Here is a 41,140-nt window from a genome sequence, read left to right as displayed (position 1 = left end):
CCACCCCCTGCACGGTGCGCGGGGGCTGCGCGGCCCCGTGCCCTGGGCGGCGGTGGCGCGCGGCGCGTTCGGTGTGGGGCCGGTGCTGGCGGCCCTGGTGGCCGCGGGGCAGACCTCCGCCGGGGTGACCGCGGGCCTCGGTGCGATGTTCGCGCACATCAACGACCGGCCCGCCACCCGCGCCACCCGCCTGGTGCGCATCGGCCTCCCCGCCCTGGCCGGGGCCGTGGGCATGGCCACCGGGGCGTGGCTGGGCACCCTCGGACTCGGCGCCTGGCTCGCGCTCGCCCTGGCGGCGGTCGGCCTGGTGTCCGGCGCGATCAGCGCGATCGGGCCGGTCTGCTCCTCGGCCGGGGTCCAGTTGATGGTGGTGTGCGTGGTCGGGGCGGGCATGCCCGCCCCTGAGCCCCCGCCGGTCCGGGCCGGGCTACTGCTTGCCGGCGCCGCGTGGGTGCTGGTCATGTCGTGGCTGCTGCCTATTTTTCATGGCTCGGTTCGCCGCCGGGCAGGGCTGCCCGACGAGCGGCGCGCGGTGGCCGCCGTCTACGACGCGCTCGCCGACCTGATGGCGGCGGTCGGCACCGAGCGAGGCCAGGCGGCCCGGCGCCGGCTGACCGCCGCGTACGACGCCGCCTACGAATCGCTCTACGGACACCGGATCCCGCTCCTCCGCCCCGACGCCGGTCTGCGGCGGCTGCGCGACCTGCTGGCGGTGGCCGGAGCGCTGAGCGAAACGGCGGTGACACTGATGTGGGAGGGCGAGCCACTGCCCGCCCGAGTGGCGCGGACCCCCGCGCTGCTGGCCTGCTCGGTGCGCACCGGCCGCCCGCCCGGCCCGCTCCCCGCGCCTGCGCCGCACACCGCCGGCGGCCTGGCCGCACACCGTGCGGTGCTGCTCGCCGCCCGCGTCTTCGACGGCGAACCCGCCCCGGCGGTCGGCGCGGTCGGGCCCGGCCCCCGGCAACGGCTGCGCCGGGTGCTCGGCCCGGCGGGCCGGGAGTACGCGGCCCGGGTGGCGCTGTGCGTGGGGGCCGCCACCGCGCTGGCCAAGTCGCTGCCTGGCGAGCACTGGTACTGGCTCCCCGCCACCGCCGCCTTCCTGGTCAAGCCCGACATGGGCCCCCTGGTGTCACGGGCCGTCTCCCGGGCGTTCGGCACCGCCGTCGGCGTGGCCGTGTTCGCCGGGCTCGCCGCGCTGCTCGGCCCGCTCGCGGGGGCGGACGACGAGGTGTGGCCGGTGGCCGTCGCCGCGGTGTGCTCGGCGCTGATCCCGGTGTCCGTACGCCACTTCGCGCTGCAGACGGCGGTGCTCACCCCCCTCCTGCTGTCCCTGGTGTACCTCGGCGGCGACCGTGGCGCGGAGTACGCACGGCTCGCGGACACGCTGCTGGCCTGCGCGGTGGTGCTGGCGGCCGGGGTGCTGCCGGGTCTCGGCGGCCCGCGCGCCCAGGTGTCCGTACGGCTCTCGCTCGCGGTCCACGCCACCCGCGACCACTTGGACCGGGTGCTGGCGGCCGACGCGCCCTACGAGGTACGGCTGCGGCTGCGCCGCGAGGCGTACCGCGCCCTGGCCGATGCCCGCCGCGCGGTGGAGGTGGCCGGGGCCGAACATCCGCCGTTCGGGCGCGACCTGGCGGCGTGGGCCCCGGTGGTCGCGGCGCTCGAGGAGATCGTGGACGCGACGACGGCGTGCGGGGTCCGGCTGGACCACGGTGCGCCGCCCCCGGACGCGAACCTGGCGGACCGGCTGCGGGCCGTCCTGTCGGACCTGGCCGACGCGGTCGCCGCCCGCCGCCCGCCCGCCGACCTGCCGCTGCCTGCCGGGGCGTCGCTCACCTTCCCCCGGCCACCGCTGGGCGGTGCCCCCTGCGCCACACTCGCCGACGTCACCGCCGGCCTGCACCGCGCCCGGCACCTCGCCGGGTTCCGGCTGGGCCCCGCCAGGTCCCGCTGGGCCGTGCCGACCTCGCTCCGGCCCCGGCTCACCCGCCGGACCCGGCCGCGTAGCATCTGGCCATGAACCGGACGGCGAACCTCGTACTCATCAGCGGAAGCCTGCGCGAAGGCTCCACCAACACGGCGGTGGTGCGCACCCTGCCCGGGCTTCTCGGCGACCGGGCCCGCCCGCTGGAGTACCGCGGCATGGCGGCGCTGCCGCACTTCAACCCGGACGACGACGTCGAGCCGCTGCCCGCGGAGGTGGCCCGGCTGCGCCAGGTGGTCGCCGAGGCCGACGCGGTGTTGTTCTGCACGCCCGAATACGCGGGGGGTCTGCCGGGCTCGTTCAAGAACCTGCTGGACTGGACGGTCGGCGGGACGGAGATCGTCGACAAGCCGGTGGGCTGGATCAACGCCTCCTCGTCCCCCACCGGGGCCGAGGGCGCCCACCGCGCCCTGCGCGCGGTCCTCGGGTACACGGGAGCGCGCCTGGTCGAGGAGGCGTGTACGCGGGTGCCGGTGCCCCGGACCGCCGTCGACGCCGCGACCGGTACTGTCACGGACCCCGAGGTGCGCGAGGCCATCGCCGAGGTCGCCTATGCGCTCGTCGGCCATGTGGTGGCCGGCTGGGGCGCTTTGACCACGGGGGAGGCTGCGGAGTAAGGGGTGGCGGACCGGGCCACGGCGTCCGCGTAAGGCCCGGGGTCGAGCCTCCGCGCGCGCCCCACAGACCGGTCCCGGCCGCCGGGCCGGCCGGGACGCCGGGCCGGCCGGGACGCCGGCCGTGTCGTGGAGCCACCGCAGGGCCGCGATGGACGCGCCGTCCGGGACCGGGATCACCAGTCGGTGAAGTGGTCCAGGAAGTGGCCGCCCTCCCGCTTGATGCGGACCAGGGTGTCCGCCGGGGTCTTCGCGGGTACGACGGCGCGGAACGAAAGGTCGAGCAGCCGCGCGAAGTGGGCTCCCGCGACGGCGACCGCGCCGCCGGTGGCGGCGACCACCGTGGTGTCCGCCGTGATCCGGCCGCTCGCGATCGCCCGGCAGAACATGGCTTGTACCAGGCGGTGTTTCACGCTGCCGGTGTGGGGTGCGCCGACTCGTCCTTGAGATAGACCTCGATGTCCCGCAGCGCGGGCAGCGGGAGCGGACGGAGGGGCGTCGGGCCGTGGGCGCGGCCTTCCGCGCGGAGGCGTCGGATCGCGTCCGCCGCCCAGGCGTTGGGGTGCTCCGAGGTCATGGGCACCGACCCTGCCCAGGGGCCCGGGTGCGTTGCTGGTGCCGTATGGCATCGTCGAGGGCGTCAAGTGCACTGAGTAACAGGGGGTTCGGACGTGACGGTGACGCTGGAGGGCGAGCGGCTGGCCGAGGTGGCGCGGCGCCTCAGGGACGCCGACACCGGAGGGTGGCGGCAGCCCGCGCTGCGGGCGCTGGTCTCGTCGCTCGGGTGGGAGTGGCGCGAGGCCGCGGGGGACGCGGGCGAGGCGTGGCTGCGGCCGACGGGACGGCACGAGTCGGAGTTCGTGCATGACGGCGAGGAGTTCGTCGGGCTCCATGTGCCGGTAGAGCTGGTGGCGGGCGGGGCCACCGCCAAGGCGGAGAGCTTCCGCAGGGCGGCGGAGACGCTGACGGAGGCGTTCGGGCGCGCGTCCATCATGGGGGCGTACGGGGATCTCGGGCCGTTCTACGAGTCCACGCCGGTGTGGGGGAGCCCCTTTCTGCGGTGGCGCGGAAAGCCGGACACCCTGGAGCTGCGCGCGGGGGAGCGGGGGCCGGAGCTGCTGCTCCAGCCGACCGACCCGGCGGAGAACTGGTTCTGGCGGCAGGGCCACGGCGAGGCTCATGCGATCGGCGGCTTCTTCGGCTCCCGCCGGGTCTCGGCCAACGGGGGCCTGGGTTTCCCCGGTTACTGGCAGACGGACGACTGGGACGTCTACACCTCCGCGCTGAGCGACTTCCTGGGCTCGCTCCCGGCCGAGACCAGCGCCCTGGGCATCGGTCTTGACCTCGGCATCCACGCGCTGGTGCCGGGCACCTACGGGCCGGTCGTCTTCCATATCGTCTGCGGCGACCAGCTGGAGATCGTCTACAGCACGGAGGAGCTGGACGGCGCGGGCTCCGGCACCGACCCGGCCTCTCTCGGCTGGATCCCGGAGGCCACGGCGCCCGCGCGGCTCTCCCACTGGATCGACTGGACGCACCACTCCGGCGTCTTCGGCCCGGACCACACCGACGGCCCGCGGCTGGCCCGGTTGCTCGTCGACACCCTCCGCGGCCTGGGAGTGTCGTCGCCGAAGGACCTGAGCCTTTCGGACCACGCCCAGACCGTGGACGACTACCAGGTGGACTTCTACGGGCTGACGCTGCGCGAGAACCCGTAAGCGGACCCGCCCCGGGGCGGCGGACACGGCCCCGGGGCGCGGTGGTTCAGGACGTGGCGGTTCAGGGCGCGATGGTTCAGGGTGCGGTGGTTCAGGGCGCGGTGGTGAACACGAGCGAGGTGTTGTGGCCGCCGAATCCGAAGGAGTTGGTCAGCGCCGCGGCCGGTGCCGCGCCGCGCCGGGGCTGCCCCGTGACGACGTCAAGCTTGACCTGCGGGTCGAGGGCGTCGACGTTCTGGGTCGCGGGGATCACCCCGTCGCGCACCGCGAGGATCGCGGCGAGCGCGCCGACCGCCCCCGCCGCACCGAAGAGATGGCCGGTCATGGACTTGGTCGCGGTCACGGACGGATGGACGCCGATGGCCTCGGCGATCGACTCGGCCTCGGCGAGATCGCCCATGGGCGTGGAGGTCGCATGGGCGTGGATGTGCTCGATCGCGAGCGGGGTCAGCCCCGCGGCGGCCAAGGCCATACGCATGGCGCGGACTTGACCCTCGGGGTGCGCGGCGGTGATGTGGTGGGCGTCCGAGGTGACCCCGGCCCCGGCGAGCGCCGCATGGGCGCGGGCCGCTCGGGCGGCGGCGAACTCGGCGCGCTCCAGGACGACCACGGCCGCCCCCTCGCCGATGACGAAGCCGTCGCGGTCGACGTCGAACGGCCGGGACGCCTGCTCGGGCTCGTCATTGCGCGTAGAGTGCGCCCTGGCCTGGGCGAATCCGGCCAGCACCAGGGGGTTGACGCAGGCTTCGGTGCCGCCCGCGACGACCACGTCGGCCCGGCCGAGGCGGATCAGGTCCAAGCCCAGCGCGATCGCCTCGGCTCCCGAGGCGCAGGCGCTGACCGGGGCGTGGGCGCCGCCGCGCGCGCCGAGTTCGATGCTGACCAAGGCGGCGGGGCCGTTGGCCATCAGCATGGGGACGGAGTGCGGGGACATCCGCCGCATCCCGGAGGACTCCATGATGTCGTTCTGGCGGAGCATGGTCAGCGTGCCCCCGGTGCCCGTGCCGATGGCCACGGCCAGCCGCTCCGGCTCCACCTCGGGGGCGCCCGCGTCGGCCCATGCCTCGCGGGCGGCGATCAGCGCGATCTGCTGGCAGCGGTCCATCCGCCGGGCCTGCACCCGGTCCAGGACCTCGGACGGGTCGACCGCCAGCCGGCCGGCGATCCGTACGGGCGCATCGAGAGCCCAGTCCTCCTCGATCCTGCTGATCCCGGATTTCCCCGTCAGCATTCCGGACCATGTCGAGGCCACATCCCCGCCGAGCGGTGTGGTGGCCCCGAGACCGGTGACCACCACCTGGTCGGTGTCAGCGCGCATCGAAACTACCCCCGTGTAGTGGACACACAACTCCCGCATAAAGTGCGGGAGGAGATCGACTTGTCGGCCACTCTGTCAGGGTGATTCCGCCCGAACAGATGTTGTGATCCCAGCAGTCCGGCACCGGGATTTTGTAGGGAACGGCTATTGTATGCCGATGCAGTGACCGGGGAACCGCGGAGCGTGAGAAAGGGGCCGCCCCGGTCGGACGGGTGTCCAACCGGGGCGGTAGAGGGGCGGTAGAGGGGCAGCGGCGGCGGGCCGCCGGATCAGCCGAGGGTGGCGAGGGCCTCGTTGAAGGTTGCCGACGGACGCATCACGGCGGCGGCCTTGGCCGGGTCGGGCTGGTAGTAGCCGCCGATGTCGGCCGGCTCGCCCTGGACGGCGATCAGCTCGTCGACGATCGTCTGCTCCTGGGCGGCCAGCGTCTCGGCGAGCGGGGCGAAGGCCTTGGCCAGGTCCGCGTCGTCGGTCTGCTTGGCCAGCTCCTGCGCCCAGTACAGGGCCAGGTAGAAGTGGCTGCCGCGGTTGTCGATGCCACCGACCCGGCGGCTGGGCGACTTGTCCTCGTTGAGGAAGGTGGCGGTGGCCCGGTCGAGGGTGTCGGCGAGCACCGTGGCGCGCGCGTTGCCGGTGGTCTTCGCGTACTGCTCGAGGGACGGCACCAGCGCGAAGAACTCGCCCAGCGAGTCCCAGCGCAGGTAGTTCTCCTTGACCAGCTGCTGGACGTGCTTGGGCGCCGAGCCGCCGGCGCCGGTCTCGAACAGGCCGCCGCCCGCCATCAGCGGGACGACCGACAGCATCTTGGCGCTGGTGCCCAGCTCCAGGATGGGGAACAGGTCGGTCAGGTAGTCGCGCAGCACATTGCCGGTGACCGAGATGGTGTTCTCGCCGCGGCGGATGCGCTCCAGCGAGAACTTGGTCGCCTCGACCGGGGCCATGATCTCGATCCGCAGGCCCTCGGTGTCGTGCTCGGGCAGGTACGCCTTGACCTTCTCGATCAGCTGGGCGTCGTGGGCGCGGTTCTCGTCGAGCCAGAAGACCGCCGGGTCGCCGGTGGCGCGGGCGCGGGTGACGGCGAGCTTGACCCAGTCGCGGATCGGCAGGTCCTTGGTCTGGCACATCCGGAAGATGTCACCGGCGCCGACGACCTGCTCCAGGACCACGTTGCCGGCCTCGTCGAGGACGCGGACGGTGCCCGTCGCGGGGATCTCGAAGGTCTTGTCGTGGCTGCCGTACTCCTCGGCCTTCTGCGCCATCAGACCGACGTTGGGGACCGAGCCGATGGTGGCGGGGTCCAGGGCGCCGTTGGCCCGGCAGTCGTCGAGGACGGCCTGGTAGACACCGGCGTAGCTGCTGTCGGGGAGGACGGCGAGGGTGTCGGCCTCCTGGCCGTCGGGGCCCCACATATGGCCGGAGGTGCGGATCATGGCCGGCATGGAGGCGTCGACGATGACGTCGGAGGGGACGTGCAGATTGGTGATGCCGCGGTCGGAGTCGACCATCGCCAGGCGGGGGCCCTCGGCCAGCTCGGCCTCGAAGGACTCCTTGATCTTGGCGCCCTCGGGCAGCGACTCCACGCCCTTGAGGATGCCGCCGAGCCCGTCGTTGGGGGTCAGCCCGGCCGCGGCGAACACCTCACCGTACGCGGCGAAGGTCTTCGGGAAGAAGGCCCGCACCCCGTGGCCGAAGACGATCGGGTCGGAGACCTTCATCATCGTGGCCTTCAGGTGCAGCGAGAACAGCACGTCCTCGGCCTTGGCGCGGGCCACCTGCGCGGTGAGGAACTCACGCAGCGCCGCCACCCGCATCACGGACGCGTCCACGACCTCGCCCGCCAGCACGGGTACCGACTCGCGCAGCACGGTGGTCGAGCCGTCGTCGCCCGCCAGTTCGATGCGCAGCGAACCGGCCTCGGAGATCACCGCGGACTTCTCGGTGGAGCGGAAGTCGTCGACGCCCATGGTGGCGACGTTGGTCTTCGAGTCGGCGGACCAGGCGCCCATGCGGTGCGGGTGCGTCTTGGCGTAGTTCTTGACCGACGCGGGGGCGCGGCGGTCGGAGTTGCCCTCGCGCAGCACCGGGTTGACGGCGGAGCCCTTGACCTTGTCGTAGCGGGCGCGGATCTCGCGCTCCTCGTCGGTCTTGGGGTCGTCCGGGTAGTCCGGCAGCGCGTACCCCTGCTGCTGGAGCTCGGCGACCGCGGCCTTCAGCTGCGGGATCGAGGCCGAGATGTTCGGCAGCTTGATGATGTTGGCCTCAGGCGTCTTGGCCAGCTCGCCGAGCTCGGCGAGGGCGTCGGGGATCCGCAGGCCCTCCTCCAGGTACTCGGGGAAGACGGCGATGAGGCGCCCGGCCAGCGAGATGTCACGGGTTTCCACAGTGACACCGGCCGTCGACGCGTAGGCCTGGACCACCGGCAGGAACGAATACGTCGCCAGGGCCGGGGCCTCGTCGGTGTGCGTATAGATGATGGTCGAGTCAGTCACCGGGTGCTCCGCTCCACGTCTGCAACATTGCTCGACATCAAGATATCTCGTCATCGGCTCCCTCCACTCGTGGGCCCTTCGAATGGGCCCACGAATGCGTCATTGCATAAAGCTTCGGTCGGCCGTATAGTCATGCCATCAAGAGGGAGGTATCGATGGCGGTACGTGCGGCGGTGGCCGGAGCGAGTGGATACGCGGGCGGCGAGGTGCTGCGCCTGCTGCTCGCCCACCCCCAGGTCGAGATAGGCACCCTGACCGGAAACTCCAACGCCGGCCAGCGCCTCGGAACCCTGCAGCCGCATCTCCTCCCGCTGGCCGACCGGATCCTCGCGCCCACCGAAGCCGACGCACTGACCGGGCACGACGTGGTGTTCCTCGCGCTGCCGCACGGCCAGTCCGCCGCCGTCGCGCAGCAGCTCGGCGACGAGGTCCTGATCATCGACTGCGGAGCCGACTTCCGGCTCGAGGACGCGGGGGACTGGGAGCGGTTCTACGGCTCGCCGCACGCGGGCACCTGGCCCTACGGCCTCCCCGAACTGCCCGGGGCCCGCGACGCGCTGGAGGGGTCCAAGCGCGTCGCGGTCCCAGGCTGCTACCCGACCGCCGTCTCGCTCGCCCTCTTCCCTGCGTACGCGGCGGGGCTGGTCGAGCCCGAAGCCGTGATCGTCGCCGCCTCCGGCACCTCCGGCGCCGGCAAGGCGCCCAAACCGCATCTGCTGGGCAGCGAGGTCATGGGCGCCATGAGCCCGTACGGCGTCGGCGGCGGCCACCGGCACACCCCCGAGATGATCCAGAACCTCTCGGCGGCGGCGGGCGAGCCGGTCTCGGTCTCCTTCACCCCCACCCTCGCCCCCATGTCCCGCGGCATCCTCGCCACCTGCAGCGCCAAGGCCCGGCCCGGGGTGACGGCCGAGTCCGTCCGCGCCGCGTACGAGAAGGCGCTCCAGGACGAGCCGTTCGTCCACCTCCTCCCCGAGGGGCAGTGGCCGTCCACCGCCGCCGTATACGGATCGAACGCCGCGCTGATCCAGGTCGCCCATGACTCGGCGGCCGGCCGGGTCATCGCCATCAGCGCCATCGACAACCTCACCAAGGGCACCGCCGGCGGCGCGGTCCAGAGCATGAACGTCGCGCTCGGCCTGCCGGAGGAGCTGGGGCTCCCCACCACCGGAATCGCGCCATAAGCCCGACCGGAGCGCGTCGGGCGGCCGGCGCCGCACACCATAAAACCGACCCCCAACATGGCGGGGCGAACAAGGAGTCACAGTGAGCGTTACGGCAGCCAAGGGGTTCACCGCCTCCGGCGTCGCGGCGGGCATCAAGGAGAACGGCAACCCCGACCTGGCCCTCGTCGTCAACAACGGGCCGCGGCCGGCCGCCGCCGGTGTCTTCACCTCCAACCGCGTCAAGGCCGCCCCGGTCCTGTGGTCCGAGCAGGTACTCAAGGGCGGCACGGTCAGCGCGGTCGTCCTCAACTCCGGTGGCGCCAACGCCTGCACCGGCCCGCTCGGCTTCCAGGACACCCACGCCACCGCCGAGAAGGTCGCGGAGGTCCTGGGGCACAGCGCCGGCGAGATCGCCGTCGCCTCCACCGGGCTCATCGGCATCCGGCTGCCCATGGACAAGCTGCTCCCCGGTGTGGAGAAGGCGGCGGCCGAGCTGACCGCCCACGGCGGCGACAAGGCCGCCATCGCCATCAAGACCACCGACACCGTGCACAAGACCGCCGTGGCGCAAGGGCCCGGCGGCTGGGTCGTCGGCGGTATGGCCAAGGGCGCGGGCATGCTCGCCCCGGGCCTGGCCACCATTCTCGTCGTGCTCACCACCGACGCCGACGTCGAGGCCCAGGACCTGGACACCGCGCTGCGCGCCGCCACCCGCACCACCTTCGACCGGGTCGACTCCGACGGCTGCATGTCCACCAACGACACCGTGCTGCTGCTGGCCTCCGGCGCCTCCGGCGTCACACCGCCCGCCGAGGAGTTCGCCGAGGCCGTCCGCGAGGTCTGCGCCGATCTGGCGCGGCAGCTGATCGGCGACGCCGAAGGCGCCTCCAAGGACATCCGCATCGAGGTGGTGGGCGCCGCGAGCGAGGACGACGCCGTCGAGGTCGGCCGCTCGATCGCCCGTAACAACCTCCTCAAGTGCGCCATCCACGGCGAGGACCCCAACTGGGGCCGGGTGCTCTCCGCGATCGGCACCACCTCCGCCACCTTCGACCCCGACCAGCTCAACGTCGCCATCAACGACGTCTGGGTGTGCAAGAACGGCTCCGTCGGCGAGGACCGGGAACTGGTCGACATGCGCTACCGCGAGGTGCGGATCACCGCCGACCTGGCCGCGGGCGGCGAATCCGCCGTCATCTGGGCCAACGACCTGACCGCCGACTACGTCCACGAGAACAGCGCCTACTCGTCATGAGCCAGCCGACCGCCCGTAAACACACCGCCCTGCCCAAGGCCCGCATCCTCATCGAGGCGCTGCCCTGGCTGACCCGCCACCACGGCAAGACCGTCGTCATCAAATTCGGCGGCAATGCCATGGTCGACGACGAGCTGAAGGCGGCCTTCGCCCAGGACGTCGTCTTCCTGCGCCACGCGGGGCTGCGCCCCGTCGTGGTGCACGGCGGCGGCCCGCAGATCAGCGCCCAGCTCGACCGGCACGGCCTGGTCAGCGAGTTCAAGGCGGGGCTTCGGGTCACCACCGACGAGGCCATGGACGTCGTACGGATGGTGCTGGCCGGACAGGTCCAGCGCGAGCTGGTCGGGCTGCTCAACCGCCACGGCCCGCTCGCCGTCGGCATGACCGGCGAGGACGCCCATCTGATGTCCGCCACCAAGCACTTCGCCGAGATCGACGGTGAGCAGGTGGACATCGGCCGGGTCGGCCGGATCACCGAGATCGACACCGGCGCGGTCCAGGCCCTGCTGGACGACGGCCGTATCCCGGTCGTCTCCTCCATCGCCCGCAGCGCCGACGACGGCCACGTCTACAACGTCAACGCCGACACGGCGGCGGCAGCGCTCGCCGCCGCGCTCGGCGCCGAGACGCTGATGGTCCTCACCGACGTCGAGGGCCTGTACGCGGACTGGCCCAACAGCGACGAGGTGATCAGCAAGCTCACCGCGAGCGAGCTGGAGAAGCTGCTGCCCGAGCTGGCCAGCGGCATGGTCCCGAAGATGGAGGGCTGTCTGCACGCCGTGCGCAACGGCGTCACCACCGCCCGCGTCATCGACGGGCGGGTGCAGCACTCCATCCTGCTGGAGATCTTCACCGACGAGGGCATCGGCACGATGGTCCTGCCCGACCCGGACAACAAAAACGACAAGGCTGAGGGGGCGGACCGGTGAGCAACGAGCAGCTGACGCAGCGCTGGCAAGGCGCGCTGATGGACAACTACGGCACCCCGCGGGTCCCGCTCACCCACGGCGAGGGCGCCAAGGTCTGGGACGCGGACGGCAAGGAGTACCTGGACTTCGTCGGCGGCATCGCCGTCAACGCCCTCGGCCACGCCCACCCCGCCGTCGTACGGGCCGTGTCCGACCAGATCGCCACCCTCGGCCATGTCTCGAACCTGTTCATCGCCGAGCCCCCGGTGGCCCTGGCCGAGCGGCTGCTGCAGCTCTTCGGCCGGCCCGGGCGGGTCTACTTCTCCAACTCCGGCGCGGAGGCCGTCGAGGCCGCCTTCAAGATCGGGCGGCGCACCGGCCGTACGCATATGGTGGCCACCGCCGGCGGCTTCCACGGCCGCACCATGGGCGCCCTCGCGCTGACCGGCCAGCCCGCCAAGCAGGAGCCGTTCCTGCCGCTGCCCGGCGATGTCACCCATGTCCCGTACGGGGACGTGGACGCGCTGCGCGCCGCCGTCACCACCGACACCGCGCTGTTCATCGTGGAGCCGATGCAGGGCGAGAACGGCGTGGTCGTCCCCCCGGCGGGATATCTGGCCGCGGCCCGCGAGATCACCCGGGCCACCGGCACCCTGCTGGTCCTCGACGAGATCCAGACGGGAATCGGCCGCACCGGCCACTGGCTCGAATGCCAGGCGCAGGGCGTCGAGCCCGATGTGGTGACCCTCGCCAAGGGTCTTGGCGGCGGTCTGCCCATCGGCGCGACCGTGGCCTTCGGGCCCGCCGCCGAGCTGCTGACGCCAGGTCAGCACGGTTCGACCTTCGGCGGCAACCCGGTGGCCTGCGCCGCCGCGCTGGCCGTGCTCGACACCCTCGCGGCCGATGACATCCTCGAGGGGGTCAAGCGGACCGGGGAGCGGCTGCGTGACGGGATCGAGTCGCTGGACCACCCGTTGATCAGCCATGTCCGCGGCTCCGGTCTGCTGCTGGGTATCGTGCTGGCAGAGTCCCTTGCGCCACAGGTGCAGCAGGCGGCTCAGGACGCGGGACTCCTGGTCAACGCGGTCGCGCCGGATGTGGTCCGGCTCGCCCCGCCGCTCGTCGTCGGCGACGAGGAGGTGGATGCGTTCCTCCGGGCCTTCCCCGGCGCCCTGGACGCCGTCCAGGGGAGAAACGGGCACTGACGGATCCGGAGACTGACGAGACGATGACCGAGGCGCAGCACACCGAGGCGCAGGCCAACGGCACTTCCCATGGGAACGGCCCGGCCGTGCCGCAGACCCGCACCGCCCGGCACCGCCGGATCGTGGACATCCTGAACCGGCAGCCGGTCCGCTCCCAGAGCCAGCTGGCGAAGCTCCTCGCCGACGACGGGCTGTCCGTCACCCAGGCGACGCTCTCCCGCGACCTGGACGAGCTGGGCGCGGTGAAGATCCGCAACACCGGAGGCGAGCTGATCTACGCGGTGCCGGCCGAGGGCGGTGACCGTACGCCCCGGGCCCCGCTCGGCGAGTCGGCGAGCGAGGCCCGGATGGCGCGGCTGGCGGGTGAGCTGCTGATCTCGGCGGAGGCATCCGCCAACCTCGTGGTGCTGCGCACCCCGCCCGGCGCCGCCCAGTTCCTGGCCTCGGCCATCGACTCGGCGGAGCTCCACGCGATCCTGGGCACGATCGCGGGCGACGACACGGTGCTGCTGATCAGCCGTGAATCGACGGGCGGCCAGGCGCTCGCCGACCATCTGCTCCGCCTGGCGCAGAAGGAGAGTTAACGCCCTTCCGGCGGCGGGGCCGTGGAGCCGCGGACGACCAGGCGGGTGGGGACGCGGACGCGCGGCGGGCGCTCGCCCGCGTGCGGGGCCTCCCGCACCAGCCGGCACGCCGCGGCGCCCGCCTCTTGGAGCGGGACGTGCAGCGCGGTGCTGCCCGGCTGGGTCATGCCGATGACCGTGAGGTCGTCGGACGCTGCCAGGCTGATGTCCTCGGGCACCCGCAGCCCCGCCCCGCGCAACCCCATGAGCAGGCCGAGCAGCACATAGCTGCTGTACGCCATGACCGCGGTGACCCGCTCCGCCCGCCGCACCAGGTGCTCGGCCGCCGCGAGGCCGGCGTCGACCTGGGGCGGCACGGGGTCCAGCACGGTCAGCTCGCCGCCGCCGTCCTCGACAGCTTTGCGGGCGGCCCTGGTGCGCTGCCGGTCCATCCACGAGCCGGGCGGGCCGCCGAGGTAGGCGATGTGCCGGTGGCCGAGGCCGAGCAGATGCGTCATCAGCTCCCGTACCCCGCCGGGGGTGTCCACCACCACCCCGGGCAGACCAGGGGTGGTGCGGTCGACCGTCACGACCGGCAGCCGCTCGGCGAGTTCGCGCAGTGTCGCGTCGCCGCTGACCGGGGCGACGAGGACGAGCCCGTCGACCCGCGAGCCCAGCTGCGCCGCCAGCTCCCGCTCGCGTTCCTCGGAGCGATCGGACACCCCGAGGAGGACGTTTCCGCCCGTCTCGGTCAGTGACTCCTGGACACCGGTGACGATGGGCGGGAAGAACGGGTTGGCGAGGGTGGGGACGATGACGCCGACCAGCCCGGTGTGGCCGGTGGTCAGGGCCCGCGCGGTGGCGTTGAGGGTGAATCCCATCTCGGCGGCCGCTTTGGCGACCCGCTCCCGGGTCTCCGCCGCCACCATGTCGGGCCTGCTGAGGGCGCGGGACGCGGTGGACGTGGACACCCCCGCGGCGCGTGCGACATCTGCCAGCCGAACCATCCGCCCCTGCCTTCTGTCGATCCGTTGCCCGTTTCCGGCCCGTTGTTGGTTACACGTTCTTTACCGGCAGCCGTTGACGGGCTCGCCGGGTCCAGCGTAGCTTGCCTGCAACCGGTTGCCGCAACCGGTTGCAGACGACGTATCAGTAACATCTAGGAGGGTCCGGCTCGTGTCACGCAGAGCGGCTTCTGGCCTCTTGCTCCTGCCGGGCGTGGCACTTCTCGCCTTCGGCTTCCTCTATCCCTTCGGTGTCACCCTGTTCGCGCCGCCCGCCGCCGAGGACCCCGATGTCCTCGGCAAGCTCGGCGGCATGCTCGGCGACGGATACGTGCTGGAGGTCGCGGCCCGCACCGTCCGGGTCGCCGCCCTGACCACGGCCATCTGTCTGCTGCTCGGCTTCCCGGTGGCGTATCTGATCGCCCGGGCGCCCCGGCGCCGCCAGGGGCTGCTGCTGGCCCTCGCGGTGTTCCCGCTGCTGCTCAGCACCGTCGTACGGACCTTCTCCTGGCTGGTCATCCTGGGGCGCAACGGACTGATCAGCGACCTGCTGACCGCCCTCGGCCTCGCCGACGGCGGCACCCAGCTGCTCTACACCGAGTTCGCCCTGATCGCCGGGCTCACCCAGCTCTTCACCCCGATCATGATCCTGACCTCGTACAGCTCGCTGTCGCATATCGACGTCAAGCTGGAGGAGGCCGCCCGCGGGCTCGGGGCGAGCCCCGGCCGGGCCTTCCGCCGGGTGGTGCTGCCGATCGCGCTGCCCGGTGTGCTGGTCGGCGCGATGCTGGTGTTCGCCGGCGCGGTCACCGCGTTCACCACCCCGCTGCTGCTGGGCGGCACCCGCAACCGCACGCTGGCCACCCTCCTGTACGACTACGCCAATGTGAAGCTCGACTGGGGCGCGGCCAGCGCGGTGGCCCTGATCATGACCGCGCTGGTGGTCGTCGCGGGCCTGATATCCGGCCGGCTGTCGAAGGTGGGTGCCGTCTGATGCGCGGACGTCCGCTGCTGACCGCCGTGGCCGCGCTGGCCCTGGTCTTCCTCCTCGGGCCCATCCTGCTGGTGGTGGCCATCGCCTTCTCCTCCGGCGACACCGTGGAGTTCCCCCCGCCCGGCCTGTCGGGCAAGTGGTTCACCAAGGCGCTGGCGTACCAGCCCTTCCAGGACGCGCTGACCACCAGCGCGCTGGTGGCGGCCGGGGCCACGCTGCTCGCGCTGCTCGTCGGCATCCCCGCCGCGCTGGCGATCCAGCGGCGGCGGTTCCGCGGCCGCAAGGCGGCCGAGGCGCTGTTCCTGTCCCCGGCGATCGTCCCCGAGCTGGTCCTGGGCTTCGCGCTGTTCCAGCAGCTGATGGTCACCCTGCGGATCACCGCCCTCGGGGCGCTGCTGATCGGCCACACCGTGCTGCTGCTGCCGTACGCGGTGCGGGTGACCGGTGCCTCGCTCGCCATGGCCGACCCTGCGCTGGAGGAGGCGGGGCGGGGGCTCGGCGCGGGCCCGCTGCGGACCTTCTTCCACATCACACTGCCGGTGATGACGCCCGGGATCGTCTCCGCGGCCGTGCTGTCCTTCCTCACCTCCTTCAACAATGTGCCGCTGTCGCTGCTGCTCAACGGCCCCGGAGTGACCACCCTCCCGGTCCAGATGCTCAATTACGTCGAGTTCTCCTTCGACCCGGTCGTGGCGGCGGTCTCCACCCTGCTGCTGGCGGCCACGGTGGTCGTCGCCCTGGTGACCGAGCGGCTCGTCGGCTTCAACAAGGTCTTCGGCAAGTAGGGATGCACGCATGACATCGACGATGACGACGACGAAGACGACGACGCCAGTGGTCCAGCTCCAGGCCATCACCCGGGAGTTCGCCGGCTCGGTGGCGGTCGACTCCATCGATCTGACGGTGCGCCGCGGGGAGTTCACCGCGCTGCTCGGCCCCAGCGGCTGCGGCAAGACCACCACCCTGCGGATGATCGCCGGTTTTCTGCCGCCCACCAGTGGCACGATCCTGCTCGACGGCCAGGACGCCACCACCCTGCCGCCCGAGCGCCGCAACATCGGCATGGTGTTCCAGTCGTACGCGCTGTTCCCGCATCTGACCGTGGAGAAGAACGTCGCCTTCGGGCTGCGGATGCGGGGTGTGCCCTCCGCCGAGATCCGCACCCGCGTGGCCGAGGTCCTCGACCTGGTCGGCCTGGCCCACCTGGCCGGGCGCAAGCCCAAGGAGCTGTCCGGCGGCCAGCAGCAGCGGGTCGCGCTGGCCCGCGCGGTGGCCATCCGCCCCTCGGTGCTGCTGCTCGACGAGCCGCTGTCCAACCTGGACGCGCGGCTGCGGGTGCAGATGCGCCAGGAGCTGCTGCGGGTCCAGCGCGAGACCGGACTGACGGCCATCCTGGTCACCCACGACCAGGAAGAAGCGCTCGAACTGGCCGACAACATGGTGATCCTCGACCGCGGGCGGATCGTGCAGCAGGGCCCGCCGCGCGAGGTGTTCCGGGCGCCCGCCACCCGGTTCGTCGCCGAGTTCCTCGGCTACGAGAACTTCCTCGACCTCCCCGGGCGCGGCCCGGTCACCATCCGGCCCGAGCACATCGGCGTCCTCGGCCCGGACGCCGAGCCGCCCGCGGGCGGCGAGGTGGTCGAGGCGACCGTCACCGCGGTCCGCTTCCGCGGCACCGACTTCGCGGTCACCGCCGCCGTCGGCGACCGCACCCTGCACGCCATCACCACCGACGAGACGCTGCGCGCGGGCGCGTCGGTGCGGCTCCATCTGCCCCTGGGGCAGGCCATCCCTCTGCCTGGCGACGACGGCGCCGCTCGGCTCGGCAAAAACCCTCGTCAGGAGTGTCCCGCATGATCCGCACCGCCAGACTCACCACCGGCGCCCTGGCCGCGTCCCTGATCGCCTTCACCCTCTCCGGCTGCGCGGAGAGCGCCAAGGCCGACCCGAAGAAGCTGACGGTGAGCACCTTCGGCTTCGGGGCCGACCGCTTCGAGGAGACGGTGATCAAGCCGTTCGAGAAGAAGACCGGGATCGATGTCACCCTGGAGACCGGGGCCAACGCGGACCGGCTGACCAAGCTGCGGGTGAACAAGAACGACCCCACTGTGGACGTCGTGATGATCTCCGACCTCTTCGCCGCCATGGGCCAGAAGCAGGGCCTCTTCGACAAGGTCGACGCCAAGAAGGTCCCCAACATGGCGAAGATCTACGACTTCGCCAAGAGCCAGGACGGCTACGGCCCGGCGTACACCTACCAGCTGCTCGGCATGCTCTACCGCACCGACAAGGTCAAGCAGCCGCCCACGCTGGAGACCCTGTGGGACGCGAAGTACAAGGGCAAGGTCGCCGTCCCCGACCTGTCCACCAGCGCCGGCGTGCCGTTCCTCCAGGCCGTCTCCGCGACGTACGGCTCGGGCCCCAAGGACACCGACACCGGCTTCAAGAAGCTCTCCGACCTCAAGCCCAATGTGCTGAAGTTCTTCAACCGCTCCACCGAGCTGGTCAGCCTCCTCGACCGCGGCGAGGTCGAGATGGCCCCCGGCCTCGACCTGTTCGCCGTGGACCCGGCCAAGGCCGGCAAGCCCATCGGCTGGGTGCCGTTCGACAAGGGCCGCTACGTCGCCGCCAACACCGCCCAGATCGTCAAGGGCGCCAAGAACAAGGCGGGCGCCGAGAAGTTCCTCGACTACCTGCTGTCCGCCGACGTCCAGGAGAAGGCGGCCGCCTCCTTCAGCGACAAGCCGGTCAACAAGGACGCCAAGGTCCCCGCCGCCATCACCAAGGTGTCCGGCGAGGCCGCGAGCGACCCGGCCGCCGCCGGGTTCACCTCGCCCGACCTGAAGTACTCCGTCGAGCACAACGACGCGTGGGTGGACCGCTTCCAGCGCGAGGTCTCCGGATGAGCCAGGCCCCCAGACGGGTCGTGATCGACTGCGACCCGGGCATCGACGACGCCATCGCCCTCTTCCTGGCGTACGCGTCGCCGGAGCTCGAGGTCGCGGGCGTGACCACGGTCGCGGGCAACGTCGGCCTCGACCAGGTGGTCGACAACGCCCTGCGGCTGTGCGACCTGATCGGCGGACCCGCCGCGGCCACCCCCGTGCTCCGCGGCCACGCCGGGCCGCTGGCCCGGGTGCCGCGCCACCCCGACGAGCCGGTCCACGGCGCGTACGGCCTCGGCGGAGTCGAACTCCCCGCGGCCGCCCGCGCCGCCCACCCCGGCCACGCCGTGGACTGGATTGCCGAGCAGTTGCGCGGCGCGGGCCCCGGGGAGATCACCCTCATCGCCACCGCGCCGCTCACCAACGTCGCCGCGCTGCTGCACACCCACCCCGACACCCGCAGACTGCTGCGGGAGATCGTGGTCATGGGCGGCGCGGCGTTCGCCCCGGGCAACACCACCCCCGCCGCCGAGTTCAACTTCCACGCCGACCCGGAGGCCGCTCGCTACGTCACCGAGTCCGGTGTCCCGCTGCACATCGTCGGCCTCGACGTCACCCGCAAGGCCCTCACCCCGCTCGCCGACGCCGACGCGCTCGTCGCCGACGGCGCGCCCGTCACCACGGCGGCCGGGCAGATGCTGCGCCACCTCATCGACCGCTACGCCCGCCGCCACCAGGTGCGCGCCTGCGCGGTGCACGACGCGCTCGCCGTGGCCGCCGCCGTCCGCCCGGAGCTGCTGGAGTGGACGGAGGCGTGGGTGACCGTCGAGTGTGCGGGCGAGTTCACCCGCGGCGCCCTGGTGGCCGATGTGCACGGGCGCACCGGCCTCGCGCCCAACGCGCGCGTGGCGACCGGCGTGGACGCGGAGGCGTTCCGCGCCTTCCTGATGTCCCGGCTGCGCGGCCACTACGGCGCGGACACCACCCCCGCGCCGTAACGGCCGCACCCCTCACCAACCCCCAGAGCAGGAAGCGAGCAGGAGACCCCATGCCGATGCCAAGCCGCTGCGACCTCCTCATCCGTGGCGCCGGCGTCTTCTCGGTGCACACCGGCGAGATCCTGCCGGCCGACGTGGTGGTGACCGGCGACCTCATCCGCGCCGTCGCCGCCCCGGGTGTACGGATCGAGGCCGAGCGCGTCCTGGACGCCGACGGGCTGATCGTCGCGCCCGGCTACATCGACGCCCATATGCATATCGAGAGCTCGCTGCTCACCCCCGCCGAGTTCGCCCGGATCACCCTGCCCCGGGGCACCACCACGGTCCTCGCCGACCCGCACGAGATCGTCAACGTCGCCGGACGCGATGCCATGGCGTGGATGATCGAGCAGGGCCGCGGGGCCGCCCAGACCATGCTGTGGGCCGTGCCCTCCTGCGTGCCCGCGCTGGAGGGCTTCGAGACCGCGGGCTCCTCGCTGACTGCCGAGGACATCGCCGAGATGCTCGACTGGGACGGGGTGACCACCCTCGGCGAGGTGATGGACTACCGCGCCGTGGTCGCGGGCTCGCCGCGGATGCGCTCGATCGTCGACGCGGCCCGGCGCAAGGGCGTCCGACTGGACGGCCACTGCCCCAATCTGACCGGCGACGACCTCGGCGAGTACCTGTGGGCCGGCATCGACTCCGACCACACCAAGAACACCCCCGAGGTCGCGGTCGAGAAGGCGCGGCTCGGCATGCTGCTGATGCTCCAGGAGAAGTGCCTGAGCGCCGAGCTGGTGCGCCGCCTCCACGAGCTCCCCGTGCTGCCCGACTTCTGCCTGGTCACCGACGACCTGGCGGCCGACGCCATCCTCGACCGCGGACACCTCGACCACATCGCCCGCGTCGCGCTCGACGCCGGCATGAGCCCGGCCACCGTACTGCGCGCCCTGACCCTGCACCCGGCCCGCCGCCTGGGCCTGGACGACCGGGGCGTGGTGGCCCCCGGCAAGCGGGCGGACCTGGTCCTGCTGCGCGCCCTCGACGACCCGACGCCCGTGACAGTGGTCTGCGGGGGCCGCGTCGTGGCCGGGGACGACACCGCCGGGCCGACGCCCGACAACCCCTTCGCCGACTCCGTCCGCCTCGCCCCGCTGGAGGAGGCCGACTGCGTATGGCGCGCCGACCTCCCCGACGGGGAGCACACCTTCCGGGCGCTGCGGGTCAACCCCGTCGACACCTTCACCGAGCCGGCCGAGGTCGTGCTGCCCGTACGGGACGGGGTCGTGCACTGGGAGGGCAGGACGGCCGTGCTCGCGGTGTACGAACGCCACCACGGCACCGGCCGCCGGACGATGGCCCCCGTCGTGGGCTTCGATCTCGCCGAGGGCGCCACCGCCACCACGTACGCGCACGACAGCCACAACCTGACCGTGGTGGCCACCGACGCGGGCGCGCTGCGCCGGGCGGCCAACCGCGTCATCGGCTCGGGCGGCGGGATCTGTGTGGCGGTGACCGGGCGGCCGGACGTCCATCTGCCGCTGCCCGTGGGCGGCGTGATGTCCACCGCGCCCGCACCCGAGGTCGCGGCCGGCGCGGGCGCCGTACGGGAGGCGCTGCACGGGTGGGGCTGGCTCCACCGCAACGCCTTCATGAGCGTGTCCACCATGACCCTCCCGGTGTCGCCCCAGATCAAGCTGACGGACCTGGGTCTGGTGCGGGTGGTCGACCGGGCCTGGGAGGACCCGGTCGTCGCGTGACACCGGCCGTCAGCCCTCCGCGCGGCGCGAGCGGTGGGACATCCAGGCGGCGACCAGCGCGCCCGAGATGTTGTGCCAGACGGAGAAGACGGCGGCCGGGAGCGCGGCCAGCGGGCTGAAGTGCGCGGACGCCAGGGACGCCGCGAGGCCCGAGTTCTGCATGCCGACCTCGAAGGCCATGGCCCGCCCGGCGGGCTCGCCGAGGCGGGCGGCGCGGCCCGCCGCGTAGCCGAGCGCGAGCCCGAGGCCGTTGTGCAGCACGACGGCCAGCAGCACCAGTCCGGCCGCCGACTTGATGGCGTCCGCGCTCGCCGCCACCACGACGGCCACGATCACGGCGATGGTGGCGGCCGACAGCCAGGGGAGCAGGCCCAGCACCCGCGCGAGATAACGCCCCGCCAGCAGCCGTACGACGACACCCCCGACGACCGGCAGCAGCACCGTCTTGAGGATGTCGGTGACCATCGACCCGGCGTCCACCGGCAGATACTCCCCGGCCAGCAGCAGCGTCAGCGGCGGGGTGACCAGCGGGGCGAGCACCGTGGAGACGGTCGCCACCGAGACGGACAGCGCCACGTCGCCGCGCGCCAGGTACGTCACCACATTCGAGGCCGTACCGCTCGGGGCGCAGCCGACGAGGATCACACCGGCCGCCAACTGCGGTGACAGGCCCAGGGCATGGGCGATGAGCCACCCCAGGCCCGGCATGATCACATAGTGCGCCACCAGGCCGAGCGCCACCGCCCACGGACGCTTGACCACGCCGGAGAAGTCCTGCGTGGTCATGGTCAGACCCATGCAGAACATGATCGTGCCCAGCAGGTAGGGCACGTTCGGCGCCCATCCGCTGAAGGTGCCGGGTGTGGCCAGGCCCGCCGCGCCCGCGGCGAGGACCAGGAGGGGGAAGACGGTGACGGCCCGTCTGGCCGCCCGGTCGGCGGTGGCGGGCTGCGGCGGTGTCGGCGGCGCTGTGGCGTCCGCCCTGCGGCTCGTATCTTCGGATCGCACCGCGTGATCGAACGCCCTCGGCGGGGCGCCGCGCAACACCGTCTCGTTATGTGGTCGCTACACGCATTTTGGGCCACCGCGTGCAAATGGTGTCCCAGGCCGTGCTTCAGGCGATGCCGCGGACGGTCCCTCAGGCCGTACGCGGCGGCAGCGGGAGCGGGAGCGGCAGACCGGGCAGCCCGTCGATGCTCGAGGCCACGTGCTCCTTCTTCTCGAAGTACGCGCTCAGCGTGTCATCATTCTCGCGCCGGAAGCGGTCGGCGTGCAGCGTACGGTCCTCCCGGTAGTCCATGAAGGGGACCGCGAACCCGCAAGTGTCCCGGATCAGCTCCGCCGTCACGACGATGATCGCCCGCAGCCCGTGCTCGGCCACATCGATGTCCGGGAAGTGCTCCAGCAGGCCCGGGAAGCGCGGGTCGTCGCGGAAGACGGGCTCGCCGCGGCCGTGCACCCGCACGATGTTCGGCGGGCCGGTGAAGGCGCACCACATCAAGGTGATCCGGCCGTTCTCCCGCAGATGGGCGATGGTCTCCGCGTTGCTCCCGGCGAAGTCCAGATACGCCACCGTCAGCTCGTCGAGGACGGCGAAGGAGCCGGTCAGCCCCTTCGGGGAGAGATTCACCGTGCCGTCCCCGGCGAGCGGGGCGGTGGCGGTGAAGAAGATCTTCTGCTCTTCGATGAAGGTGCGCAGCCTGCCGTCGATGCGTTCATAGACCTTTCCCATGAGGCGCATTATCCGGGCGGCGGGATGGCGCGGCCGATGTTTTCATGGGGACATGCGGGACAGCAGCGGAAACGGGATCCGGATCCGGCGGGTCTACGAGACGCCGGACCCGGACGACGGGACACGCGTCCTGGTCGACCGGATCTGGCCGCGCGGCCTCGCCAAGGACGCGGCGCGGCTGGACGAGTGGCTGAAGGCCGCCGCCCCCTCCACCGAACTGCGCCGCTGGTACGGGCACGCCCCGGAGCGGTCCGCGGAGTTCGGCCGGCGCTACCGCGCCGAGCTGGCCGACCCGGAGCGCCGCGCGGCCGTGGACCATCTGCGCGAGCTGGCGGCCACCGGGCCGCTGACCCTGCTCACCGCGACCAAGGACCCGGCCCAGAGCCACCTGCCCCTGCTGGCCGAGGCGGTCGGCAGCTGAGGTTCTCAAGCCTCAGACGTACATCGCCGCGTCGTACCGGGCGAAACCGCTCGTCTGCCAGGTCGTGCCGTCGGACGTGACGGCGAACGCCGCCGCGCCCGGCAGCCGCTGCAGCCAGGGCCGGGCCCGCTCGGCGCCCATCGCGCACGCCGCGGTGGCCCAGGCGTCCGCGTCCGTGAGGCTCCGGCACACCACGGTGACCGAGGCGAGCGGATCCGCGGGGGGCGCGCCGGTGTACGGGTCGAGGATGTGGCAGCCGCGCTCGGCCGGGCCCGAGGTCGCCACGGCCAGCTCGTCGCGGGTCTCCACCACGGCGGCCAGCTCCCCGGCGCACAGCGGATCGGCGATGCCCACCCGCCACGGCCCGCCGTGCGTCTGGATGTCCCCGCCGCCGTTCACACACACCGACCCGGCCCCCGCCGACGCCAGCATCTGGGCGGCGCGCTCCACCGCCCAGCCCTTGACCAGGCCGGTCGGATCCAGCTGTCCGGCGTAGCGGACGCTGAACCAGCCGTCGCTGAGCCGATCGGCCTCCTCGGCCAGCCGCAGCACATCCCGTACGTCCGCATCGCACTGCGACACATCGAGCTCGCCGCGGTGCAACCGGCTGATCTGGCTGTCCGCCCGCCAGGTGGAGAAGAGCTCGTCGACCCGGTGCAGCCAGGCCGCCGCCCCGTCCAGCGCAGCCCGCACCCGGGGCCGGTCGGCTTCGGGCACCTCACGGACGTCGAGGGAGAAGACCGTGCCCATGGCCTCCTCGACATGCAGCATCCGCCGCGGCTCGCCGTCCATCACAGACCGGCCTTGTCCAGTGCGCTCTGCAGGGACTTGCGGTAGCCCTCGCTGGTGTACGTGGCGCCGGAGACGGTGTCGATCTTCGCGCTCTGGGCGGTCAGCGCGGCCTGGTTCAGCTTGGGCACCGAATCGGCGGCGATCTGCTCGCTCTGCGGGCCGGAATCGGGGGTTTTCACGGCCGTGGCTCCGGTGATCTTGCCGCCGTTGACGGTCACGCTCACCTGGACCGGGCCGTACTGGGTCTGGGCCGCGTCGCCGGTGACCGTACGCGCGCCGCCGCCATTGCCGCCGCCACCACCGCCTCCGCCATTGCCCCCGCCGGGTGCCGCCGGTGCGGTGGCGGGCGCCTGTGGCGCCTGTGCGGGGTTTTGCGGACCGGCCGCGGCGACCGGTTCCGACCCCGGCTGCTTGAGTGCGAGCAGCAACACGACCCCGGAGACGGTGGCCGCGGTGCCCAGCATGATCCGGCGCAGCGGATGTTTCCTCTTCATGACTCCGCCTCCCTTACATTTCGAAGGACTCGTGGTGGATACGGCGGTCGGGCACCCCGGCCTCGCGCAGCGCCGCGTACGCGTGCTCGGTCAGGCCGGGAGGCCCGCACAGAAAGACGTCGTGCCGGTCGATATCGGGCAGCACCGAGCGCAGCCGCTCAGGCGTGATCTCGGGGCGCGCGCCGTCCGGCCCGTTCACGGCGTACAGCAGCCGGGCCCCGCGCTCCTCGGCGATCCGCTGGAGCTCGTCCCACAGCGCCAGGTCCTCCATGCTGCGGGCCCGGTAGAGCAGTGTGATGTCGCTACCGCGGCCGGGCAGCGTCTCGAACAGCGCCCGCAGCGGGGTGATCCCCGCCCCGCCCGCGATCATCAGCACCTTGCTGCGGCTGCGCCGCCCGGTGGTCATCGCCCCGTACGGCCCCTCGGCCCACACCCGCGTGCCCGGCTCCAGCGTGGCGAGCGCCGTACTGTGCCCGCCCACCGCCTTCACCGTGATCCGCAGCCGCTCCTCCTGCGGGGGCGCGGACAGCGAGTAGGGGTGGGAGCCCCAGCGCAGCCCCGGCGCCAGGAACCGCCAGCGGAAGAACTGCCCGGGCTCCGCGCCCAGCCGGTCGAGGTTCCGCCCGCCGATCACCACAGAAACCATGCCGGGCGCCTCGGGGACGACGGCCAGCACCCGCATCCGGTGCCGCAGATTCAGCCCCACCGGCACCAGCACCCGGTACCACACCATGGCGGCGGTGACGCTGCCGTACAGCGCGTACCAGCCGATGCGCGCCATCTCGTCGGCGACGAACTCCGCGCCCGCGGTCAGCTGATGCCAGAAGGCCAGGAACACGCCCGCGTACGTCAGCAGATGCAGGTAGTACCAGGCCTCGTAGGGCATCCGGCGGCGCACCACCCCCGCCGAGATCAGGCCGATCAGCAGCAGCAGCCCGGTGCCGACCACCGCCTTGATCATGTCCGGGTACTCGGTCACCACCGTCACGGTCTGGTCGACGACGCTCGTCTGCGCCTGAGCCGAGTACCCCCAGATGATCAGCGCGATATGGGCGAGGATCAGGCACAGCGTGTACCGCCCGCTCATGGCGTGCCACCGCGCGACCCGGTCCGACCCCACGCGCCGCTCCAGCGCCGGAACCCGCGCCATCAGCAGCACGACCAGCGCGATGGAGTACCCGCTGAGCAGCCCGGTCAGCCGTCCCCCGCCGACCAGCCACTCGGCGTTGCCGACCACGTTCGGGGTGTTCTGCCACCACAGCGTCACCACCGCCGCGGCCCCCGTCCAGCTCAGCAGGATCAGCGGCACCGCGGGAGAGCGGCGGGGACGGATGCGCCGCATCACCTCCCGCCGGTCGGTCCGGCTGTTCGTCACCGTCGTCAACGGCCTGTCCCCTTTCGCACGCGTCCGCGCGTCACCGGACGGCTCCGGTGACGAGGGGTACGGCTCGGGGGCGCCGATGTCTCAACGGCGGTGAGGATTCCCCGGAATTTCGGGGGGACGGTCCGTCCGTGGGCCGGGATGGAGGTGCGGGGTTGTGGTCGTACGGTCAGCTGCGCGCGGCGTATATGACGAAGGCGGACCAGGCGGCGGGGGAGACGGCGAGCTGGGGGCCTTGCTTGTCCTTGGAGTCCCGGATGTGGACGGTGCCAGGGCAGGCAGCAACTTCGACGCAGCTGTCGCCCTGTGAGCCGCTGTAGCTGGACTTGCGCCATGAGGCGGCGACTTCGACGCAGCTGTCCCCGTCGCCGCTGCTGTGGCTGGACTTGCGCCATGAGAGGGCGACTTCGACACAGTCGTCGCCCTGCGAGCCGCTGTAACTGCTCTTGAACCAGTCCAGCTCGGTGGTGCTCATAGCGCTCCTCGGATTCGCTTCATCAGGCTGACGGAGTCCTCGGGGGTGAGAGCCTGTGAGCGCATCTTGGCATACCGCTGGAGCAGCATGCTGACGTCTTTCCGGTCGGAAATGAGCTGGCCGAACTGCTGGCCTTCGCTGTACGCGAGCCACTGATGATCCGTAGTCTCCAGTAGTCGCATGGGCCCATCGAGGCCGGCATGACGCGGCTGGTGGAGGGGGATGACCTGTAGCTCGACGTTCCACAAGTCGGTGCAGTTCAGCAGATGGTCGATGAGTTCCTTGGTGACCTCGACCCCGCCCGTGTGCCGCTCAAGCAGCGCCTCCTCGATGATGAAGCTGAACGCGATCGGCGGCTTGCGGCGCAGGAGCTGTTGCCGTGCCAGGCGGGCGGTGACCCGCTGCTCGACCTGCTCCTCGTCCGGTGGTGGCGGCACGCTCAGAGTTACGGCTCGCGCGTATGCCTCCGTCTGCAAGAGACCAGGCACGACCCGGCACTCGTACGTGCACAAGGTGACCGCCTGCTCCTCCAACCCCGCCCACTGCCGAAACCACGCCGCCAGCCCCGGCCGCCGGGCCAAGTGCCGCGCCGCTGCCCGCAGCACCCCGAGGGCGTCCAGTACGTCTTCCGCCCTTTCGACGAACTCCGTTTGCGGAAACCGGCGTCCCTGCTCGATCGATGCGAGTGTCTGGACCGAGTACTGAAGCAGCGGCGCCAGTTCCTCCTGGGTGAGCCCTGCCCGTTCTCGGAAGACCTTGACGATGGCCCCGAATGCCTTGAGGCTGTCCGAAGACTCCGGTTCGTTGTTTCCCGCGCTGCCCGCCATCTCCGGCCATCTCCGGTGCACCCGCTCTGAGCCTGACTATCTGGCCAATGCCTCCATGGTCACGGCCTGTTACCCGTACTGTCCACTCTGGGTGCCCGTACGCTGACTCAGCGTACGAGTGGTCGAGCTGGTCACATCCCTCGCGGAACCGCCACCTTGAGCCGCATGTCAGCTCAGGCACAGACCCAAACCCCCGGCGCCGTGTTCACCCAGCGGTTCAGCTCCACGCTCAAGGGCGCCAGGCTTGCCCGGCTTCTCGCCCTCCGTCAGCTCGACGAGTGGGGCTTCCCCTGCTGGAGCGCGGAATCCGACACGGTCGCCGCGATCGTCGCGGAGCTGGCCGCCAATGCCGCCACGCACGGCCGCGTACCCGGCAGGGACTTCGAGGTCCGCCTCATCCGCACCGCGCACACGATCCGCATCGAGGTCGCCGACACCCTCTCCGAGGCCGGACCGCCTACCGATCCCGCGCCGGTCGCACCCCCGCCCGACTCGGAAACCGGCCGTGGCCTCCTGCTGGTCGCGGCCATCGCCGCACGCTGGGGAGTCACCGACCGACTGGGGCCCGGTAAGGCGGTGTGGGCGGAAACCGACACCTGAGCGTCAAGGAGTGAGCCCTGATGCCGGTGATTTGTGGTGAGTATGAGACGGCGACACGCCGTCACTTCGGCGTGTCGCCGTCTCATACTCACCACAAATCCATGCCCCTCAGGTCGGCTCGCCCTCGTCCCCTCTAACGCTGCCCGTCGGCCTCCCGGAGCAGCGGCTTGTTGCGGTCGTTGATCCAGGTCGCGAAGAAGCGCCGGGGATCCTGGTTGAGCCAGTCCCCGATGGCCACCGTCCCGCTGGAGAGTGCCTCCAGCGGTGATGCCACCCGGTGGCCAGCATGCTCGGCTGTCTGCCAGAGGATGTCGTCTTGCGCGCTCATGTCGGCTACCTCCCCCTGTCGAGCACCTGATAGCCGCACCGTAGCGCCGCATGCCGACAGCCTGCCGCGCCTCGCTTTGACGAAGCATACGGAGGAGTGCATACTTATGCTAGCTAGTGCATGAATCCAAAGGAGAACCCCGTGACCGAGCGCGTCGTACTCGCCTACTCAGGCGGCCTTGACACCTCCGTCGCCATCGGCTGGATCGCCGAGGAGACGGGCGCCGAGGTCATCGCCGTCGCCGTGGATGTCGGCCAGGGCGGCGAGGACCTGGACGTCATCCGCAAGCGCGCGCTCGCCTGTGGGGCGGTCGAGGCGGAGGTCGCGGACGCCAAGGACGAGTTCGCCGAGGAGTACTGCCTCCCGGCGATCAAGGCCAACGCGTTGTACATGGACCGCTACCCGCTGGTCTCGGCGCTCTCCCGGCCCACGATCGTGAAGCACCTGGTCGCCGCCGCGAAGAAGCACGGTGCGACGACCGTCGCCCACGGCTGCACCGGCAAGGGCAACGACCAGGTCCGCTTCGAGGCCGGAATCTCGTCACTGGCCCCCGGCCTGAAGTGCATCGCCCCGGTCCGCGACTACGCGATGACCCGGGATGCGGCCATCGCCTTCTGCGAAGCGAAGCAGCTGCCGATCGCGACCACCAAGAAGTCCCCGTACTCCATCGACCAGAACGTCTTCGGGCGGGCCGTGGAGACCGGCTTCCTGGAGGACATCTGGAACGCGCCGATCGAGGACGTGTACGAGTACACCTCGAACCCGGCCACCCCGCGCGAGGCCGACGAGGTGATCATCACCTTCGACAAGGGCGTCCCGGTCGCCATCGACGGCCGGCCGGTCACCGTCCTCCAGGCCATCCAGCAGCTCAACGAGCGGGCCGGGGCCCAGGGCGTCGGGCGGATCGACATGGTCGAGGACCGGCTCGTCGGCATCAAGTCGCGGGAGGTCTACGAGGCCCCCGGCGCCATCGCGCTGATCACCGCCCACCAGGAGCTGGAGAACGTCACCGTCGAGCGCGAACTGGCCCGCTACAAGCGCCAGGTCGAGCAGCGGTGGAGCGAGCTCGTCTACGACGGGCTGTGGTTCTCCCCGCTCAAGCGGGCCCTCGACGGCTTCATCGCCGAGGCCAACGAGCATGTCTCCGGTGACATCCGGATGACCCTGCACGGCGGCCGCGCGGTGGTCACCGGCCGCAGGTCCGACAAGTCGCTGTACGACTTCAACCTGGCGACCTACGACACCGGCGACACCTTCGACCAGTCGCTGTCCAAGGGCTTCATCGAGATCTTCGGCCTGTCCAGCAAGATTGCGGCCGGTCGGGATCTCGAGCAGAGCTGATCTGAGCTGAGCAGGGCTGAGCTGAGCTGAGCTGAGCAGAGCTGACCGCGGGCAGCCAGTAGCCTGCATGTCATAGCCGCCTCCTCGCCCCCGGCGGGGAGGCGGCCGCACATCCACACCCCTCAAGGAGCAACGCGTGAGCAACGGCAACAACGGTGACGTACGCCTGTGGGGCGGGCGCTTTGCCGACGGGCCGTCCGAGGCACTGGAGAAGCTGAGTGCCTCCGTGCACTTCGACTGGCGCCTGGCGCCGTACGACATCGCCGGCTCCCGCGCCCACGCCCGCGTCCTGCGCGCGGCGGGGCTGCTCACCGAGGACGAGCTGGAGCGGATGCTGGCCGGGCTCGACCTGCTGGAGGCCGACGTCGCCTCCGGCGAGTTCACCGGCACCATCGCCGACGAGGACGTCCACACCGCGCTCGAACGCGGCCTGCTGGAACGGCTCGGCCCCGACCTCGGCGGCAAGCTGCGGGCCGGGCGCTCCCGCAACGACCAGGTCGCCACGCTCTTCCGGATGTATCTGCGCGACCACGCCCGGATCATCGGCGGCCTCATCGCCGATCTGCAGGGCGCGCTGGTCGGCCTCGCCGAGGCCCACCCGGACGTCGCCATGCCCGGCCGCACCCACCTCCAGCACGCCCAGCCGGTCCTCTTCGCCCACCACGTCCTGGCCCATGCCCAGGCGCTCTCCCGGGACGCGGAGCGGCTGCGGCAGTGGGACACGCGCACGGCCGTCTCGCCGTACGGAGCGGGCGCCCTGGCCGGGTCCTCGCTGGGCCTGGACCCGCAGGCCGTCGCCGCCGACCTGGGCTTCGAGGGCGGCTCCTCCGCCAACTCCATCGACGGCACGGCCTCCCGCGACTTCGTCGCCGAGTTCGCCTTCATCACCGCGATGATCGGCATCGACCTCTCGCGGATCGCGGAGGAGATCATCATCTGGAACACGAAGGAGTTCTCCTTCGTCACCCTCCACGACGCCTTCTCCACCGGCTCGTCGATCATGCCGCAGAAGAAGAACCCGGACATCGCCGAGCTCGCCCGCGGCAAGTCCGGCCGCCTGATCGGCAACCTCACCGGCCTGCTCGCCACCCTCAAGGCCCTGCCCCTCGCGTACAACCGCGACCTCCAGGAGGACAAGGAGCCGGTCTTCGACTCCTGCGACCAGCTGGAGGTCCTGCTCCCCGCCTTCACCGGCATGATGGCGACCCTCACCGTCAACCGCGAGCGCATGGAGGAGCTGGCCCCCGCCGGGTTCTCGCTCGCCACCGACATCGCCGAATGGCTGGTCAAGCAGGGCGTCCCGTTCCGCGTGGCACACGAGACGGCGGGGGAGTGCGTCAAGGAGTGCGAGCGGACCGGCATCGAGCTCGACCAGCTCACCGACGAGCAGTTCGCCAAGATCTCTCCGCACCTGACGCCGGAGGTCCGGACCGTCCTCAACGTCCCGGGCGCCCTCGCCTCCCGCAACGGGCGGGGCGGCACGGCCCCCTCGGCGGTGGCCGCGCAGCTCGTCGAGGTGAAGGCGGACCTGGCGGCGCAGCGGGAGTGGGCGGACGCCAAGCGCTGACGCCCGGCACAACCGGCCTGACGGCCAGCGGGTCACCGGGCCACCCCCGGGGCTACCCGCTACCCGTCTACCCGTCTACCCGATACAAGGAGGCAGACAGACCATGGCGTTCGCGCGCCTCGCGGAAGTCACCACCCCCACGGCCCGGATCGGCCTCGGCCTGGCCGCCGTGGGCCGTCCCGGCTACATCAACCTCGGCCGGGAGCGGGACCTCCCGGCCGAGCGCACCGTCGAGGCGATGCGTGAGCGCACGTACGAGGTGCTGGACGCCGCGTACGCGCGCGGCGTGCGCTATCTGGACGCCGCGCGCTCGTACGGGCGGGCCGAGGAGTTCCTGGCCGGCTGGCTGGACCGGCGCCCCGAGGTGCGGGACGTGGTCGTCGGCAGCAAGTGGGGCTACACGTATGTCGCCGACTGGCGCACGGACGTCAAGACACACGAGGTCAAGGACCACGGCGTCGCGACGTACGACCGCCAGAGCGCGGAGAGCCGCGCCCTGCTCGGCGACCGGCTCGACCTGTACCAGGTGCACTCCGTCACCCTCGGCAGCCCCGCCCTCACAGACCCCGAACTGCACGCCCGGCTGGCCCGGCTCGCGGCCGAGGGCGTCACGATCGGGCTGTCGACCAGCGGCCCCGCCCAGGCGGACGCGATCCGCGCCGCGCTGGAGGTCACGGTGGACGGGGAACCGCTGTTCCGTACGGTCCAGTCCACGTACAACCTGCTCGACCCCTCGGCAGGCGCGGCCCTGGCCGAGGCGCACGAGGCGGGCCGGGCGGTAATCATCAAGGAAGCCGTCGCCAACGGCCGCCTCGCGGCCCCGGACCAACTCCCGGAGGCGCTGCGCCGTATCGCCCAGGAGACGGGCGCAGGCCCCGATGCGGTCGCCCTCGCGGCGGTCCTGCACCAGCCGTGGGTGAGCGTCGTCCTCTCGGGCGCGGCGACCACCGCCCAGCTGGCCTCCAACCTGGCGGCGGCACAGCTGACGCTGGACGAGGGCCAGCGGGAGTCGCTGGGGGCTCTGGCGGAGCCCCCGGAGGACTACTGGCACCACCGCGCGCAACTGCCCTGGGCCTGAGGAGCTTCCCTCGCCTTTCCCCTGCGGCTCCCCCGCGAGGGAAAGGCGAGCCCCGCCCCCGCCAGGGCTCGCGCCGCGCCGCAGCGCGGCAGCCGCCGTAGCCCCTACCGCCCCGTCAGAAACTCCCGCACCGCCCCCGCGTACGCCTCCGGCGCGTCGTCGTGGATCCAGTGGCCGCACCCCGCGAACTCCCGTAGCGCCGTGCCCGCCCGACGGGCCGTCATCTCGTGGGCGTGGGCGGCCGGGAGCATGGGGCTGTGTTCGCCGCGGAGCAGCAGCGAGGGGCAGTCGGAGCCGAGCCAGTGAGCCCAGAAGTCGCCGCACATGGCCCGCTGCGACTCCATCAGCTCGCGCGGCGAGAACAGCAGCCGCCAGCCGCCGCCCCCGGGATCCGGTTCCGCGCTGTCCAGGAAGTACGTGGCGTCGGGGATCCCGCGCGACTCGATCTCGTGGCGCAGCGCCTCCCGGTCCGCGGCGCCCGTGGGCCAGCCGGAGACGTCGAGGACGGGGTGGTCGGCCACCGGGCGGTCGGTTACGGCGCCGATGTCCTCGATGACGAGCGCGCTCACCAGCTCCGGGTGGCGGGCGGCGAGGGCGTACGCGATCACCCCGCCCGTGGAGTGGGCGACGACCGGGACCGGGCCCAGGCGCAGGGCGCGCAGCAGAGCGGCGGCGTCGGCCGCGTACTCGTCCAGGGAGAACGGCCCGCCGCCCCCGGTCAGCCCGTGCCCCCGCAGATCGGGGGCGATCACCCGGTGGCCGGGGGCGAGGGCCGCGGCCAGCGGCGCGTACAGCCGGCCGCGGCCGAAGTGGCCGTGGAGGGCGAGCACCGGGGCGCCCGGCCCGCCGAAGTCCAGACAGGCGACGCGGCGCCCGCGCAGAGGGATAAAGCCGGGGACGGGAGTGATCATCAGCCGTACGCTAGCCCCGCGCCGACCGGGGCGACCACCGGATTTCGCGGGCGGGGCCCGTACGCCACACGTGGCTGGCGAGGGGGCACGGGGGCGGAGACGATGGGGCTGACCAGGACATAACCCCTGCCGTCAGGCGAGGTCCCGAATGCCCATACGCACCGCCTCGGCCGCGAGCACCGCGGAGCCCGGCACCAAGAATCGCGCGAGCGCACTGCACAAGGTCCGGTACGCCGTACGACATCCCCAACGGGTGCCACGCTATGTGCGGCGGCTCGCCCGGGATCTGCGGCTGCGCGTCTCCACCCGCGATCACATCGCCTACTACCGGGCGGTGATGCGGGACGACACCGCCCGGAACCCCGAGGCGGCGGTGGGCAGCGCCTCGCATGAGCGGTGGCTCGCGCTGGGGGAGATGCAGTACGACTATCTCCTGCGGCACGGTCTGCGGCCCGACGACCGGCTGCTGGACATCGGATGTGGCAATCTGCGCGCCGGGTGGCGCTTTATCGACTACCTCGACGCGGGCCACTACCACGGTATCGACATATCGCCGGATATCCTCCTCGCGGCCCAGGAGGTCGTGGCGGGCCGTGGCCTCCAGGCCAAGCTGCCCCTGCTGAGCCTGGTGCGCGATCTGCGCCTGGCGGCGCTGCCCGAGGCGCACTTCACCGTGGTGCATGCGCACAGCGTCTTCTCCCACTCGCCCCGGGAGGTCATCGACGAGTGTCTGGCGCATGTCGGGCGGGTGCTCGCCCCGGGCGGATACTTCGACTTCACCTTCAACCGCACCGAGGGCTCCGAGCACCATGTGCTGCGCGAGGACTTCTACTACCGCACGGCCAACCTGGTGCGGCTCGCCGCGGACCATGGGCTCGCCGCGCGGTTCATGGACGACTGGGAGGAACTGCCGCACCGGCAGTCGAAGATCCGCGTCACACACGGCGACGTACACAGCGACGAGGCCGCCTGAGCGATCGTCAGGCGGCCTCGTCTCGTACAAAGGAAGGTCAGGCGGCCTTCGCCTTCGTGGCGTACATGTCCACGTACTCCTGACCGGACAGCCGCATGACCTCGCTCATGACCTCATCCGTCACCGCCCGCAGCACAAAGCGGTCGCGGTCCATGCCCTCGTAGCGCGTGAACTCCAGCGGCTCGCCGAAGCGGACCGTCACCCGGCCCGGCCGGGGCAGCCCCTTGCCGCCCGGCTGGAGCCGGTCCGTGCCGATCATCGCGAACGGCACCACGGGGGCGCCCGTCATCAGGGTGAGCCGGGCGATACCGGTGCGGCCGCGGTAGAGGCGGCCGTCGGGGGAGCGGGTGCCCTCGGGGTAGATGCCGAACATCCTGCCCTCCTCCAGCACCCGGCGGCCGGTCATCAGCGCGGCCACGCCGCCGTGCCCGCCGTCCCGGTCCACCGGGATCATGCCGACGCCGGTGAAGAACCAGGCCATGAGCCGGCCCTTGAGGCCCTTGCCCGTGACGTACTCGTCCTTGCCGATGAAGACGACCTGACGGTCGCAGACCAGCGGCAGGATCATCGAGTCGATGAAGGTGAGATGGTTCCCCGCCAGGATGACCGGGCCGGAGCCCGGGATCCGCTCAGCCCCCTCGACCTGCGGGCGGAACATCAGGCGCATCAGCGGACCGAGCACTGCCTTCAGGAACACGAATCGGGACAACGGGCCCTCCGGTCGGGGTCATGAGCTGAGGCGCCCGCGTACGGCAGGTTGGCTACTCAGGGTGAGTCAACCCGATACCGCACGCTTGCGCCGATGAGACGATACTCGCCGGTCAAGCCCCCGCGCACACCGGGTTCACCCACCTGATACGCACTGTTGACCCACGTTTCCCACGCGTTCTGCCCAACGTCTCCCGTAGGAAAGCCGCTCCACCCTACGATCGGGCCGTCTTTTGATCAGGTTTTGACAGGTAACGGACTCCACAGCGAGGAGTGTCATGGAGCGGGAGCAGAAGCCTGGACGTCGCGCCATCCTGGGGGCCGCGGCCCTCGGCGCGGGGGCGATGGCGCTGGGCGGGGCGGGTACGGCCACGGCGGCGGAGGCGTCCGGAGAGGCGTCCGGGAAGGGCCACGGCCTGCCGGTGCCCACCGTGATCGGGCACCGCGGGGCCAGCGGATACCGGCCCGAGCACACGATGGGCTCGTACCAGCTCGCGCTCGACTTGGGCGCCGACATCATTGAGCAGGACCTGGTCCCCACCAAGGACGGCCATCTCGTCTGCCGCCACGAGAACGACATCACGGCCACCACGGACGTCTCCGCGCACCCGGAGTTCGCCGACCGCAAGACCACCAAGACCGTCGACGGCACCGCGCTGACCGGCTGGTTCACCGAGGACTTCACGCTCGCCGAGCTGAAGACCCTGCGCGCCAAGGAGCGCATCCCCGGCAACCGCCAGCGCAACACGCTCTACGACGGCCGCTGGGAGGTGCCCACCTTCGAGGAGGTGCTGCAGTGGGCCGAGCGGGAGGGCCGTAAGCGGGGCCGCCGGGTCTGGCTGTACGTCGAGACCAAGCACCCCACCTACTTCCGCAAGCTGGGGCTCGGCCTGGAGGAGCCGCTGGCCAAGCTGCTGCGCAGGTACGGCCGCCACAAGAAGGACGCGGCGCTGTTCCTGCAGTCCTTCGAGCCGAGCAGCATCCAGCGGCTGCGCAAGCTGGTCGACACCCCAGCGGTCGTGCTGCTGTCCACCATCAACAGCCGCCCCTGGGACTTCATCGAGGCGAACGACCCGCGCACCGTCGCGGACCTGGTCAAGCCCGAGGGCCTGAAGTGGATCGCGGGTTACGCCCAGGGCATCGGCCCCGACCTGTCCGTGATCATCCCGCGCACCGCCGACGGCAAGCTGGGCACCCCGACGAGCGTGGTCAAGGACGCGCACGCGGCCGGTCTCGTGCTGCACCCCTACACCATGCGCAACGAGAACACCTTCCTGCCCGCCGACTTCCGGCGCGGCACCGACCCCAACGCGTACGGGGACGCCTTCGGCGCCTTCAAGAAGTACTTCGAGACGGGCATCGACGGCATCTTCTCCGACAACCCGGACACCGCGCTGCTCGCGGCGGAGGACTTCCGCAAGAGCCGGTGAACACCCGCCCGGTGCGCGGCGGTGCCCTGCCCGTACAGAGGGGGACACCGCCGCGCGCCGCGGCGTTTTCATCAAGCTGGGCCGCGCTCCGTCGGCCCGCGTTCCGGCGCGTCAACTCGCGTCCGTGCGGCCACCCCCTCGGGTGAGAGACCGGCACACCGGCAACCGGTCCCGACCCGCCCACGTCCCGCCGGGTATGGATCTTCTGGAAAAACTCCGCCCGCTGCTCGCCGCCGAGGCGGCGGCCGAGGCCTACGGCGTGGGCATCGAACCCGCCGAGCTCGAACAGGCGGTGTGGCTGCGGCTGCTGGAGCGCACCCGCGCGGACGGGCCGCCGCCCCAGCCCGCGGCGTGGCTGCGCGGCGCGGTCCGGGCCGAGGTGCGCGGGGCCAGGCGCCGGGCCCGGCGGGAGGTGCCGTACGACCCGGCGGGCGACGGCCCGCCCTGCGGCCCCGACTCCCGGCCCGCCGAGCACGCCGAGCACACCGAGCCCGCCGAGCACGCCGTGCTCCGGGCGGAGACGGGCCGTGTGCTGCGCGCGGCGGTGCGCCGGCTGCCCGGCCGCTGTCCCCTATTACTGGGCGCGCTGCTGTCCCGCTCCGACCCGACGTACCGCGAGATCGCGGGGGAGTTGGGAATGTCACAGGGCAGCCTGGGCCCGGTACGTTCCCGATGTCTGGGTTGCCTGCGCAGAATGCTCACGGCGGAGATTGCGGCTCCTGAACTCTGGGGAAAGGAGCGTTAGACAATCGGCGCCTCGGAGGCGGACGTGCATCCTCACGACGGCTCCAGTCAGGCCAGCACCCCGGTCGCGTCCTTACCCTCAGCGCGGCCGGCGGACCGATACAAGGGGAGGCATGCGCACATGGGCATGAGCGTGACCATCTCTGCGGCGACCGCGGACGACGCCGAGCAGATCCTCAAGTTGCAGTACTTGTGCTACCAGCGGGAAGCCGAGCTCTACGGGGACTACTCGATCGAGCCGCTGACCCAGTCCCTCGACGACCTCCGTGCCGAACTGGGCAAGGGCTGCGTGCTCGTGGCCCGGCTCGGCGCGGAGGTCGTCGGGTCGGTCCGCGGCACGGTCGACGACAAGGGCACCGCCGCCATCGGCAAGCTCATCGTGCACCCCCGGATGCAGCGGCACGGTCTGGGCGGGCGGCTGCTCGCGGCGATCGAGGAGCGGCTGGCCGGGGAGCGGGACGCCAAGCGGTACCGGCTGTTCACCGGCCACCGCAGCGAGGGCAATCTGCGGCTGTACCGGCGTTACGGCTATGCGCAGGTGGGCACCGAAGAGGTCAACCGCCGGCTGAGCCTGGTCACCCTGGAGAAGGAGGCCACGCCCTCGGCGTACGCGGCCAGCGCCTGAGGTCCGTAGTTTGTGGCAGCGCTCGGGGCCCGCCGGGATCAGTCCTGGCGGGCCTTGCGCAGCCAGATGAGCCCGGTGACCGGCAGGAAGATCGGGATGAAGAGATAGCCCATCCCGTAGTCCGACCACACCGTCTGGTCGGGGAAGGCGGAGGGGTCCGCGAGCGTCCAGGTGCCGATGGTCAGCACGCCCAGCAGCTCGGCGGCGCAGCAGACGAACGCCGCCTTGCGCGCCCCCTCCCCGCCGCGTACGAGCGAGACGGTGATGAACGCGTACACGACCGCCGAGACCGCGGAGAGGATGTACGCGAGCGGGGCCTCGTGGTACTGCGCGACCAGCTGGTAGATCGAGCGGGACGCCGCCGCGACGGTGAACACCCCGTACAGCAGCACCAGCAGCCGACCCGGCCCCTGGCCGAGCCCGGCCGGGCGGGCCTTGTCCGGCCGACCAGGCTGCTCGGCTTCGTCGGCCGTGCTGGATTCGGGCGCTGACTCAGGCACCGGTGCCTCCCCAGATGTCGTACAGCCGCACCTCGAGTACGGCCAGCACCACCGCGGCCGCGGCCACCGTCGCAGACCCCCACCGGGTCCGCTCCGCCAGCGACATGAAGGCCGCGATCGGTACGGCGAGACCTGAGCCGACCAGATACGCCACGAAGATCGCCACACTCTCGTCGGGCCGCTGCCCGCGCGCCAGCTGGACGATCCCTATGACCAGCTGGACGAGGCCCAGCAGGGTCACCACGGCCATGCCGATGAAGTGCCAGTCCTTGGTGGGCTGGTCGCGGTAGGTGGCGAAGCCGCACCACGAGGCGAGTGCGAGGGCGGTCACACCGAGCGCGACCGTCAGCGCGTCGATCAACGGGACCTCCGCGCGGTGCGGCGGCGCACACAGGGGGTGGCAAGCATGGGACGAGGGTAATCGGCCGGGGAGGGCACTGTGTTTCCGCCCCCGAAGCGACCCCGTACGCTGACGCGATATGAAGATCTCCGCCGACGCCCTGCTGTTCGACAACGACGGAACCCTGATCTCGTCCCTGGAGTCGGTCCACCGTTGCTGGAGCCGCTGGGCGCGGGAGTACGGAATCCCGGCGGAGGACTTCGCGCGGGTCGAGCTGCACGGCCGCCCCGCCTCCGACATCATCGGCGATCTGCTCCCCGCACACCGCGTACCCGAGGCCCGCGCCCGCATCGACGAGCTGGAGCTGGCGGATGTGGCGGGCGGCGGGGTGGTGGCGCTGCCCGGCACGGTCGAGCTGCTGGGGCGGCTTCCCGTGGACCGCTGGGCCGTGGTGACCTCCGCCAACCGCGAGCTGGCCGAGGCTCGTCTCGCCGCGGTCGGGATCTCCCCGGCGCTGCTGATCAGTGCGGATGACATCACGCGCGGCAAGCCGGACCCCGAGCCCTTCCTGCTGGCCGCGGACAAGCTCGGCTTCGCCCCGGCCCGTTGTGTGGTTTTCGAGGACGCCCCGGCCGGGCTCGCGGCGGGCCGGGCGGCCGGGATGCGGACCGTGGCGTTGACCACAACGGCCGACCGGGACCAGCTGGTCGCCGATGTCGTCGTCAAGGACCTGTCGGCCGTGTCCGTAAAGGCCACCGAGGGCGGGCTGGAGATCACGGCGGGGGAGTGAGCCGACCGCCTACCGTCCACAGACTGATCCGACAAGTCCGCTATTCGGACAAGTTTGATCGGCCCGTATATGTGTCTGCTTTACTTACGCCCATGACCACGACGAGCAGCCGCGCCACCGCGACCGAGGCGATCCAGACGCCCGGTGCTCGCTGTATGTGTCGAATGTGTGACCGCTGAGGGCCCCTGCCTGAGCCTCGCGCCCCGAAGCGAGACCTGCTGAACGCGCCTTCGTCCGCACCGATCCGCACCGATCCGTGCCGGACTGCGCCGCCCCGCGTCACCGGAACCCCGAAGCCGCGCCCGCGCTCGCGCTCGCGTGCGCCCAGGGCACTCCACGCCGCGTTCCGCAATGAACGAACCGTGCCCGGCGGCACCATCCGCCGTGCACTCAACAGTGACGGAAACCCCTGTGATCACCACGACAGACCTGACCAAGGTCTACCGCTCACGAGGCCGCGAGGTCACCGCCCTCGACGGCGTCGACCTCCATGTCCGGGAGGGCGAGGTGTACGGCGTCGTCGGACAGAGCGGCGCCGGCAAGTCCACCCTCATCCGCTGTGTGAACCTCCTGGAGCGCCCCACCTCCGGCACGGTCACCGTGGCCGGCCAGGACCTCACCGCGCTCGCCGGGCGTGGGACGCGGGCCGGTTCGGCGCTGCGCAAGGCCCGCACCGGGATCGGGATGGTCTTCCAGCACTTCAACCTGCTCTCCTCGCGCACCGTCCGGGACAACGTCGAGCTGCCGCTGGAGATCCTCGGCGTATCCGGCAAGCAGCGCACCCGCAAGGCCCAGGAACTGCTGGACCTGGTCGGCCTGGCCGACAAGGCGAAGGCGTTCCCGGCGCAGCTGTCCGGTGGCCAGAAGCAGCGCGTCGGCATCGCCCGGGCGCTGGCCGGCGACCCCAAGGTGCTGCTGTCGGACGAGGCGACCTCCGCCCTCGACCCGGAGACCACCCGCTCGATCCTCCAGCTGCTGCGCGATCTGAACCGGCAACTCGGGCTGACCGTGCTGCTGATCACTCACGAGATGGACGTCGTCAAGTCCATCTGCGATTCGGCGGCGCTGATGCGCGACGGGCGGATCGTGGAGTCCGGCGCGGTCGCCGAACTGCTCGCCACGCCCGGCTCCGAACTGGCGCGGGAGCTCTTCCCGGTCGGCGGGGAGCTGCCGGGCACCGACCGGACCGTGGTGGACGTCACGTTTCACGGTGAGGCCGCGACCAAGCCGGTCATTTCCCAGCTGGCGCGTACGTACAACATCGACATCTCGATCCTCGGCGCCGCCATGGACACCGTCGGCGGCCGGCAGGTCGGCCGGATGCGGATCGAACTGCCCGGCCCGTTCGAGGAGAACGTCGTGCCGATCGGGTTCCTGCGCGAGCAGGGGCTGCAGATCGAGGTGGCCAGCGGCGCCGAGGCGGCGCTCCGCGCGGCGAATGACGGCAAGCCGGCCAAGCTGACCAAGGAAGGTGCCAAGTGACCTGGTCCGAGATGCAGCCCCTGCTGGAGCAGGCATGTTGGGACACGCTCTACATGGTCGGCTGGTCGGCCCTGATCGCGGTCGTCGGCGGACTGCCCCTCGGGGTGCTGCTGGTGCTCACCGACCGCGGCGGGGTGCTGCAGAACGTCGTGGTGAACAAGGTCGTCGGCCAGATCGTGAACATCGGCCGCTCCATGCCGTTCATCATCCTCATGGTCGCGCTGATCTCCTTCACCCGCTGGATCGTGGGCACCTCGATCGGCCCCGAGGCCGCGATCGTGCCGCTGGCGATCGGCGCGATCCCCTTCTTCGCCCGGCTGGTGGAGACCTCGGTGCGCGAGGTGGACGGCGGGCTCGTCGAGGCGGTGCAGTCGATGGGCGGCTCCACCTGGACCGTCGTACGCAAGGTCCTGCTGCCCGAGGCGCTGCCCTCGCTGATCTCCAGCGCCACCACCACGATCGTCGCGCTCATCGGCTACTCGGCGATGGCCGGCACGGTCGGCGCCGGCGGCCTGGGCGACCTCGCCATCCGGTACGGCTACCAGCGCTTTGAGACCGAGCTGATGTGGATCACCGTGGCGATCCTGGCGGTGGTGATCTCCATCATCCAGTTCGCCGGTGACTTCGCCGCCCGTGCCCTGTCGCATCGCGGCCGCTCCTCGGCCACCTCGCGGCTGCGGCCGGTGCGCGCCACGAAGCGGGCCGAGGAGCCCGGCCCGGTGGCCAAGGTCGCCGAGGCATCCGAGGCCCCCTGAGCC

43 protein-coding genes are annotated in these 41,140 nt (G+C 71.8%); 26 read left to right on the top strand and 17 right to left on the bottom strand.

What is annotated here, in order from left to right:
- Together CCN51_RS18010 and CCN51_RS18005 are read left to right on the top strand one after the other, a co-directional pair.
- Positions 1-2,020: FUSC family protein (locus tag CCN51_RS18010; RefSeq protein WP_086859725.1), on the top strand; the 2,020-nt coding region annotated here is incomplete at its 5' end.
- Positions 2,017-2,601, top strand: coding sequence for an NADPH-dependent FMN reductase (locus CCN51_RS18005; RefSeq protein ID WP_014175094.1), 585 nt, complete (start codon positions 2,017-2,019; stop codon positions 2,599-2,601). The genes CCN51_RS18010 and CCN51_RS18005, both read left to right, overlap by 4 nt.
- A 173-nt stretch (positions 2,602-2,774) precedes the next feature.
- On the opposite strand, the gene CCN51_RS57460 is transcribed toward CCN51_RS18005, so the two are convergent.
- Positions 2,775-3,011, bottom strand: a complete 237-nt coding sequence (locus CCN51_RS57460) for a pyridoxal-phosphate dependent enzyme (protein ID WP_055413891.1) — start codon at positions 3,009-3,011, stop codon at positions 2,775-2,777.
- Entirely contained in the window at positions 3,008-3,175 is a 168-nt protein-coding gene (locus CCN51_RS57455; RefSeq protein WP_014175092.1) for a hypothetical protein, read from the bottom strand. Before CCN51_RS57455 ends, CCN51_RS57460 begins: the two co-directional genes overlap by 4 nt.
- Positions 3,176-3,269: 94 nt before the next feature.
- On the opposite strand from CCN51_RS57455, the gene CCN51_RS17995 reads away from it, so the two are divergent.
- Positions 3,270-4,316 carry a hypothetical protein gene (locus CCN51_RS17995; protein WP_014175091.1) on the top strand — a complete coding sequence of 349 codons (1,047 nt, stop codon included), beginning with the start codon at positions 3,270-3,272 and terminating at the stop codon, positions 4,314-4,316.
- A 91-nt stretch (positions 4,317-4,407) separates the two neighbouring features.
- Here the strand turns inward: CCN51_RS17995 and CCN51_RS17990 are convergent, their stop codons facing one another.
- Complete coding sequence (locus CCN51_RS17990; RefSeq protein WP_014175090.1) at positions 4,408-5,634, bottom strand: beta-ketoacyl-[acyl-carrier-protein] synthase family protein; 1,227 nt, start codon at positions 5,632-5,634, stop codon at positions 4,408-4,410.
- Positions 5,635-5,903: 269 nt separating this feature from the next.
- Positions 5,904-8,123, bottom strand: coding sequence for an NADP-dependent isocitrate dehydrogenase (locus CCN51_RS17985; protein ID WP_014175089.1), 2,220 nt, complete (start codon positions 8,121-8,123; stop codon positions 5,904-5,906).
- 155 nt (positions 8,124-8,278) lie between these two features.
- On the opposite strand from CCN51_RS17985, the gene argC reads away from it, so the two are divergent.
- The 5 genes from argC to CCN51_RS17960 all read left to right on the top strand — a co-directional run bounded on the left by argC (position 8,279) and on the right by CCN51_RS17960 (position 13,241).
- A complete protein-coding gene (argC, locus tag CCN51_RS17980) occupies positions 8,279-9,307 on the top strand; it encodes an N-acetyl-gamma-glutamyl-phosphate reductase (RefSeq protein ID WP_014175088.1) in 1,029 nt (342 codons plus the stop codon).
- An 82-nt stretch (positions 9,308-9,389) separates the two neighbouring features.
- Positions 9,390-10,544: a bifunctional glutamate N-acetyltransferase/amino-acid acetyltransferase ArgJ gene (gene argJ / locus CCN51_RS17975; protein WP_014175087.1), complete on the top strand. Its 1,155-nt coding sequence runs from the start codon at positions 9,390-9,392 to the stop codon at positions 10,542-10,544.
- The gene (gene argB, locus CCN51_RS17970) at positions 10,541-11,473 is read left to right on the top strand and encodes an acetylglutamate kinase (RefSeq protein ID WP_014175086.1); all 933 of its coding nucleotides are present in this window, start codon (positions 10,541-10,543) and stop codon (positions 11,471-11,473) included. Before argJ ends, argB begins: the two co-directional genes overlap by 4 nt.
- Entirely contained in the window at positions 11,470-12,657 is a 1,188-nt protein-coding gene (locus CCN51_RS17965; protein ID WP_014175085.1) for an acetylornithine transaminase, read from the top strand. Before argB ends, CCN51_RS17965 begins: the two co-directional genes overlap by 4 nt.
- A 23-nt stretch (positions 12,658-12,680) precedes the next feature.
- Positions 12,681-13,241 carry an arginine repressor gene (locus tag CCN51_RS17960; RefSeq protein WP_014175084.1) on the top strand — a complete coding sequence of 187 codons (561 nt, stop codon included), beginning with the start codon at positions 12,681-12,683 and terminating at the stop codon, positions 13,239-13,241.
- Here CCN51_RS17960 and CCN51_RS17955 read toward each other — a convergent pair.
- Positions 13,238-14,227: a LacI family DNA-binding transcriptional regulator gene (locus CCN51_RS17955; RefSeq protein ID WP_014175083.1), complete on the bottom strand. Its 990-nt coding sequence runs from the start codon at positions 14,225-14,227 to the stop codon at positions 13,238-13,240. The genes CCN51_RS17960 and CCN51_RS17955 overlap by 4 nt on opposite strands.
- Positions 14,228-14,438: 211 nt before the next feature.
- On the opposite strand from CCN51_RS17955, the gene CCN51_RS17950 reads away from it, so the two are divergent.
- The 6 genes from CCN51_RS17950 to CCN51_RS17925 are packed head-to-tail and all read left to right on the top strand — an operon-like array spanning position 14,439 to position 20,843.
- Positions 14,439-15,218, top strand: coding sequence for an ABC transporter permease (locus tag CCN51_RS17950; RefSeq protein ID WP_238545331.1), 780 nt, complete (start codon positions 14,439-14,441; stop codon positions 15,216-15,218).
- The gene (locus CCN51_RS17945; RefSeq protein ID WP_014175081.1) at positions 15,218-16,003 is read left to right on the top strand and encodes an ABC transporter permease; all 786 of its coding nucleotides are present in this window, start codon (positions 15,218-15,220) and stop codon (positions 16,001-16,003) included. The genes CCN51_RS17950 and CCN51_RS17945 overlap by 1 nt, the downstream gene beginning before the upstream one ends.
- A 10-nt stretch (positions 16,004-16,013) precedes the next feature.
- Positions 16,014-17,075: an ABC transporter ATP-binding protein gene (locus CCN51_RS17940; RefSeq protein WP_106436341.1), complete on the top strand. Its 1,062-nt coding sequence runs from the start codon at positions 16,014-16,016 to the stop codon at positions 17,073-17,075.
- Positions 17,072-18,124 carry an ABC transporter substrate-binding protein gene (locus CCN51_RS17935; RefSeq protein ID WP_014175079.1) on the top strand — a complete coding sequence of 351 codons (1,053 nt, stop codon included), beginning with the start codon at positions 17,072-17,074 and terminating at the stop codon, positions 18,122-18,124. The genes CCN51_RS17940 and CCN51_RS17935 overlap by 4 nt, the downstream gene beginning before the upstream one ends.
- The gene (locus CCN51_RS17930) at positions 18,121-19,101 is read left to right on the top strand and encodes a nucleoside hydrolase (protein WP_043486434.1); all 981 of its coding nucleotides are present in this window, start codon (positions 18,121-18,123) and stop codon (positions 19,099-19,101) included. Before CCN51_RS17935 ends, CCN51_RS17930 begins: the two co-directional genes overlap by 4 nt.
- A 50-nt stretch (positions 19,102-19,151) precedes the next feature.
- Positions 19,152-20,843, top strand: a complete 1,692-nt coding sequence (locus CCN51_RS17925) for an adenine deaminase (protein WP_014175077.1) — start codon at positions 19,152-19,154, stop codon at positions 20,841-20,843.
- 9 nt (positions 20,844-20,852) lie between these two features.
- On the opposite strand, the gene CCN51_RS17920 is transcribed toward CCN51_RS17925, so the two are convergent.
- Together CCN51_RS17920 and CCN51_RS17915 are read right to left on the bottom strand one after the other, a co-directional pair.
- Positions 20,853-21,851: a bile acid:sodium symporter family protein gene (locus tag CCN51_RS17920; protein ID WP_086013731.1), complete on the bottom strand. Its 999-nt coding sequence runs from the start codon at positions 21,849-21,851 to the stop codon at positions 20,853-20,855.
- A gap of 130 nt (positions 21,852-21,981) precedes the next feature.
- Positions 21,982-22,575 (bottom strand): pyridoxamine 5'-phosphate oxidase family protein, encoded by a 594-nt coding sequence (locus CCN51_RS17915; protein ID WP_014175075.1) that lies wholly within the window; start codon positions 22,573-22,575, stop codon positions 21,982-21,984.
- A 52-nt stretch (positions 22,576-22,627) separates the two neighbouring features.
- Between CCN51_RS17915 and CCN51_RS17910 the strand changes: the two genes are divergently transcribed.
- Entirely contained in the window at positions 22,628-22,996 is a 369-nt protein-coding gene (locus CCN51_RS17910; RefSeq protein ID WP_014175074.1) for a DUF488 domain-containing protein, read from the top strand.
- A gap of 12 nt (positions 22,997-23,008) precedes the next feature.
- Here CCN51_RS17910 and CCN51_RS17905 read toward each other — a convergent pair whose 3' ends face one another.
- The 5 genes from CCN51_RS17905 to CCN51_RS17885 all read right to left on the bottom strand — a co-directional run bounded on the left by CCN51_RS17905 (position 23,009) and on the right by CCN51_RS17885 (position 26,965).
- Positions 23,009-23,788, bottom strand: a complete 780-nt coding sequence (locus tag CCN51_RS17905; RefSeq protein WP_014175073.1) for an FAD:protein FMN transferase — start codon at positions 23,786-23,788, stop codon at positions 23,009-23,011.
- Positions 23,788-24,282: an FMN-binding protein gene (locus CCN51_RS17900; RefSeq protein ID WP_014175072.1), complete on the bottom strand. Its 495-nt coding sequence runs from the start codon at positions 24,280-24,282 to the stop codon at positions 23,788-23,790. The genes CCN51_RS17905 and CCN51_RS17900 overlap by 1 nt, the downstream gene beginning before the upstream one ends.
- Before the next feature lie 13 nt (positions 24,283-24,295).
- Entirely contained in the window at positions 24,296-25,624 is a 1,329-nt protein-coding gene (locus tag CCN51_RS17895; RefSeq protein ID WP_055413890.1) for a ferredoxin reductase family protein, read from the bottom strand.
- A gap of 208 nt (positions 25,625-25,832) precedes the next feature.
- Entirely contained in the window at positions 25,833-26,138 is a 306-nt protein-coding gene (locus tag CCN51_RS17890) for a DUF397 domain-containing protein (RefSeq protein ID WP_014175069.1), read from the bottom strand.
- Entirely contained in the window at positions 26,135-26,965 is an 831-nt protein-coding gene (locus tag CCN51_RS17885) for a helix-turn-helix domain-containing protein (RefSeq protein ID WP_014175068.1), read from the bottom strand. The genes CCN51_RS17890 and CCN51_RS17885 overlap by 4 nt, the downstream gene beginning before the upstream one ends.
- A 165-nt stretch (positions 26,966-27,130) precedes the next feature.
- On the opposite strand from CCN51_RS17885, the gene CCN51_RS17880 reads away from it, so the two are divergent.
- Entirely contained in the window at positions 27,131-27,565 is a 435-nt protein-coding gene (locus tag CCN51_RS17880) for an ATP-binding protein (RefSeq protein ID WP_014175067.1), read from the top strand.
- 133 nt (positions 27,566-27,698) lie between these two features.
- Here CCN51_RS17880 and CCN51_RS17875 read toward each other — a convergent pair whose 3' ends face one another.
- Complete coding sequence (locus CCN51_RS17875) at positions 27,699-27,893, bottom strand: hypothetical protein (protein ID WP_014175066.1); 195 nt, start codon at positions 27,891-27,893, stop codon at positions 27,699-27,701.
- Positions 27,894-28,034: 141 nt separating this feature from the next.
- Here CCN51_RS17875 and CCN51_RS17870 point away from each other — a divergent pair, with 141 nt between their 5' ends.
- The 3 genes from CCN51_RS17870 (at position 28,035) to CCN51_RS17860 (ending at position 31,879) form a co-directional block, all read left to right on the top strand.
- Complete coding sequence (locus CCN51_RS17870; RefSeq protein ID WP_014175065.1) at positions 28,035-29,234, top strand: argininosuccinate synthase; 1,200 nt, start codon at positions 28,035-28,037, stop codon at positions 29,232-29,234.
- A 136-nt stretch (positions 29,235-29,370) separates the two neighbouring features.
- Positions 29,371-30,801, top strand: a complete 1,431-nt coding sequence (gene argH, locus CCN51_RS17865; RefSeq protein WP_014175064.1) for an argininosuccinate lyase — start codon at positions 29,371-29,373, stop codon at positions 30,799-30,801.
- A gap of 103 nt (positions 30,802-30,904) precedes the next feature.
- A complete protein-coding gene (locus tag CCN51_RS17860; RefSeq protein WP_014175063.1) occupies positions 30,905-31,879 on the top strand; it encodes an aldo/keto reductase in 975 nt (324 codons plus the stop codon).
- 104 nt (positions 31,880-31,983) lie between these two features.
- On the opposite strand, the gene CCN51_RS17855 is transcribed toward CCN51_RS17860, so the two are convergent.
- Complete coding sequence (locus CCN51_RS17855) at positions 31,984-32,790, bottom strand: alpha/beta fold hydrolase (protein WP_014175062.1); 807 nt, start codon at positions 32,788-32,790, stop codon at positions 31,984-31,986.
- A 148-nt stretch (positions 32,791-32,938) separates the two neighbouring features.
- Between CCN51_RS17855 and CCN51_RS17850 the strand changes: the two genes are divergently transcribed.
- On the top strand, positions 32,939-33,763 hold the full coding sequence (locus CCN51_RS17850; RefSeq protein ID WP_014175061.1) for a class I SAM-dependent DNA methyltransferase: 825 nt from the start codon (positions 32,939-32,941) through the stop codon (positions 33,761-33,763).
- Between the two features lie 37 nt (positions 33,764-33,800).
- On the opposite strand, the gene CCN51_RS17845 is transcribed toward CCN51_RS17850, so the two are convergent.
- Positions 33,801-34,472: a lysophospholipid acyltransferase family protein gene (locus tag CCN51_RS17845; RefSeq protein WP_014175060.1), complete on the bottom strand. Its 672-nt coding sequence runs from the start codon at positions 34,470-34,472 to the stop codon at positions 33,801-33,803.
- Positions 34,473-34,749: 277 nt separating this feature from the next.
- Between CCN51_RS17845 and CCN51_RS17840 the strand changes: the two genes are divergently transcribed.
- From CCN51_RS17840 to CCN51_RS17830, 3 genes are all read left to right on the top strand, one after another.
- Positions 34,750-35,901, top strand: a complete 1,152-nt coding sequence (locus CCN51_RS17840; RefSeq protein WP_014175059.1) for a glycerophosphodiester phosphodiesterase — start codon at positions 34,750-34,752, stop codon at positions 35,899-35,901.
- A 196-nt stretch (positions 35,902-36,097) separates the two neighbouring features.
- Entirely contained in the window at positions 36,098-36,646 is a 549-nt protein-coding gene (locus CCN51_RS17835; RefSeq protein WP_014175058.1) for an RNA polymerase sigma factor, read from the top strand.
- 120 nt (positions 36,647-36,766) lie between these two features.
- Positions 36,767-37,270 carry a GNAT family N-acetyltransferase gene (locus tag CCN51_RS17830; protein WP_014175057.1) on the top strand — a complete coding sequence of 168 codons (504 nt, stop codon included), beginning with the start codon at positions 36,767-36,769 and terminating at the stop codon, positions 37,268-37,270.
- 38 nt (positions 37,271-37,308) lie between these two features.
- Here CCN51_RS17830 and CCN51_RS17825 read toward each other — a convergent pair whose 3' ends face one another.
- Positions 37,309-37,770, bottom strand: a complete 462-nt coding sequence (locus CCN51_RS17825) for a hypothetical protein (protein WP_014175056.1) — start codon at positions 37,768-37,770, stop codon at positions 37,309-37,311.
- Positions 37,763-38,131, bottom strand: coding sequence for a hypothetical protein (locus CCN51_RS17820; RefSeq protein ID WP_014175055.1), 369 nt, complete (start codon positions 38,129-38,131; stop codon positions 37,763-37,765). Before CCN51_RS17820 ends, CCN51_RS17825 begins: the two co-directional genes overlap by 8 nt.
- 118 nt (positions 38,132-38,249) lie before the next feature.
- Here CCN51_RS17820 and CCN51_RS17815 point away from each other — a divergent pair, with 118 nt between their 5' ends.
- The 3 genes from CCN51_RS17815 to CCN51_RS17805 all read left to right on the top strand — a co-directional run bounded on the left by CCN51_RS17815 (position 38,250) and on the right by CCN51_RS17805 (position 41,137).
- Positions 38,250-38,900, top strand: coding sequence for an HAD-IA family hydrolase (locus CCN51_RS17815; RefSeq protein WP_014175054.1), 651 nt, complete (start codon positions 38,250-38,252; stop codon positions 38,898-38,900).
- Positions 38,901-39,251: 351 nt separating this feature from the next.
- Positions 39,252-40,382, top strand: coding sequence for a methionine ABC transporter ATP-binding protein (locus tag CCN51_RS17810; RefSeq protein ID WP_078610373.1), 1,131 nt, complete (start codon positions 39,252-39,254; stop codon positions 40,380-40,382).
- The gene (locus tag CCN51_RS17805; RefSeq protein ID WP_014175052.1) at positions 40,379-41,137 is read left to right on the top strand and encodes a methionine ABC transporter permease; all 759 of its coding nucleotides are present in this window, start codon (positions 40,379-40,381) and stop codon (positions 41,135-41,137) included. The genes CCN51_RS17810 and CCN51_RS17805 overlap by 4 nt, the downstream gene beginning before the upstream one ends.
- The last annotated feature ends 3 nt before the right edge of the window (positions 41,138-41,140 follow it).

This window comes from Streptomyces milbemycinicus (genome assembly GCF_002154605.1).
GTDB lineage: Bacteria > Actinomycetota > Actinomycetes > Streptomycetales > Streptomycetaceae > Streptomyces > Streptomyces milbemycinicus.
The sequence above is the reverse complement of the archived record's forward strand: the minus strand, read 5'-3'. Positions and strand labels throughout refer to the sequence as shown.

Bases quoted from the DNA above. Each gene is read 5' to 3' on its own strand.
- CCN51_RS18005 (WP_014175094.1), top strand. From the start codon at position 2,017: ATGAACCGGACGGCGAACCTCGTACTCATCAGCGGAAGCCTGCGCGAA.
- CCN51_RS57455 (WP_014175092.1), bottom strand. From the start codon at position 3,175: ATGACCTCGGAGCACCCCAACGCCTGGGCGGCGGACGCGATCCGACGC.
- CCN51_RS17990 (WP_014175090.1), bottom strand. From the start codon at position 5,634: ATGCGCGCTGACACCGACCAGGTGGTGGTCACCGGTCTCGGGGCCACC.
- argC (WP_014175088.1), top strand. From the start codon at position 8,279: ATGGCGGTACGTGCGGCGGTGGCCGGAGCGAGTGGATACGCGGGCGGC.
- argB (WP_014175086.1), top strand. From the start codon at position 10,541: ATGAGCCAGCCGACCGCCCGTAAACACACCGCCCTGCCCAAGGCCCGC.
- CCN51_RS17960 (WP_014175084.1), top strand. From the start codon at position 12,681: ATGACCGAGGCGCAGCACACCGAGGCGCAGGCCAACGGCACTTCCCAT.
- CCN51_RS17955 (WP_014175083.1), bottom strand. From the start codon at position 14,227: ATGGTTCGGCTGGCAGATGTCGCACGCGCCGCGGGGGTGTCCACGTCC.
- CCN51_RS17945 (WP_014175081.1), top strand. From the start codon at position 15,218: ATGCGCGGACGTCCGCTGCTGACCGCCGTGGCCGCGCTGGCCCTGGTC.
- CCN51_RS17940 (WP_106436341.1), top strand. From the start codon at position 16,014: ATGACATCGACGATGACGACGACGAAGACGACGACGCCAGTGGTCCAG.
- CCN51_RS17935 (WP_014175079.1), top strand. From the start codon at position 17,072: ATGATCCGCACCGCCAGACTCACCACCGGCGCCCTGGCCGCGTCCCTG.
- CCN51_RS17930 (WP_043486434.1), top strand. From the start codon at position 18,121: ATGAGCCAGGCCCCCAGACGGGTCGTGATCGACTGCGACCCGGGCATC.
- CCN51_RS17925 (WP_014175077.1), top strand. From the start codon at position 19,152: ATGCCGATGCCAAGCCGCTGCGACCTCCTCATCCGTGGCGCCGGCGTC.
- CCN51_RS17915 (WP_014175075.1), bottom strand. From the start codon at position 22,575: ATGGGAAAGGTCTATGAACGCATCGACGGCAGGCTGCGCACCTTCATC.
- CCN51_RS17910 (WP_014175074.1), top strand. From the start codon at position 22,628: ATGCGGGACAGCAGCGGAAACGGGATCCGGATCCGGCGGGTCTACGAG.
- CCN51_RS17905 (WP_014175073.1), bottom strand. From the start codon at position 23,788: ATGGACGGCGAGCCGCGGCGGATGCTGCATGTCGAGGAGGCCATGGGC.
- CCN51_RS17900 (WP_014175072.1), bottom strand. From the start codon at position 24,282: ATGAAGAGGAAACATCCGCTGCGCCGGATCATGCTGGGCACCGCGGCC.
- CCN51_RS17895 (WP_055413890.1), bottom strand. From the start codon at position 25,624: ATGCGGCGCATCCGTCCCCGCCGCTCTCCCGCGGTGCCGCTGATCCTG.
- CCN51_RS17890 (WP_014175069.1), bottom strand. From the start codon at position 26,138: ATGAGCACCACCGAGCTGGACTGGTTCAAGAGCAGTTACAGCGGCTCG.
- CCN51_RS17885 (WP_014175068.1), bottom strand. From the start codon at position 26,965: ATGGCGGGCAGCGCGGGAAACAACGAACCGGAGTCTTCGGACAGCCTC.
- CCN51_RS17880 (WP_014175067.1), top strand. From the start codon at position 27,131: ATGTCAGCTCAGGCACAGACCCAAACCCCCGGCGCCGTGTTCACCCAG.
- CCN51_RS17875 (WP_014175066.1), bottom strand. From the start codon at position 27,893: ATGAGCGCGCAAGACGACATCCTCTGGCAGACAGCCGAGCATGCTGGC.
- CCN51_RS17860 (WP_014175063.1), top strand. From the start codon at position 30,905: ATGGCGTTCGCGCGCCTCGCGGAAGTCACCACCCCCACGGCCCGGATC.
- CCN51_RS17855 (WP_014175062.1), bottom strand. From the start codon at position 32,790: ATGATCACTCCCGTCCCCGGCTTTATCCCTCTGCGCGGGCGCCGCGTC.
- CCN51_RS17850 (WP_014175061.1), top strand. From the start codon at position 32,939: ATGCCCATACGCACCGCCTCGGCCGCGAGCACCGCGGAGCCCGGCACC.
- CCN51_RS17840 (WP_014175059.1), top strand. From the start codon at position 34,750: ATGGAGCGGGAGCAGAAGCCTGGACGTCGCGCCATCCTGGGGGCCGCG.
- CCN51_RS17835 (WP_014175058.1), top strand. From the start codon at position 36,098: ATGGATCTTCTGGAAAAACTCCGCCCGCTGCTCGCCGCCGAGGCGGCG.
- CCN51_RS17830 (WP_014175057.1), top strand. From the start codon at position 36,767: ATGGGCATGAGCGTGACCATCTCTGCGGCGACCGCGGACGACGCCGAG.
- CCN51_RS17815 (WP_014175054.1), top strand. From the start codon at position 38,250: ATGAAGATCTCCGCCGACGCCCTGCTGTTCGACAACGACGGAACCCTG.
- CCN51_RS17810 (WP_078610373.1), top strand. From the start codon at position 39,252: ATGAACGAACCGTGCCCGGCGGCACCATCCGCCGTGCACTCAACAGTG.